At 75.1% G+C, this 44940-nt stretch carries 37 protein-coding genes and 1 tRNA gene; 16 read left to right on the forward strand and 22 right to left on the reverse strand.

Translation table 11 applies throughout. From position 1 onward, the window contains the following. Window positions 1-107 precede the first annotated feature (107 nt). From ACI79V_RS20370 to ACI79V_RS20380, 3 genes are read right to left on the reverse strand one after another with little or no spacing between them, the layout of a single operon-like run. Window positions 108-296 (reverse strand): hypothetical protein, encoded by a 189-nt coding sequence (locus tag ACI79V_RS20370; RefSeq protein ID WP_456892188.1) that lies wholly within the window; start codon window positions 294-296, stop codon window positions 108-110. Further along, window positions 293-829 carry a PIG-L deacetylase family protein gene (locus ACI79V_RS20375; protein ID WP_456892190.1) on the reverse strand — a complete coding sequence of 179 codons (537 nt, stop codon included), beginning with the start codon at window positions 827-829 and terminating at the stop codon, window positions 293-295. Before ACI79V_RS20375 ends, ACI79V_RS20370 begins: the two co-directional genes overlap by 4 nt. Further along, window positions 826-1188: a DoxX family protein gene (locus ACI79V_RS20380; RefSeq protein WP_456892193.1), complete on the reverse strand. Its 363-nt coding sequence runs from the start codon at window positions 1186-1188 to the stop codon at window positions 826-828. Before ACI79V_RS20380 ends, ACI79V_RS20375 begins: the two co-directional genes overlap by 4 nt. A gap of 24 nt (window positions 1189-1212) precedes the next feature. Here ACI79V_RS20380 and ACI79V_RS20385 point away from each other — a divergent pair, with 24 nt between their 5' ends. Then, window positions 1213-1965, forward strand: coding sequence for a sulfite exporter TauE/SafE family protein (locus tag ACI79V_RS20385; protein WP_456892195.1), 753 nt, complete (start codon window positions 1213-1215; stop codon window positions 1963-1965). 3 nt (window positions 1966-1968) lie between these two features. On the opposite strand, the gene nadA is transcribed toward ACI79V_RS20385, so the two are convergent. From nadA to ACI79V_RS20430, 9 genes are all read right to left on the reverse strand, one after another. Beyond that, complete coding sequence (gene nadA / locus ACI79V_RS20390) at window positions 1969-3000, reverse strand: quinolinate synthase NadA (RefSeq protein ID WP_456892197.1); 1032 nt, start codon at window positions 2998-3000, stop codon at window positions 1969-1971. 120 nt (window positions 3001-3120) lie between these two features. Continuing rightward, on the reverse strand, window positions 3121-3711 hold the full coding sequence (locus tag ACI79V_RS20395; RefSeq protein ID WP_456892199.1) for a dihydrofolate reductase family protein: 591 nt from the start codon (window positions 3709-3711) through the stop codon (window positions 3121-3123). A gap of 166 nt (window positions 3712-3877) precedes the next feature. Next, window positions 3878-4972 (reverse strand): bifunctional RNase H/acid phosphatase, encoded by a 1095-nt coding sequence (locus tag ACI79V_RS20400; RefSeq protein ID WP_456892201.1) that lies wholly within the window; start codon window positions 4970-4972, stop codon window positions 3878-3880. Continuing rightward, window positions 4969-5709, reverse strand: coding sequence for a zinc ribbon domain-containing protein (locus ACI79V_RS20405; RefSeq protein ID WP_456892203.1), 741 nt, complete (start codon window positions 5707-5709; stop codon window positions 4969-4971). The genes ACI79V_RS20400 and ACI79V_RS20405 overlap by 4 nt, the downstream gene beginning before the upstream one ends. Before the next feature lie 9 nt (window positions 5710-5718). Beyond that, window positions 5719-7362, reverse strand: a complete 1644-nt coding sequence (gene mctP / locus ACI79V_RS20410) for a monocarboxylate uptake permease MctP (protein WP_456892205.1) — start codon at window positions 7360-7362, stop codon at window positions 5719-5721. Between the two features lie 3 nt (window positions 7363-7365). Beyond that, on the reverse strand, window positions 7366-7650 hold the full coding sequence (locus ACI79V_RS20415) for a DUF3311 domain-containing protein (RefSeq protein ID WP_456892207.1): 285 nt from the start codon (window positions 7648-7650) through the stop codon (window positions 7366-7368). Between the two features lie 14 nt (window positions 7651-7664). Further along, entirely contained in the window at window positions 7665-8513 is an 849-nt protein-coding gene (locus ACI79V_RS20420; protein ID WP_456892209.1) for a Nif3-like dinuclear metal center hexameric protein, read from the reverse strand. Between the two features lie 16 nt (window positions 8514-8529). Then, a complete protein-coding gene (locus tag ACI79V_RS20425) occupies window positions 8530-9015 on the reverse strand; it encodes a GNAT family N-acetyltransferase (protein WP_456892211.1) in 486 nt (161 codons plus the stop codon). A 4-nt stretch (window positions 9016-9019) separates the two neighbouring features. Beyond that, a complete protein-coding gene (locus ACI79V_RS20430; protein WP_456892213.1) occupies window positions 9020-9478 on the reverse strand; it encodes a DUF2867 domain-containing protein in 459 nt (152 codons plus the stop codon). Window positions 9479-9577: 99 nt separating this feature from the next. On the opposite strand from ACI79V_RS20430, the gene ACI79V_RS20435 reads away from it, so the two are divergent. The 8 genes from ACI79V_RS20435 (at window position 9578) to ACI79V_RS20470 (ending at window position 22906) form a co-directional block, all read left to right on the forward strand. After that, window positions 9578-10180, forward strand: a complete 603-nt coding sequence (locus ACI79V_RS20435) for a TetR/AcrR family transcriptional regulator (protein ID WP_456892215.1) — start codon at window positions 9578-9580, stop codon at window positions 10178-10180. Window positions 10181-10402: 222 nt separating this feature from the next. Continuing rightward, window positions 10403-12355 (forward strand): FUSC family protein, encoded by a 1953-nt coding sequence (locus ACI79V_RS20440; protein WP_456892217.1) that lies wholly within the window; start codon window positions 10403-10405, stop codon window positions 12353-12355. Window positions 12356-12410: 55 nt separating this feature from the next. Continuing rightward, on the forward strand, window positions 12411-13409 hold the full coding sequence (locus tag ACI79V_RS20445) for an alpha/beta fold hydrolase (RefSeq protein ID WP_456892219.1): 999 nt from the start codon (window positions 12411-12413) through the stop codon (window positions 13407-13409). A 110-nt stretch (window positions 13410-13519) separates the two neighbouring features. After that, window positions 13520-14929, forward strand: coding sequence for a WS/DGAT/MGAT family O-acyltransferase (locus ACI79V_RS20450; protein WP_456892221.1), 1410 nt, complete (start codon window positions 13520-13522; stop codon window positions 14927-14929). A gap of 38 nt (window positions 14930-14967) precedes the next feature. Beyond that, a complete protein-coding gene (locus tag ACI79V_RS20455; protein WP_456875842.1) occupies window positions 14968-15975 on the forward strand; it encodes an NAD-dependent epimerase/dehydratase family protein in 1008 nt (335 codons plus the stop codon). A gap of 128 nt (window positions 15976-16103) precedes the next feature. Then, complete coding sequence (locus ACI79V_RS20460) at window positions 16104-18353, forward strand: glycerol-3-phosphate 1-O-acyltransferase (RefSeq protein ID WP_456892223.1); 2250 nt, start codon at window positions 16104-16106, stop codon at window positions 18351-18353. Then, window positions 18350-21301 (forward strand): wax ester/triacylglycerol synthase family O-acyltransferase, encoded by a 2952-nt coding sequence (locus ACI79V_RS20465; RefSeq protein WP_456892225.1) that lies wholly within the window; start codon window positions 18350-18352, stop codon window positions 21299-21301. The genes ACI79V_RS20460 and ACI79V_RS20465 overlap by 4 nt, the downstream gene beginning before the upstream one ends. 69 nt (window positions 21302-21370) lie before the next feature. Next, the gene (locus ACI79V_RS20470) at window positions 21371-22906 is read left to right on the forward strand and encodes a long-chain-fatty-acid--CoA ligase (protein WP_456892227.1); all 1536 of its coding nucleotides are present in this window, start codon (window positions 21371-21373) and stop codon (window positions 22904-22906) included. Here ACI79V_RS20470 and ACI79V_RS20475 read toward each other — a convergent pair. Then, the gene (locus ACI79V_RS20475; RefSeq protein WP_456892229.1) at window positions 22881-23792 is read right to left on the reverse strand and encodes an alpha/beta fold hydrolase; all 912 of its coding nucleotides are present in this window, start codon (window positions 23790-23792) and stop codon (window positions 22881-22883) included. The genes ACI79V_RS20470 and ACI79V_RS20475 overlap by 26 nt on opposite strands. A 225-nt stretch (window positions 23793-24017) precedes the next feature. Between ACI79V_RS20475 and ACI79V_RS20480 the strand changes: the two genes are divergently transcribed. Beyond that, window positions 24018-24818, forward strand: a complete 801-nt coding sequence (locus ACI79V_RS20480; RefSeq protein WP_456892231.1) for an esterase/lipase family protein — start codon at window positions 24018-24020, stop codon at window positions 24816-24818. 618 nt (window positions 24819-25436) lie between these two features. On the opposite strand, the gene ACI79V_RS20485 is transcribed toward ACI79V_RS20480, so the two are convergent. From ACI79V_RS20485 to ACI79V_RS20505, 5 genes are all read right to left on the reverse strand, one after another. After that, window positions 25437-25643, reverse strand: coding sequence for a hypothetical protein (locus ACI79V_RS20485; protein ID WP_456892233.1), 207 nt, complete (start codon window positions 25641-25643; stop codon window positions 25437-25439). Window positions 25644-26028: 385 nt separating this feature from the next. Further along, window positions 26029-29193, reverse strand: a complete 3165-nt coding sequence (locus ACI79V_RS20490) for a glutaminyl-peptide cyclotransferase (RefSeq protein WP_456892235.1) — start codon at window positions 29191-29193, stop codon at window positions 26029-26031. Window positions 29194-29349: 156 nt separating this feature from the next. Next, the gene (locus ACI79V_RS20495) at window positions 29350-29643 is read right to left on the reverse strand and encodes a hypothetical protein (RefSeq protein WP_456892237.1); all 294 of its coding nucleotides are present in this window, start codon (window positions 29641-29643) and stop codon (window positions 29350-29352) included. A 119-nt stretch (window positions 29644-29762) separates the two neighbouring features. After that, window positions 29763-30059 carry a hypothetical protein gene (locus tag ACI79V_RS20500; protein WP_456892239.1) on the reverse strand — a complete coding sequence of 99 codons (297 nt, stop codon included), beginning with the start codon at window positions 30057-30059 and terminating at the stop codon, window positions 29763-29765. Between the two features lie 133 nt (window positions 30060-30192). Next, window positions 30193-30492, reverse strand: coding sequence for a hypothetical protein (locus tag ACI79V_RS20505; protein WP_456892241.1), 300 nt, complete (start codon window positions 30490-30492; stop codon window positions 30193-30195). 1086 nt (window positions 30493-31578) lie between these two features. Here ACI79V_RS20505 and ACI79V_RS20510 point away from each other — a divergent pair. The 4 genes from ACI79V_RS20510 (at window position 31579) to ACI79V_RS20525 (ending at window position 37724) form a co-directional block, all read left to right on the forward strand. Beyond that, a complete protein-coding gene (locus tag ACI79V_RS20510; protein ID WP_456892243.1) occupies window positions 31579-34017 on the forward strand; it encodes a LuxR C-terminal-related transcriptional regulator in 2439 nt (812 codons plus the stop codon). Window positions 34018-34432: 415 nt separating this feature from the next. After that, window positions 34433-35983, forward strand: a complete 1551-nt coding sequence (locus ACI79V_RS20515; RefSeq protein WP_456892245.1) for a hypothetical protein — start codon at window positions 34433-34435, stop codon at window positions 35981-35983. A gap of 968 nt (window positions 35984-36951) precedes the next feature. After that, the gene (locus tag ACI79V_RS20520) at window positions 36952-37158 is read left to right on the forward strand and encodes a hypothetical protein (protein WP_456892247.1); all 207 of its coding nucleotides are present in this window, start codon (window positions 36952-36954) and stop codon (window positions 37156-37158) included. Next, window positions 37155-37724: an integrase core domain-containing protein gene (locus ACI79V_RS20525; RefSeq protein ID WP_456892249.1), complete on the forward strand. Its 570-nt coding sequence runs from the start codon at window positions 37155-37157 to the stop codon at window positions 37722-37724. The genes ACI79V_RS20520 and ACI79V_RS20525 overlap by 4 nt, the downstream gene beginning before the upstream one ends. 270 nt (window positions 37725-37994) lie before the next feature. Here ACI79V_RS20525 and ACI79V_RS20530 read toward each other — a convergent pair. The 3 genes from ACI79V_RS20530 to ACI79V_RS20540 form a co-directional block, all read right to left on the reverse strand. Further along, window positions 37995-38066, reverse strand: a tRNA-Val gene (locus ACI79V_RS20530). Window positions 38067-38101: 35 nt separating this feature from the next. Beyond that, the gene (locus ACI79V_RS20535; RefSeq protein WP_456892251.1) at window positions 38102-38563 is read right to left on the reverse strand and encodes a peroxiredoxin; all 462 of its coding nucleotides are present in this window, start codon (window positions 38561-38563) and stop codon (window positions 38102-38104) included. A gap of 45 nt (window positions 38564-38608) precedes the next feature. Next, a complete protein-coding gene (locus tag ACI79V_RS20540) occupies window positions 38609-39034 on the reverse strand; it encodes a DUF3052 domain-containing protein (RefSeq protein WP_456875833.1) in 426 nt (141 codons plus the stop codon). A gap of 322 nt (window positions 39035-39356) precedes the next feature. Here ACI79V_RS20540 and aceE point away from each other — a divergent pair, with 322 nt between their 5' ends. Then, window positions 39357-42155, forward strand: coding sequence for a pyruvate dehydrogenase (acetyl-transferring), homodimeric type (aceE, locus tag ACI79V_RS20545; protein ID WP_456892253.1), 2799 nt, complete (start codon window positions 39357-39359; stop codon window positions 42153-42155). Next, complete coding sequence (locus ACI79V_RS20550) at window positions 42155-43105, forward strand: FAD-dependent oxidoreductase (RefSeq protein WP_456892255.1); 951 nt, start codon at window positions 42155-42157, stop codon at window positions 43103-43105. Before aceE ends, ACI79V_RS20550 begins: the two co-directional genes overlap by 1 nt. 42 nt (window positions 43106-43147) lie before the next feature. Here the strand turns inward: ACI79V_RS20550 and ACI79V_RS20555 are convergent, their stop codons facing one another. After that, window positions 43148-44548: a GH1 family beta-glucosidase gene (locus tag ACI79V_RS20555; RefSeq protein WP_456892258.1), complete on the reverse strand. Its 1401-nt coding sequence runs from the start codon at window positions 44546-44548 to the stop codon at window positions 43148-43150. Window positions 44549-44940: the final 392 nt, after the last annotated feature.

Below are 44940 nucleotides of genomic sequence, written 5' to 3' on the forward strand. Positions count from 1 at the left end.
CTCCAGGGGCCGCCCACACCCCGGGGGCCCCGACCACCCCCCGCGCGGGGTGGGCGCCCCCCGCGCGGGGAGGGCGGCCGCCCCGTGCGCGTCGAGGAGCGCCGCGGTCAGCCGCCGTAGAGCACGAAGCCGGCCACCCGGCGCCCCGCGTCGTCGGCCGGGGTCGCCATCTCGACCTGTCGCCGTGCCTGCTCCTCGACCGGGTCGTCCGACAGCGCCTGCAGGTAGCGCCGGTGCTCGGCCAGCGAGGCCACCGCCCGGTCGACGACGGCGGTCACGTCGACGGTGTGGGTCACCCCCACGGGCGTGGAGACGGCGGTCCACGCACGCCCTGCCACGGCTCCGGGTCGGCCAGTTCGGGGAAGATCCACTCGTTCGCCGCGTCGCCCACGGCGTCGAGCACCGCGCGGCCCAGCACCCTGTGGTCGGCGCTGTTCCAGTACGCGGGCGCGGTGCCCGGCGGCGTCCAGGTGTCCCCGAAGTGCATCGTCACCACCAGCTCCGGCCGGTGCCGGCGGATCGCCGCGGCCAGCGACCGCCGCAGGTCCAGACCCTCGACCAGCCGGCCGTCGGGATGGCCGAGGAACTCCACCACCGAGACGCCCGCCACCGCCGCGGCCGCCCGCTGCTCCCGCTCACGCAGCGGCCCGGCCGCCTCCGGCGGCAGACCGGCGATGCCGGCCTCCCCGCTGGTGGCCAGCACGTAGCGCACGTCGCGCCCGGCGGAGGTCCACGCGGCGACGGCGGCCGCGCAGCCGTACTCGATGTCGTCGGGGTGGGCGACGACGACCAGCGCGCGCTCCCAGTCCTCCGGCAGCGGCTGGGTCACGCCCGCCCCCGGGCCACGCGCAGCGCCGCGGCGATCATCGGCACCTGCAGCGGCAGCCGCACCACCCCGGCCGCCAGCAGCGCCGGCCGCCCGCGCGCCACCCGCAGGTGGTGCAGGTGCGCGGGCAGGAACGACGCCAGCAGGACCGCGGCCGCCCAGCCCCCGGCCCGCCGGCTCGGCGACGCGGACAGCAGCGCGGCGGTGGCCACCTCGGCGACCCCGCTGCCCAGCACCCAGCCGCGCGCGTCCCCGAGCTCCGGTGGCACCAGCCACTCGTAGGTCCGCGGCCGCACCAGGTGCAGCACGCCGGAACCGCCCAGGGCGGCGGCCAGCCAGGTCGCGGGCGCGGGCGGTCGCATGCGGCCACCGTAGGCTGCCGCTCCGTGCCCGTCGCCGACCTGCTCGTCGCCGCCGCGGTGGCGCTGGCCGCGGGCGTCGTCAACTCCATCGCCGGCGGCGGCTCGCTGATCCTCTTCCCCACCCTGGTGGCGCTGGGCCTGCCGACCGTCGCGGCCAACGTGACCAACTCGGTCGCGCAGTGGCCCGGTTACCTCGGCGGGATGGCCGGGTTCCGCCGCGAGTACGCCGGCCAGGGCGGGCGGCTGGCCCGCCTCGGCGTCGTCTCGGTCCTGGGCGGGACGGCGGGCAGCGTGCTGCTGCTCACCACACCCAGCGCGGCCTTCGACGTCGTCGTCCCGGTGCTGGTGCTCCTGGCCAGCCTGCTGCTGGCCGTGCAGCCGCTGGTCACCCGCCGGCTGCGCGACCGGGACGGCGCCACGGTGCGCGACCCGCGGTGGCTGTACTTCGCGCTGTTCCTCGCCACCGCCTACGGCGGCTACTTCGGCGGGGCGCTGGGCGTGATCCTCGTCGCCGTCCTCGGCACGGCGCTGCACCGGCTGCCGCTGGCCAACGCGCTGAAGTCGGCGCTGTCCGCGGTGACGGCGACGGTCACGCTGGTGGTGTTCGGGCTCTTCGGCCCGGTCGCCTGGCAGGTGGTCGCCGTCGCGGCGCCGACGAGCCTGGTGGGCGGCTTCGCCGGCGCTCGCATCGCCAGCCGCATCCCCGCGACGCCACTGCGGGTGCTCATCGTCGTCTTCGGCGTCGTGGTGTCGGTGTACCTGTTCAGTCGGATCTGAGGGTCATTCGCCGCCGCGGCCGGGCTCGCCGATGGCGATCATCGCCTCCACGGCCCGGCGGGCACGGGCGGCGGTGTCCGGGTCGACGTCCACCGCGCCCTCACCGGTGCGCAGCGTGTGCAGCAGCTTGGCCGGGGTGATCATCTTCATGTAGCGGCAGGCCGCGCGCTCGTTCATCGGGATGAACGCCGTCCCGCTGTTCAGCGAGCGCAGCTGGTGCAGGATGCCGACCTCGGTGGCCACCAGCACCTGGCCCGACGACGTCCGCGCCGCCGCCTCGACCATGCCGCCGGTGGAGAGCACGCGGGTGCGGTCGGCGGGCAGGTCGCCGTGGCTGACCAGGTCGAGCACCGAGGTGGTGCAGCCGCACTCGGGGTGCACGAGGATCTCCGCGTCGGGGTGCGCGGCCACCTGCGCCCGCACGTCGGCCGGGCTGATGCCGGCGTGCACGTGGCACTCCCCCGCCCACACGTGGATGTTCGACCGGCCGGTCACGCGCTTGACGTGCGCGCCGAGGAACTGGTCGGGGCAGAACAGGATCTCCCGGTCCTCGGGGATCGAGCGGATGACGTCGGCGGCGTTGGACGACGTGCAGCAGATGTCGGTCTCTGCCTTCACCGCGGCGGTGGTGTTCACGTAGCTGACGACGACGGCGCCGGGGTGTTCGGCCTTCCACTCGCGCAGCTGCTCGGCGGTGATCGAGTCGGCCAGCGAGCAGCCGGCGGCGTGGTCGGGCAGGAGCACCGTCTTGTCCGGCGAGAGGATCTTCGCCGTCTCGGCCATGAAGTGGACGCCGCAGAAGACGATCTCCCGTGCGTCGGTCTGCGCCGCGACCCGGGAGAGGTAGAGCGAGTCGCCGGTGAAGTGGGCGACGTCCTGGATCTCGGGCACCTGGTAGTTGTGCGCGAGCACGACCGCGCCGCGCTCCTCGGCCAGCCGGCGGACCTCGGCGGCCCAGGTCTCGAACTCGGCGGGCGACAGGGTGCGCTCGTCACCGATGGCGGCGGGGGCGGCGGGCGCGGAGGTCGCGGTCACGGGGGCTCCTCGGAGGGGAAGGGGCTCTCATGGTGCCCCGCCCGGCGTCCGGTGCGGCAGCGTGGGGTCGCCGGGGCGGGCCGTTCGGTGCAACACCCGCCCGCCCAGCCCGCTTCCCCGTCAGCGCCGCACGTCGTAGACCAGGTGGGTCACCCGCCTGCCCTGGACCACCTGGGGGTCCTCGAACTGGATCTCCGGCGGGCCACCGGCGCCGAAGTACGGCTTGCCCGAGCCCAGGACCACCGGGACGAGGGCGAGCACCACCCGGTCGACCAGGCCCGCCCGCAGCGCCTGCCCACCGACGTCCCCGGCGCTGACCGTGACGTCGCGGTCCCCGGCGAGCTCCCGGGCCCGCTCGATCCCGGTCCGCACGTCGGGCACGAAACTGAACGGCGCGGTGCCCAGGTGCGGCCAGCCGTCGGCGGGCCGGTGGGTGACCACGACGACGTGCTCGCCGCTGGGTGGCACGCCCTCCCAGCCGTTGGTGATGTCGAACAGCCGGCGCCCGCAGACCATGACGCCCACCCCGGATGCCACGGCCTGCATGAACTCCGCCGTCTCCTCGGTCACGCGGAAGGGCCGGTCCGGGTCGCTGAAGGTCATCTCGACGTCGCCGTTCTGGTACCAGTCGAACAGCGGCCCGGGCATGTCGTCGTCCCTGCCGACGAACCCATCGAGCGACACCGCCGCGAACAGCACGACCCGTCCCATCGCCTGCCTCCTCGCTCGCGGCCCCCGGACGGGGCCGGCTGCAGTGGAGACCGCCCCGACGTGTTCAACTCATCGGTTGAACACGTTCCGCGCGAGATCGGCGCTCTCGTGGCGATCACGCGCTGATGGCCACGAGACCGCCGATGTCGTGGCGGGGGGCGGCACCTCAGCGCAGGTGCGACGTGTCGTTGACCAGCCGGACCGACGTGCGGCCGTCGGAGCTCCACGCCACCGTCGACAGCGCCGCGGCCTCGAGGAACACCCGGTGCACCACCTCGTCGCCGACGCCGAGGCCCGCGGCCAGCAGCAGCTTGATCGGCGTCACGTGGCTGACCACGAGCACGGTCCGCCCGGCGTGCCGCTCCAGCAGCCGCGCCCGCGCCCGGGCCACCCGCCGGGACACGTCGGCCACCGACTCACCACCCGGCGCGGCCACCGTCACGTCGGCCGCGAACCGCCGGACCGCGAGCGGGTGCCGCTGCCGCGCCTCGGTGGCGGTCAGCCCCTCGAGGTCGCCGAAGTCGAGCTCGGCGAGGTCGTCGTCGACCTCGACGTCGAGGCCGAGCGCGGCGGCCACCACCCCGGCGGTCTCCCGGGTGCGGCGCAGCGGGGAGGCGACGACCACCTCGATGCCCAGCTCCTTGGCGCGGACGGCGGCCGCCTCGGCCTCGGCCCGCCCGGTGGCCGACAGCGGCAGGTCGTTGCGGCCGCTGTACCGGCGTTCGGGGGTGTGCTCGGTCTGCCCGTGCCGCAGCAGGTGGGTGACCGTGGTGACGACGGGAGCGGGCTCGGCGGCGGGCTGGACGTCGTCGGCCACGACCGCGGGCTCGGCGACGGCGTCGCGGTGCACCGGCCGGCCGTCCATCGCGCTGTTGGCCAGCGCGTCGGCGGCGCCGTTCTGCGCGCGCGGCACCCAGGTGTAGCGGACCCGGCCCAGCTGGCGGGCGATGTCGCGGGCCTGCACGGCCAGCTTCTGCATGTCCGGGTGCTTGATCTTCCAGCGGCCCGACATCTGCTCGACGACGAGCTTGGAGTCCATCCGCACCTCGACGTCGGCGCCCGGGTGGAGGTCGAGCGCGGCCTGCAGCCCGGCCACCAGGCCGCCGTACTCGGCCACGTTGTTGGTGGCCCGGCCGACCGCGGCGGCCCGCTCGGCCAGCACCCGGCCGGTGTCCGCGTCGCGGACCAGCGCGCCGTACCCGGCCGGGCCGGGGTTGCCGCGCGAGCCGCCGTCGGCCTCGACGACCAGCCGGCGCGTCACAGGCCCGACTCGGCGGTGCGCACCAGGATCCGGCCGCAGTTCTCGCAGCGGACCACCTCGTGCGGGTCGGCGTTGCGGACGGCGGCCAGCTCCTTGCCGAACAGCTCGATCCGGCACCCCTGGCACTGGCGGGCCTTGAGCACCGCCGCGCCGGTGGTGCCCGTCTGGGCGCGGATGCGGTCGTAGAGCGCCAGCAGCGCGTCGGAGATGCCGACGGCGATCTCGGCGCGGGCGGCCTCGTGGCGGGCGGTGGCGTCGGCGATGTCGGCGAGGGCGTCGTCGCGGAGCTGCTCGGCCCGCTCACGGTCGGCGACGGCCGAGGCGCGGCCCTCCTGGGCGGCGACCAGGGCGGCGTCGGCGGTCTCGCGGCGCTCCATCAGCTCGAGCACCTGGTCCTCGAGGTCGGACTGGCGCCGGCCGAGCGAGGCCAGCTCCGACTGCAGCGAGGTGATCTCCTTCGCCGTCACCGCGCCGGAGTCGATCCGGGACCGGTCGCGCGCCGCCCGCTGCCGGACGGTCTCGACGTCGGCCTCCAGCCGCTTCTGGTCCCGGTCGAGGTCACGCACCTCGGTGTCGGCGCGCACCTCGGCCTCGGAGAAGGTCCGCTCGGCCTCCGCCGCGGCGTCGACGGCGGCGATCTCCGGCAGCGTCCGCTTCCGGTGGGCGAGCTGGGTGAGCGCGACGTCCTCGTCGGCCAGCGCCAGGAGCTTCTGCTGCTCGAAGTGGTCGGCCTTCACCCGGCCAACCTACCTTCGGCCGGGGCGCCCTCCCGTCGTGCCGGGCGGGGCGGACTCCAGCGGGTCGGGCAGCTCGCGGAACGTCGGGTCCTCCCGCTCGGCGGTGTAGTCGGTGTCCTCCGTCCCGTCGACGCCGTCGTCGACCCGGGCCGCGCGCAGCGCCACCGTGACCAGCACGGTGACCAGCAGGTTGACCAGCAGCGCGAGCAGGCCGGTGTACACGGTGTAGGTGGTGTCCAGGCCCAGCTTCGACAGCGCGAACGACGACCCGCCGAAGTGCTCGCGCACCACCGTCCCGTCCGGGCCGAGCCGGGGGGTGTTGTAGAGCATCAGCAGGCCGGCGGTCATGCCGGCGACCCAGCCGGCGATCAGCCCGCCGCGGTGCATCCACCGGGTGTAGAGGCCCAGCGCCACCGACGGCAGCGTCTGCAGGATGATCACGCCGCCGATGAGCTGCAGGTCGATGGAGAACTGCGGGTCGATGAAGAGGATGGCCGCCACGGCGCCGAACTTCACGACCAGCGACACGATCTTGGCGACCTGCGCCTCCTGCCGCGGGGTGGCGTCCTTCTTGAGGAACTCCTTGTAGATGTTGCGGGTGAACAGGTTGGCCGCGGCGATCGACATGATCGCCGCCGGCACCAGCGCGCCGATGCCGATGGCGGCGAAGGCGATGCCGGCGAACCAGCTCGGGAACATCTCCTGGAACAGCACCGGGACGACCGTGTTGCCGTCCTCGCCGATCGGCGTCACGCCGGCCGCGATCGCCATGAAGCCCAGCAGCGCGATGAAGCCCAGCGCCAGGCTGTAGACCGGCAGCGCGCTCATGTTGCGCTTGAGCACGTCGCGGTTGCTGGCCGCCAGCAGCCCGGTGATCGAGTGCGGGTAGAGGAACAGTGCCAGCGCCGAGCCCAGCGCCAGGGTGGCGTAGCCGAGCTGGCCGCTGGCCGGGAGCAGCAGGCCCGCCCCCGTGCCGGCGGAGAACTTCTCCTCCGCGGCGCCGAAGATCGCGTCCCACCCGCCGAGCTTCGACGGGATGACGATGACCGCCACGATGATCGTCAGGTAGATCAGCGTGTCCTTGACGAAGGCGATCAGCGCCGGCGCCCGCAGCCCGGAGTTGTACGTGTAGAGCGCCAGGATCACGAACGCGACGATGAGCGGCAGCTCGCCCTCGACGCCCATCGCCTTGAGGATCGCCTCGATGCCGACCAGTTGGAGGGCGATGTAGGGCATCGTCGCGACGATCCCGGTGAGGGCCACCAGCAGCGCCATCGTCGGGGAGTCGAACCGGGAGCGCACGAAGTCGGCCGGGGTGACGAAGCCCCGCACGTGGCTCACCGACCACAGCCGGATCACCACCAGGAACACCAGCGGGTAGATGACCACGGTGTAGGGGACGGCGAAGAAGCCGGCGGCACCGGCCCCGAACATGAGCGCGGGGACGGCGACGAAGGTGTAGGCGGTGTAGAGGTCACCGCCGAGCAGGAACCAGGTGATCCAGGTGCCGAAGTTGCGCCCGCCCAGCCCCCACTCGTCGAGGTGCATGAGGTTCTCCGCGCGCCGCCAGCGCGAGGCGACGAACCCCAGGACGGTGACGACGAGGAACAGGACGATGACGATCGACAGCTCGACGACGTTGACCCCGTCCACGGCTCAGCGCTCCCTGTCCCGCTCGACGGCGGCGCGGGCGGCGGCCCGCTCGGCCGGGCTGCGCCGGGTGGCCCGGTAGACGACCACGGTGGTCAGCACGCCGAGGCCGACGAACGCCAGCTGCAGCCAGTAGAAGAGCGGCCAGCCGAACAGGGTCGGCTCGACGCTGTTGTAGAGGGGCACCAGCAGCGGTACCACGATCGGCACCAGCAGCAGCCAGTTCCACGGGCTGCGGTCGCTCCGCCGGGGGACCGCACCCCCTGACGGCGGTCGTTGGGCGGTGGCCACGGCGTCCTCCCGTCTCAGCCGGCCGCGCTGGCCGGGTCCCCTCCTGCCGACCGGCCCCGGTGCACCGTCCAGGGGTCCGTGCGGTGCCGCGAGGCGGCGGCCCCGACCCTGCCGGACAGGTCCGCGGCCAGCACCTCGGCGGCCACGGGCACCCAGGGCCACTCGGTCGCGAAGTGTGCCACGTCACACAGCGCCGGGCCCCTCGACTCCTGGGACTCCGACACCGGGTGGTGCCGCAGGTCGCTGGTGAGGAACACGTCGGCCCCCGCGGCCGCCGCCTCGGGCAGCAGCGAGCCGCCGCTGCCCCCGCAGACGGCGACCGTGCGCACCGGCCGGTCCGGGTCGCCGGCCGCGCGGACCCCGCCCTCGGTGGCCGGCAGCACCGCGGCGGCGTGCGCGGCGAAGGCGGCCAGCGTCGTCGGCTCGGCCAGCTCGCCGACCCGGCCGAGGCCCTGGCGGGAGCCGGGCGCGGCCGGCTGCAGCGGCCGGGTGCCGGTCAGCCCGAGGACGGCGGCGAGCGCGTCGTTGACGCCGACGTCGGCGGCGCGGTCGGCGTTGGTGTGCGCCACGAACAGCCCGCAGCCGGCGCGCACCAGCCGGTGCACCAGCCGGCCCTTCGGGTCGTCGGCCGGGACGCCGTGCACCGGGGTGAGGAACAGCGGGTGGTGGGTCACCAGCAGCTGCGCGCCACGTTCGACCGCCTCGTCGACGACGGCGGCCACGGGGTCGACGGCGACCAGCACCCGCTCCACCGGCTCGGCGGGGTCGCCGCACACCAGGCCGACGGCGTCCCAGCTCTCCGCGAGCGCGGGGTCGTAGCGGGCCTCCAGCGCGGCGACGACCTCGCCCAGGGTGGCGGTCACGGGCGCCGACCCTAGGTCAGACGGAGCGGCCCATCACGACGCGGCGGCCGTGGACCGCGAGGCCCATCGCCGCCTCCCGGTCGACCAGCGCCGCCAGCTCCGGCCCGGGGTCGGTGATCTCGGTGAAGCCGCGCACGGCGTACCACGGCGCGTTCCACGGCACGTCGGCGTAGGTGGTCAGCGTGACCCGTGCCGCCCCGGCCTCCCGCGCGGCCCGCACGGCGGCGTCGAGCAGGGCGGTGCCGAGCCCGCGCCGTCCCGCCGACGGGTGCACCGAGAGCTGTTCGAGGTGCACGTCGCCGTCCACCCGCTCCAGGACGGCGAACCCGGTGGCCGGGCGGCCGGCGACCAGCACCCGCCAGGCGGCCGCCCGCTCCTGCGGGGTCTGCGGCGGCGGGAGGTCGGCGAAGCCCAGCGGCTCGAACAGGGCGTCCGCGGCGGCCTCGATGCCGGGGAGCAGCTCGAGGTCGGCCGGCTCCGCGACGCGCACGTCGGCGTCCACGCCGTCAGGCCGCCGTCGGGGCCGAGTGCTCCACCATGCGCCGCAGCATGCCGGGCACCACCCGCGCGTGGAACGGGCGGACCGCCGCGAAGTACGCCCGGCCCAGGGCGTTGTGCCGCCGGACGACCGTGACGGCGACGAGCTCGTGCCCGTCCGCGGCGGGGCGCACGTGCAGGACCAGCCGGAAGTCCAGGTGCCGGTCGTCGACGCCGAGCACCACCGTGTCCGCGGCGGTCGAGTGCACGGGGAAGATCCCCGTCGGCCCGGTGCGCAGACCCAGGGGCCGGACCACCAGCGTCCGCACGGCCATGAGCGCCCGCACCCACGCCGGGACGGCGGCCGGGCCGAACGCGGCGAGCCAGTCGCGGACGTCGGTCGAGGCCCCCGCCGGGACGGGCGCGGCGAAGGCGTCGGCGAAGTCGGCGCCGTCGAGGGCCGCGGCGGCGACCATTCCCGGTGGCACGGCGACCGCGCGCGGGCGGGGCCTCGCGACTGCTGCACCGGGGGTCACGGGCCACCTCCGTACGCTGCCGTATGGCCGTCCGTACCGTAGCGTACGGACGTGCCCCCACGGGAGAGGTTGTCGGCGGAGGACTGGGCCCGGGCGGCGGTGGAGGCGCTGGGCCGTGGCGGCCTGGCCGCGGTGGCCGTCGAGCCCCTCGCCACCCGCCTCGGGGCGACCAAGGGCAGCTTCTACTGGCACTTCGCCAGTCGTGACGCCCTCGTCGACGCCGCCCTGGAGCTGTGGGAGCGGGCGCACACCGACGCCGTGATCGCCGACCTCGACCGGCTGGCCGACCCCCGCGAGCGGCTCCGCGCGCTGGCCGGCCACACGCTCGACCACGCCGGCGGCGGTGACCCCGTCGCCTCGCTGCTGCGCGACGTGGATGACCCGCGCGTCGTCCGGGTGCTCGCCGCGGTCACCCGGCGCCGGGTGGAGTACGTGCGCGCGCTGCTCGTCGATCTCGGCGTCCCGCCCGCGGAGGCCGGGCGCCGGGCGACCCTCGCCTACGCGGCATACGTGGGCTGGTGGCAGGTGCGCGCCGTCGCGCCGGAGCTGGCCCCGGCGGGCGAGGCGTCGGAGCGCCACGCGCGGGTCCTGCTGGAGGTCCTGCTGCCCGGGGACCGGCCGGGGGCCTGGGCCGACGCCGACCGTCCTGGCTGACCCCGGCGCACTCCGGCTCACCGCAGCGGGTCATCCCTGACCGCAGCGCGTCCTCCCGCACCGCAGCGCGTCCTCCCGCACCGCAGCGCGTCCTCCCGCACCGCAGCGCGTCCTCCCGCACCGCAGCGCGTCCTCCCGCACGTCCCACCGTGAGGGAGGACGCCGCACGATCAGGTCACCTGATCCCGGCGGCCCTCCGCCCCAGGTGAGACGCTGCCGGACGTGGCGGACCGGTCGCTGCGCGCCCCGGCGTGGCTCGAGGAGCTGGTGCGCACCTCTCCCCCGCCGGTGCCGTGGCGCGACGTCGCACGGTTCGCCGTCACCGTGCCCGCCCCGCTGGCCCTGGCGCTCGCCGTCGGCGGGGAGGCGGCCCTCGGCGCCGGGGTCTTCGCCACCACCGGGGCGCTCGCGGCCACCCTGGCCCCGCAGGGCGGACCGCGGCGCGACCGGTTGCGCCGCACCGCGGCCGCCGTCGGCCTGGGCGCGGTCGGCCTCGTCGCCGGGCAGTACGCGGCCGGGGGCGGGGTCCTGCCGGTGGTCGTCGTCGCGCTGCTGGCGCTGGCCGCGGCGCTGATCAGCGGGATCGGCTCGGCGGCGTCCCTCGGCGCGCTGCAGCTGCTCATCTACACGGCCTTGGCGTCGGGCCTGGTGACGCCGCTGTCCCCGGCGGTGGAGGTGGCGTGGTTCGCGGCCGGCGCGGCGTGGGCGACCCTGGCCACCGTCGTGCAGGCGGCGACCGAGCCCAGCGACCCCGACCGCAGCGCGGTGGCCGCCGTCCTCACCCGTATCGCCGGGCTGCTCACCGCCGTCGGCACCGAGGAAACCGACGACGCCCGTCGCGACCTGACCACCGCGCTCAACGACGCCTACGACCGGGTGATCCGCAGCCGCAGCCTCGCGGCGGGGCGCAACCGGGAGCTCGCCGAGCTGGCCGGGGTGCTCAACGCCACCGCGCCGCTGGTCGAGGCGGCCGTCGCCTCGGCCCGCGCCGGCGTGCACGCCGACCCGCACGACGTCACCGCGGTGCACGCGCTCGCCGCCGCGGTGACCGGGAGCCGCGAGCTGCCCCCCGCGCGGCCGCCGTCCCTCGAGGAGGGGCCGGCGCAGCGCCGCGCGGTGCGGCACGGGGTGCGGCTGGCCTGGGCGGTGGTCGGCGACCCGGAGGAGCGGGCGGGGGCCGCCGTCGACCCCGCGCGGCCGTCCTGGCGGGAGCGGCTGCGCGACCTCGCCGACCGCACGCTCGGCAGCGCCGACACCCGCGACTTCGCCCTGCGCCTGGTGCTGTGCATGACGATCGCCGAGGTCGCCCGCCAGCTGCTGCCCATCGAGCGGCCCTACTGGGTGCTGCTCACCGTGGCGATCGTGCTCAAGCCCGACTACGGCTCGGTGTTCACCCGGGCGGTCCAGCGCGGCGCCGGCACGCTGCTCGGCGTCCTCATCGGCTCGCTGCTGCTGTCGGTCCTGCCGCGCGACGGCTGGGTGGTGGTCGCAATGGCCGTCGCGGCCGGGCTGCTGCCGTGGGCGCGTGGCGCCAACTTCGGCCTGTTCTCGGTGTTCCAGACGCCGGTGATCATCCTGCTGCTCGACCTCGCCGACCCCGGCGGTCCGGGCCTGGTCGGCGCCCGGCTGGTCGACACCCTCATCGGCTGCGCGATCGTGCTGGTCGCCGGCTACCTGGCCTGGCCCTCGACCTGGCGGGCCCCGCTGGACGAGGCGCTGCGCGCGGCCGCGTTGGCCCTCGACGCGTTCGTCGGCGCGGCCTTCGGCGGCGACCCCACGACCCGGCGGCGGTCGCGGCGGCGCACCTACCGGGCGCTGACCGAGCTGCACACCCAGCTGCAGCGCCGGCTGGCCGAGCCGCCGCCGGTGAGCACCCGCGCCGCGGCGTGGTGGCCGGTCATCGTGCAGCTCGAGCGCACCGCCGACGCGGTCACCGAGGCGGTCATCGCCGTCGGCCAGGGCGGTCCCTCCCCCGACCCGGACCAGGTGGCGGTGCTGCGCCGCGCGCTGCGCGAGCTGGAGGACGACGTCCGCGCGCACCGGCCGCCCGACGACGCCGAGATCCTCGCCGACGGCGTGCTCGCCCCGGTGGCGCGCGAGGTCGACGCCGCCCGCCGGCTCGTCCGCGACGCCGCACCCGGCCGCCGCGCCGAGGACGTCACCCGCCGCGGCTGAGAGACGGCCGTCACTCCCGGTTGCCGGGACCGCGCCGCGCGCCTGTCATGGACGGATGCGCCGCCGCCGACGGACCCCCGCGCCTGTCCCCCGCATCCCGGCCGTTCCCGGCATCGACGGTCCCCCACCGCCGGGATCGCGCACCGTCCGCACCGACGACGGCGTCGACCTGCACGTCGAGTTCGACGGCCCCGAGGCCGCGCCGCTGACCGTGGTGTTCTGCCACGGGTTCACCGCCCGCCTCGGCGAGTGGGAGCTGCAGCGGCAGGCGGTCCGCGACCGCGCGCGGCTCGTGCTGTGGGACCACCGCGGGCACGGCCGGTCGGGCTGGGCCGCCCCGACGACGGCGACGATCGACCGCACCGCCCGCGACCTGGGTCAGGTCCTCGACGCCGTCGTCCCGGCCGGGCCGGTGGTGCTCGCCGGGCACTCGATGGGCGGGATGACGATCATGGCGCTGGCCCGGCAGCGGCCGGAGCTGTTCGGCACCCGCGTCGTCGGGGCGTTCCTGCTGGCCACCTCCGCGGGCGGGCTGGTCTCCGCCGGCCTGCTCGGCACGGTGGTCCGGGTGATGCGGGCACTGCGGCTGCTGCCGCTGTACCTGTGGTGGCTGCGGCTGCTCGCCCCGCTGCTCGAGCGCTACCGGCGCCGCGGCACCCGGATCGGCCACCGTTTCATGCGCACGTACCTGTTCGGCAGGGACGACGCGACCCCCGAGGCGGTGCGGGCCGTGCAGGAGATGCTCGAGGAGACGCCGCTGACGATCACCATGGCCTTCTACGGCACGTTCCTCGACCACGACGAGACCGCGGCGCTGCCGGTGCTCGGCCGGGTGCCGGTCACCGTCGTCGCCGCGGAGCACGACCGGCTGACCCCGGCCGCACACGGCCGCCGGCTGGCCGAGCTGCTGGGGCCGCGCGCCGAGCTCCTCGTCGTCCCCGGCGCCGGGCACAGCGTCAACCTCACCCGCACCGCGGTCGTCGACGCCGCGCTCGTCGCCCTCCTCGACCGGGTGGGGACGGCTGGCTCCGGCGAGGCCCGGCAGGCAGGCTGAACCCGACCGGTGCCCACCGTGTCCCGCGCTCCACGCCCGTGTTACGCCGGGCGACCTGCGGGACAGGTACCGGACGAGACCGTCTCGTCGAGCCCGAGGAGTGACCCCCCGTGGACCGCCTGAGCGCCACCGATGCCGGCTTCTACTACGCCGAGACCGAGAACGCGCCGCTGCACGTGGGCTCCGTGGCCGTGTTCGAGGGCCCGGCACCGTCCTACGGCGACCTGGTGCGGCTGCTGCTGAGCAAGCTGCCGCTGGTGCCGCGGTACCGGCAGCGGGTGCGCGAGGTGCCGCTCAACCTGGGCCGGCCGCTGTGGGTCGACGACCCGCACTTCCAGATCCTCTACCACGTGCGGCACACCGCCCTGCCGAAGCCGGGCGGGCGGGAGCAGCTGCGCAACCTCGCCGGGCGCGTGCTCGGCCAGCGGCTGGACATGGCCAAGCCGCTGTGGGAGGTGTGGCTGGTCGAGGGCCTGGAGGACGACCGCTGGGCGATCATCTCCAAGGTCCACCACTGCATGGTCGACGGCGTCGCCGGCACCGACCTGATGCAGGTCATGTTCGACCTCGACCCCGAGGCCGAGCACGCGGCGCCGCGGGACTGGACACCGCAGCGCAGCCCCTCGGGCCTGGCGATGGCGGCCGGCGCGGTGGCCGAGACGGTCACCACGCCGCTGCGCCAGCTCACCTCGCTGCCCGGCCCGCAGGCGGTGACCGGCAGCGCGCGGAGCCTGGTCAAGGGCGCCCGCGCGGCGGCGGCCGGGCTGCCCACGCTGGCCCGGCAGGCGCTCACCCCGTTGGCCCGCACGCTCACCGGCCCGATCGGCCCCCACCGGCGGTGGGCGTGGGCCGACGCCGAGCTCACCGAGCTCAAGACCGCGCGCACCGCGCTCGGCGGCACCGTCAACGACGTCGTGCTCACCGCGATCACCCGCGGCTTCCGCGACCTGCTGCAGGGCCGCGGCGCACTCGGCGGGGACACCGTCGTGCGCACCATGGTCCCGATCTCCGTGCGCAGGGAGGACGAGCGGGGAGCGCTGAACAACCAGGTGACGGCGGTGTTCGTCGACCTGCCCGTCGGCGAGCCCGACCCGCTGGCCCGGCTGACCTCGATCCGGCGGCAGATGGACGAGTACAAGCAGACGATGCAGGCGGTCGACGCCCGGTCGATCATCGCGATGGGCGACTACGTGTCCCCCACGCTGCTCTCCCTGGGGGTGCGGGCGGCGGCACAGGGCGGGCAGATGTGGTGCCAGGCGGTGACCACCAACGTCCCCGGACCGCGCGTCCCGCTCTACGTGCTCGGCCGGCGCATGGTCTCGTCGTACCCGTACGTGCCCATCGCCGGCGGCACCCGGATCTCCATCGGCATCTTCAGCTACCTCGACTCGATGACGTTCGGGATCAACACCGACTTCGACGCCTTCCCCGACGTCGACGTGCTCTCCGAGGGGATCCGCCGCGGGGTCGACGAGCTCGTCGGGCTGGCGCAGGGCCAGCAGGCAGCGGCGGCCCGGTGAACCGGTTGCGGCCGGGAGGGGTCGGGTAGCCGAACGGCGTGACCGCACCCGAGAAGGACCTGACCGTCGCCGTCACCGGCCCCACCGGAACCTTCGGAGAGGGGCTGGTGCCCCTCCTGCAGGCCGACGACCGGGTGGAGCGGGTCGTGGGCATCGCCCGCCGGCCCTTCGACCCGGCGGCCCGCGGCTGGACGAAGATGGAGTACCGGCAGGGCGACGTGCGCGACACCGCCGCGCTGCGCGAGGCCTTCGCCGGTGCCGACGTCGTCGTGCACCTGGCGTTCCTCATCACCGGCAACGCCTCCCGCCAGACGACCCGCGCCATCAACGTCGACGGCACGCTCAACGCCTTCCGGGCCGCCGCGGCGGCCGGTGCGCGCCGGTTCGTCTACGCCTCCTCGCTCGCCGCCTACGGCTTCCACCCGGACAACCCGGTGGGCATGACCGAGGACTGGCCGGTGCGCCCGGCGTCGCGGCTGTTCTACGCGCAGGAGAAGGCCGAGCTCGAGCAGCTGCTGCAGGCCGAGGCGGAGGCGCACCCGGAGCTGTCCCTGTACCTGCTGCGCCCGCCGGTGGTGCTCGGCCCGCACACCGTGGGAGCCAAGGACCTGCTGCCCGGCCCGCTGGCCCCGCTCGGGCGCTGGCTGGCCGAGCAGAGCACCCGGCGGCTGCCGGTGCCGGTCCCGGTCGCGGTGCCGGCCCTGCCGCTGCAGTTCGTGCACGAGGACGACGTCGGGCAGGCGCTGCTGCAGTGCGTCGTGGCCGCCGGCCCGCCCGGGGCCTACAACATCGCCGGTGACGGCGTCCTGACCGCCGCCGACGTCGCCCGCGAGTACGGCGCCCTCCCGCTGCCGCTGCCCGCGGCGCCGGCGCAGCTGGCCGCGCGGGCGGTGTCGCGGCTGCCGTTCCTGCCGCCGGCGGCCGAGTGGGTGGAGGCGGCCAGCCACCCGGCGATCATGGACACGACCAAGGCCCGCGAGCAGCTGGGCTGGCGGCCGCGCTACACCGGCCTGGAGGCGCTGCGCTCCACCCTCCGCTCGGGGTGAGCGCGGCTTCCGCCCGGGACGCCGGACCGGCAGGCTCGGCGTCCCGCGGGCGGAGCCGCGACCGCCGCCGGCCGGTGACCCGGCAGCCCCCCCGAGCAGGCCGGCGACGAGACCGCAGAGAGGTGCACATGACCAGGCTGGTGGACGCCGACGTCCCGACCATCGTGCTGGCCGACGTGACCAGCGAGGTGGAGCGCCGGCTGGTCGCCGAGGCGCTGCCCGCCGACGGCGACCGCGTGACCGTGCTGCCGCTGCACGGCACGGCCCTGCACGAGGCCCTCGACGGGGCCTCCCCGGACACCGTGGTCACGGCGGTCCGGGTGGCGTGGGCGCCGCGCCGTCCGTCCGCCCCGGCCCCGGGCCGCAGCCGGCGCGGGCGGCTGCACGACGCCCGCCCCTCGCTGCTGCGCCGTCCCCCGGCCGCCCTGCAGGCCGCCGCGCTGCGCCGCGACCCCGAGCGCGCCCGGGTGGTGGTCGCGGAGCCGGCCACCGTGGCCGAGCTGACCTGCCGCTGGGACGGCGGCGGGGCGCTGCCCGACTTCGTCGCCCAGCAGGCCGAGCTGGCGCTGGACCGGGCCGAGCGTTCGGTGGTCGGCGACCGGGCCAAGGTGCCGCGGCACGTGGCCGAGGCCATCCAGTACAGCCCCGAGTTCCGCGGCGAGGTGGCCGCCCTCGCCGAGCGCCTGGAGCGCCCGGAGGAGGAGGTCTACGCCGAGGCGGTCGAGGACCTCGGCAGCCTGGTCGCGGCGATGGACCCGATGGCCGTCGAGCTGTTCACCGCGCTGCTGCGCCCGGTCCACGCCCGCGCCTGGGACGTGCAGGCCGACACCGCGCGGCTCGACGACCTGCGCGAGCTCAACCGGCGGCACCCGCTGGTGTTCCTGCCCAGCCACCGGTCCTACGTCGACCCGCTGGTGCTCGCCGACGTGCTCGCCGCGCACGACTTCCCGCGCAACCACGTGCTGGGCGGGGACAACCTGCGCTTCTGGCCGGTCGGGCCGATCGCCAAGCGTGCCGGGCTGGTGTTCATCCGCCGCAGCTTCGGCGACGACCAGGTCTACAAGCTCGCCGTCCGGGAGTACTTCGCCTTCCTGCTGGCCAAGCGGTTCAACCTCGAGTGGTACATGGAGGGCGGCCGGACCCGCACCGGGAAGCTGCGCCCGCCCCGGCACGGGCTGCTGCGCTACGTGGCCGACGCCGTCGAGCGGGGCCGGGTCGACGACGTCTACGTCGTCCCGGTGTCGATCACCTACGACCAGCTGCGCGAGGTCACCGGCATGGCCGCCGAGCAGGGCGGTGCCGCCAAGCGCGGCGAGGGGCTGTCGTGGATGGCCTCCTACATCCGCGAGCAGGTGCGCACCCCGCTGGGCACGGTGCACGTCGGGTTCGCCGAGCCGCTGTCGCTCGCCGCGGCGCTGCGCAACGGCGCCGACCCGGCCGACCCCGACGCCCGCCGGCTGACCCTGCAGAAGGTCGCGTTCCAGGTCGCCGTCGGTATCAACGCGGTCACCCCTGCGACGGCGACGGCGCTGGTCACCCTGGCGCTGCTCGGCGTGCGCGACCGCGCGCTGACGCTGGGCCAGGTGCAGCGGGTGCTCGAGCCGCTGCTGGCCTACCTGACCGAGACCGGCCGCCCGCACTCGGGCTCGGCGCTGGCCACCGCCCAGGGCGTGCAGCGCGTGCTCGGTGCGCTCGCGCAGCAGGGCGTGGTCACCGTCTACGAGGGCGGCGAGGAGCCGGTCTACGCCATCGAGCGCGGCCAGCACCTGGTCGCCGCCTTCTACCGCAACAGCGCCATCCACCACGTCGTCGACCGGGCGATCGCCGAGTTGGTGATGCTGCGCGACCCGGTCGACCGGTGGGAGGAGGCCTTCCGGCTGCGCGACCTGCTGAAGTTCGAGTTCTTCTTCCCCGAGCGGGACGCCTACCGCGAGGCGCTGACCGCCGAGCTGGAGCGGCTGGACCCGCACTGGGAGACCGCCGACGGCCGCGAGGTGCTCTGCGGGGCGCCGCTGCTGTTCGCCCACCGGGTGCTGCGCTCGTTCGTCGACGCGCAGCTGGTGGTCGCCGAGCGGCTGGCCGCCCGCGACCCGCGCTCGCCGGTGGTGCAGGCGGACTTCCTCGCCGAGTGCAGCGGCGTGGGGCAGCAGATGCTGCTGCAGGGCCGGCTGCACGGGCCGGAGTCGCTCTCCCGCGAGCTGTTCGCCAGCGCCCTGCAGCTGGCCGCCAACCTCGACCTGGTCGACCCCGGCCGCGAGGAGCTGGCCCGCCGCCGGCAGGAGTGGGCCGCTCAAGTCCGCGACGTCGTCGGCCGAGTAGGAGTGATCGACGAGTTGGACGCCGCGTCGCGGCGGGAGAACGTGGGGGTGGAGCCGTGAGCGCCGACCAGGAGACGGCGACCGGCGGGCTGCGCGAGAACGCCGCGGCGATGGCGCGGAGCAACGTGTGGACCGAGGAGCAGCTGATCGCCGACGTCGAGGCCGCGCCCCCCGGGCCCCGCGTGGGCGCCTTCTTCGACTTCGACGGCACCGTCATCGACGGCTACTCGCTGGCCGCCTTCGCCCGCCACCACCTGCGCTCGCTGGAGGTGACGCCGAACGCGCTGGGGCAGCTGCTGCTGTCCGGCCTGCGCGGGGTCACCACCGAGGAGGACTTCGAGCGGTTCACCGTCCTCGGCATGCGCGCCTGGGCCGGCCGCAGCGAGGACGAGCTGGTCGAGCTCGGGGAGCGGCTGTTCGTCCAGGGCATCGCCGGGTCGCTGTTCCCCGAGGCCTGGCGCCTGGTCACCGCCCACCTCAACGCCGGGCACACCGTCGTCCTGGCCTCCTCGGCCACCCGCTTCCAGGTCGAGCCGGCCGCCCGCGCCCTCGGCGTGGAGCACGTGCTGGTCTCCCCCGTCGAGATCGTCGACGGCGTCTGCACCGGCCGCCCCGGCGGGCCGCTGCTGTGGCGCAAGGGCAAGGCCGCCGCCGTGCGCGCCTTCGCCGAGGAGCACGGCATCGACCTGCTGCAGAGCTACGCCTACTCCAACGGCGACGAGGACGTGCCGTTCCTGCGCACGGTCGGGCGGGCCCGCGCGCTCAACCCCGGCAAGGGGCTCGCCGCCGCCGCCCGCCACTACTCGTGGCCGGTCGCCCGCTTCCGCCGGCGCGGGCAGACCTCGCCGGTCGACCTCGCCCGCACCGTGGCCGGCGTCGGCGGCATGGTCGGCGGCTTCGCCACCGGCCTGGCCGTCGGCGCGCTCAACGGCTCCCGGCGCGAGGCGGTCGACCTGGGCATCACCCTCGCGGGTGAACTCGGCAGCGCGCTGGCCGGCGTCCGGCTCGACGTCCAGGGCGCCGAGCACCTGGCCACCCGGCCGGCGGTCTTCCTGTTCAACCACCAGAGCCAGCTCGACGTCCTGGTGCTGGCGAAGCTGCTGCGCGGCGGGTTCACCGGCGTGGCCAAGAAGGAGCTGGCCCGGACGCCGGGCTTCGGGCTCGCCTTCCGCCTCGCCGACGTCGCCTTCGTCGACCGCGGCGACCCCGCCCAGGCCCGCAAGGCGCTCGAGCCCGCGGTGGAGCGGCTGCGGGAGGGCATCTCGCTGGTCGTCGCGCCCGAGGGCACCCGGTCGGCCACCCCCACCCTCGGCCCGTTCAAGAAGGGCGCCTTCCACGTCGCCATGCAGGCCGGCGTCCCGATCGTGCCGATCGTGCTGCGCAACACCGGCGAGCTGATGTGGCGCGGCGCGACCACCATCCACCCGGGCGTGGTGCAGGTCCGCGTGCTCCCGCCGGTCCCGACCGAGGGCTGGACCGTCGAGCAGCTCGACGAGCGGATCGCCGAGGTGCACGACCAGTACCTGCGCACCCTGGCCAACTGGGGCGGCCGCGGCGAGCGCCCGGTGGTCAGCGAGGAGCCGACCGCCGGCGAGCCCAGCCGCAGCCCCGCGCCGCCGCTGGACTGGGGCAGCGCGCCGGAGATGAACCCGCTGGAGACGGCGATGTGGCGCGCCGAGGTGGCCGACCCGCGGCTGCGCGCCAACGTCGCGCTGCTCGAGCTGCTCGACCCCGCGCCCGACTGGGAGCGGCTGCGCGCCGCCCACGAGTGGGCCTCGCGGATGGTGCCGCGGATGCGCCAGCGGGTGGTGGAGCCGGCGCTGGGCATCGGCACCCCGCGGTGGGTGACCGTGCCCGAGCTCGACCTCGACGCGCACGTGCGGCGGGTCCGGCTGGAGGCCCCCGGCTCGATGCGCCAGCTGCTCGACGTCGTCGGGGAGTTCGTCTCCGCGCCGCTGGACCGCGACCGGCCGCTGTGGCAGGCGATGCTCGTCGAGGGGCTCTCCGACGGTCGGGCCGGCTACGTCGTCAAGACCCACCACAGCACCACCGACGGGCTGGGCGCGGTCCAGCTCATGGGCAAGCTGCACAGCCGCACCGCCGAGCACGACCCGGCCCGCCCCGAGCCGCCCGTCCCCACGCCCGACGACGGCGTCTCGCGCACCGGGCTGCTCACCGAGCAACTGGTCGGCACGGCCCGCTCCGCCCCGCTGGCCGTGCTGCGCCGCGGGGTCGACGCGCTGACCGCGGGCGGGCGGCCCTGGGACCTGGTCGGCTCCGCGCTGGGCTCGGTGCGCTCGGCCGGGCGCACGCTCACCCCGCCGGGACCGGGCTCGACCCTGCTGACCCCACGCGGCGGCGACTGGCACCTCGAGGTCCTCGAGGTACCGCTGGCCGACCTCAAGGCCGGGGCCAGGGCGGCCGGCGGCTCGCTCAACGACGGCTACCTCGCCGCGGTGATCGGCGGGTTCCGCCGCTACCACCAGCGGCACGGGGCACCGCTGGGCACGCTGGCGATCGGCATCCCGATCAGCCTGCGCGCCCAGGACGCGCCCGAGGGCGGCAACCGCTTCACCGGCGCCCGCTTCCCGGCGCCCCTGGACGAGGCCGACCCCACCGTCCGCATCCAGGCCCTCCGCGAGTTCGTCATGTCGGTGCGCGGCGACGCGAGCTCCAGCGTGCTCAACGACCTCCTGGCCCCGACGCTGAGCTGGCTGCCCGCCCCGGTGATCGGCGCGGTCTCCGGCCAGCTGACCAGCGCCAACGACGTCCAGGTGTCCAACGTGCCGGGCGTGACCCACCCGGTCTACATCGCCGGCTCGCGGATCGACCGGATGTACCCGTTCGGCCCGCTCCCCGGCTGCGCGGCGATGATCACGCTGCTGTCGCACGAGGCGCAGTGCTGCATCGGGATCAACGTCGACTCCGCCGCCGTCACCGACCCGGCCGGGCTGGTGGCCGACCTGCAGGCGGGACTGGACGAGGTGGTGGCCCTGGCGGGGGTGTGAGGGGCGGCGGATACGGTACTGGACCGGGAGTAACCCGCGTCACAGTCCCCGTCACCGCCGGGAGCGTCCATGAGCTTCAACCTCGCCACCATCCTGCGGGAGTCCGCCCTCGCCCAGCCGGACAAGCCGATGCTCCGGCTCGGGCCGCTGACCCTCACCTACGGGCAGGTCGACCAGCTCTCGGCGCAGGTCGCCGCGGGGCTGCGGGCCGCCGGGCTGCAGCGCGGCGACACCGTCGCGCTGCAGCTTCCCAACGTGCCGCAGTTCGTGCTCGCCTACTTCGGCGCGCTGCGCGCCGGGCTGACCCTCGTCCCGCTCAACCCGCTGCTCAAGGCGCCCGAGGTGGCCTACCACCTGTCCGACAGCGGGGCACGGCTGCTGGTCACCTTCGACGCGTTCGCCGACGAGGCGGTCAAGGGCGCGGCCGAGGCCGGCGACGTCCGCGTGTACGTGGTGCCCTCCCCCGGTGCGCAGGCGGACTCGCTGCCGGCGGACACCACCCCGTTCGACGCGCTCCTGGCCGGCGGCGCGGGCGCCGACCCGGCCGACGTCGAGCAGATGTCGCCCGACGACACCGCGGTGGTCATCTACACCAGCGGCACCACCGGCCGGCCCAAGGGCGCCGAGCTCACGCACTTCCAGGCGTTCATGGCGGCCACCGTCGCCGCCGACACCTTCCAGTACCGCGACGACGACGTCGGCATGGCGGTGCTGCCGCTGTTCCACGTCTTCGGCCTGTCCAGCGTGATGAACTGCGCGGTCCGCGCCGGGGCGACGCTGGTGCTGGTGCCGCGGTTCGAGGTCGGCGCCGTCCTCGACGCGATGGAGCAGCACCGCGTCACCGTGTTCTGCGGCGTGCCGACGATGTTCGTGGCGCTGATGCACGCCGACCTCAGCGGCCGCGACGTCTCCGCGCTGCGGGTGTGCGTCTCCGGCGGCGCCTCGATCCCCGGCGAGGTGATCAAGGGCTTCGAGGCGGCCTACGGGGCCACGGTCCTGGAGGGCTACGGGCTGTCGGAGACCTGCGCGATCGCCACCTTCAACCGCAGCGCCGAGGAGCGACGGGTGCTCTCGATCGGCAAGCGGCTGTGGGGCTGCGAGGTGCGCGTGGTCGACCCCGACGACCGGGAGCTGCCGCCCGGCCCCGACCACGTCGGCGAGATCGTGCTGCGCGGCCACAACGTCATGAAGGGCTACCTGAACCGGCCCGAGGCCACCGCCGAGGCAATGAAGGGCGGCTGGTTCCACACCGGCGACCTCGGCTACCGCGACGAGGAGGGCTTCTTCTTCATCGTCGACCGCAAGAAGGACCTGGTCATCCGCGGCGGGTTCAACGTCTACCCGCGCGAGATCGAGGAGGTCCTGCACGCCCACCCCGCCGTCCTCGAGGCCGCCGTCATCGGCCGGCCCGACGAGCGGCTCGGCGAGGAGGTCGTGGCCTACGTCAGCCTGCGCGCCGGCGCGTCGGCCGAGCCCGACGAGGTGATCGGGTTCTGCAGGGAACGGCTGGCGGCCTACAAGTACCCGCGCGAGGTGGTCGTGATCGACGAGCTGCCGAAGGGGCCCAGCGGCAAGGTGCTCAAGACCGAGCTGCGGAGCCGCTGACGGCGACCTCCCCCAGCCAGGTCAGCACGAGGTCGGCCAGGCGCTCGGGCACCTGCAGCTGCGGCACGTGCCCGACGCCGGCCATCTCCTCGTACCGCCAGTCCGGGTGCTCGGCGGCGACCTCCCGCGCGGCCGACACCGGCACCAGCCGGTCGCGGTCGCCCTGCACCAGCAGGACCGGGGCGGTCACCCGCGCCATCGCGCTCCGGTAGCGCTGCGGGCGGAGCAGGATCCCCAGCAGCGACCGGGCGGCGACGAGGAAGGCGCGGTCCATGCCGACGACGTCCTCGCGCTGCTCGAGCAGCGCCACCGCCCGGTCGACCACCGGCGCGGGCAGCTCGTCGGGGTCGACGCCGACCAGTCCGAGCATGGTCCGCACACGGGTGAGCGGCGTCTGGCGGGCGCGCCGCACGGACAGCACGCGCTCGCCGACACCCGGGATGGCGTAGAGGGCGAAGGTGGCGGCCACCAGCGGGTCCAGCCGGCGGCGGCCACCGGGCAGGGCCGGGTCGAGGAGCACCAGCGCCCGGACGGCGTCCGGGGCGGCCGCGGCGGTGAACAGCGAGACCATGCCGCCCATCGAGTTGCCCACGAGCACGGCCGGCTCGCCGACCACCTCGCGCAGGAACCGCTGGAGCACGGCCACGTTGGCCGGCACGGTGGCGCGGCGCTCACCGGGCTCGCTGCGGCCGAAGCCGGGCAGGTCCAGCGCCCACACCCGGGCCGACGGCGTCAGCAGCGGGGCGAGCAGGTCCCAGTTGCCGTGCGAGCCGCCCAGTCCGTGCACCAGGACGACGGCGGGACCGTCGTCGGCGCCGCCGTAGTCGACGACGTGGACCGGCCCTCCCAGGTCGACCGTCCTGCTCGTGCCCGGTGCGTGCTCCACTCGCCGTCCTCCCGCCGTCGTCAGCGCCCCGCGCGCCGACTCCGTACGGTTCCACGGCTCCGCGGCTGTCGCGCGGCGGGCTCCTGGGACCCCTGCGACCGGTGTGGTCTGCGCCACACTCTCCTCACCGGCGTTCCCGCGCGCCGGAACAGTCAGGTGTGACGGGTCCCCGAGAGTGGTACCCGGCCGTACGGCGGCGACGGGGCTGCCGGCGAGGAGGGCGACGTGGCACGAGAGCAGTTCCAGGGACCGGGTCTGCCGCTCTACCTCACGGAGGTCGGTCGCGCGTTCGCCGACTACGGCCTCTACCTCGCCGCCCGGCCGCTGCTGCCCCGCCTGCCGGTGGGCGACGGGCACCCGGTGCTCGTGCTCCCCGGGCTGATGGCCGACGACATGTCCACGGTGACCCTGCGCCGCGTGCTGCGGCGGCTCGGTTACCGCGTGCACGGCTGGCGGCTGGGCCGCAACATCGGGCCGACGGCGGAGTGCGTCGAGGGCATGGCCCGGCGCATCGAGGACCTCGGCGACCGCTACGGCCGGCCGGTCAGCCTCGTCGGGCAGAGCCTCGGCGGCATCTTCGCCCGTGACCTGGCGCGCAAGACCCCCGACGCGGTACGCCAGGTGATCACCCTCGGCAGCCCGTTCGCGCTGCGGGCCGACAGCCAGACCCGCGCCCACCGGGTGTTCGAGCGCTACTCGCACCTGCACGTGGAGCGGCGCACGCTCCCGCTCGAGAGCGAGGCGACGCCGATGCCGGTGCCCTCGACGTCGATCTACTCCCACCAGGACGGCATCGTCGCCTGGCAGGCCTGCCTGGGCCGGCTCTCGCCGACGTCGGAGAACATCGCCGTCCACGCCAGCCACCTGGGCATGGGGCACAACCCGGCGGTCATCTACGCGGTGGCCGACCGGCTCGCGCAGCCCGAGGGCACCTGGCGCCCGTTCCGCTGCTCCCTGGCGCTGCGCCCGGCCTTCCCGCGCCCCGACGTCCCCGAGTTCGCCTACCTCCCGCCCGTCGCGGCCTGAGGAGGAACTCCGCCCGGGTCACCTCACAGGCTCGGGTCGGACTTGAGTGCAGGACCGGCGGGTGACGTCCACGGATGGATCCGGGCTGCCGGCAGTCCATGACGTCACTGATCGGCCGATCCTGATCGCGGAGCCTCGAGTTCACGCAGCGGTCGAACCTGTACCTCTCGTGGCGTTCCGCCGCGCTGGTCTCCGACGACGTGGTGCCGGGCTCCTGGTCGGTGCTTGGCGTACCCCCGTCCCCGGCCGGGGGGGTCCAGCGAGTCGCAGCCTCGGGATCGATCTCGGGACGACGGTCGTCGCCGCCGTCGCGAGGGACGGCGATGTCGAGACGGTCCTCTCGGGGACACGTCGGCGGTCGCGCACGTCGCGGTGCACGTCGCCGCGGACGGCTCGGTGACCGCAGGCGATGCAGCCGTCCCCCGAGCCGTCAGCGACCCGGGCCGGGTGAGGACCTCGAGCACCGGTCCCGGGTGCCCAACACCGGTGGTGGTCGGCGGCATGCCGTTCGCGGTGCCCGCCCGTCCGGGCACACTCCTTCGAGGCCGGCGAGGACCTGCCGGCACCGACCTCGGCGACGGGGTCTCCGACCTCACCGCCTTCCTGCGGACCGACCCGTCACCGCAGGGAGGCGGTGAGGTCCACGCTGTCGGCGCCGACGGCCCTGCACTCGAGGTCCAGCGGGCCCGACGAGACGCTCTGCCCGGGCGCGAGGGAGACGTCCTCCTCCCCGACGCGGAGGTCCGCCCGGCCGTCCCGCACCCCGAGGAAGGAGATCGCCGTGTCGAAGACGGTCGCTCTCGAACCGTTGCCCGCCAACGTCACGGAGCACGAGGTCCCGGAGCAGGACACGCGGCTGACGGAGGAGGAGCCGGCGGACGCCGTCGCGGTGGCTGCGGCCGACGCACTCCCGCCGGGAGAGCCCGGCGCGCCAGGAGAGCCTGACGTGCCGGCGGACCCCGGAGCGCCGGGCGAACCGGACGCGCCGGCGCCACCGGAGGTGCCGGCCGCACCAGAAGAGGCGCTCGAGCCGCCGGGGTCGCGCGAGGTCGAGCAGGCGGTCAACAGGACGAGCAGGAGCACCCCGGCGAGCACTCCGGGGTGGCGGCGCAGGGCGGGCCCTCCACGCGGCCAGCGCCGGCGGGGCGGGGATGCAGGGTCGGAGATCACGGGCTCCACCTCCAGTGCATCGGGCACGACGGGTCCACGGTCACATCGGGGTGAAGCGGACCCGGAAGGAGACCGGCCACAGCTTGCCGGTGAGCAGGTACTCGTCGTCACCGAGGGCCGCGATCCCGTTGAGCACGGCATCGGCGTTGGCCCGTCGCTGCGGGTCCAGCAGGGCGGCCGCGTTGACCACCGCGGTCACCGCTCCACTGCTGGTGTCGATGCGGACCAGCTCATCGGTCTGCCACACGTTGGCCCAGACCTCACCGCCGACGCACTCCAGCTCGTTGAGCCGGGTCACCGGGGTCCCCCGCAGCGTCACGGCGATGCTGCCGGTCTCCGCGAAGGTGCCCAGATCGTGGAAGTACAGCCGGTCGCTGCCGTCGCTGCGCACCAGCCGCGCGCCGTCGGAGCACAGGCCCCAGCCCTCGCCGGCCAGCGGTAGCTGCCGACGCAGCGTGAGGGTGTCGCGGTCCCACTCGAGCACCACACCGTCGCGCCAGGTGAGCTGCCAGACGCTGTCCCCCGTCACCGCGATGCCCTCGCCGAACAGCTGCCCGGGAAGCGGGACGGCCCGCCGCACCTCCCCCGTCTCCGGGTCGAGCTCCCGTAGCTCGGATCGGCCGGCGAGTCCGGTGCCCTGGTAGAGCACGCCGTCGTCCAGCTCCAGGCCCTGCGTGAAGGCGGACGGGTCGTGCGGGACCTCGCTCAGCACCTCCGCCCGCAGCACCGGCACCTCCGGTGCGGTGGGCGACGCCGCCGTCGACCGGCTGGTCAGGTACTGCTCCGCAGACGCCGGGAGCGCCGCGGGCACGAAGAGCGTGCCGACGAGGACGAGCACGAAGGCGGGCGCCACGAGCGCCGTCCGCACCAGCGGGTGCGGCCGCTCCACCGGACGCCGCCGCACCAGCGAGTGCACGGCCAGAGCGGCGAGCACGGCGGCGGCGCACACGGCCAGCGGGAGGACCCCTACGGCACCCGGCGCGGGGAGGAGCGCGACCACGACCAGGGACCCCAGCACCACCGCCGCCCACCAGAGCTCGCGCATTGTCGACACCGCGGCGACGACGAGCAGCGCCGTGGCCACGAGGACCTGCTGCTCCGGGACGGAGAGCACGGTTCCCGCACGCGTGCGCAGCAGCACCGGGGCGACCAGTGCGGTCAGCACCGCGACCCCGAACGCCGCGACGGCCAGCGGGGTCCACCAGGCCACGGGCCCCGGGGCCGCTCCCCGGCGGACCACCAGCAGGACAGCGGCGACGGAGACGGGGATGCCGAGCAACGGCGCCGTCGCGATCCCCACCGCCACGGCCACGGCTCCCACCCCGCCCAGGAGCAGGTGCAGGAGCTGCCCCTGCCGGTCGCCGTCCTCGCGGCGGTCCCGAGCGGCCAGCGCCAGCGCGGTGCCGCCCGCGGCCACCCAGGCAGCCCCCACCACGGCCGGCCCCAGGGTGGCGAGGGTCGACACAGCAGGACCCATCGCGGCCACCGCCGCCAGGGGGACGGCGACGGCCATCGGCCGCCAGCGGTGGACGACGCAGACCAGGAGCAGGCAGGTGACCAGGACGAGGACGGCCAGGACGGCCAGCTCACGCCCGCCACCCAGGACGTCGGCGTGCCGGTCGAACGCGCCGGTCAGACCGGCCAAGGCGGCCAGCTGGTCACGTACGAGCGTCTCGCCCGGACCCACTGCCGGAGCGGCCGCACGCCCGACGTCCAGGACGCCCGCCGCGCTCGCGGCGATCCGGGCCTCGGTCGAGGACAGCGGCGCGGACAGGGCCACCAGGGTCACGCGCAGGACCAGCACGGCCCCGAGCAGGCCGAGTCCCACGGGCACGACGTAGTGGCGAGCCGCCGTCCACCGGCCGGGTGAGAGCCAGGTCCACCCCCACGACACGACGATGCGACGAAGGAGGGTCCCGACCATGCAGAGGACGAGGACCATGCCGACCCAGGGCACGAGGAACAGGATCAGCTGGAACACGCTCAGGACGACCTGTGGGAGGTCCCCCTCGCCCAGCGCGGTCTGCATCACGTCGCCGTACGCGAGCGCGGCCTGCCACACCACCGGCAGCACCCGGGGCAGGACGAGGAGGAGCACGACCAGGTAGTACGTGAGCACCGGGACGGCGACCGCCACCCACAGGGCGATCAGCCGGCGCGCCCGGGGCCGCAGCGCCCGCAACCGCGGGTCCGCCGGACGGCCGGGCACCAGGCTCTTGAGCACCGGCCCGACGTAGCCGAACAGGTCCGGCACCCCGATCAGGTCGGCGAGCATGTAGTAGCCGTCGAACCGGAGCAGGGGGAGGAACTGGCGGGTGGTCTCCAGGTGCATGGCGAAGACCGCCAGCAGCAGCCAGGCCTGCCCGGTACCGAGGTAGGCCAGGCCCACCGCGGTCATGACGAGGGCGTTGAAGTAGACGCCGCCGCTGTCGGTGCGCAGGCGCCCGGTCCGGCTGAGGCGGTAGGAGTCGGTGACCGTGCTGTAGAAGGCCGGCCAGACCAGGTAGACACCGACCCCCATGGCGCCGGGGCGAGCGCCGCCGAACCGGCAGGCAGCGGTGTGGCCGCACTCGTGGAACACCCCGGAGAGGAGGACCAGTGCGAGCAGCAGGAGGGTGAGGCCCGGGCGGTGGACGAACTCCGTCACACTCGCCGTGAGCCGGCCGACGAGGTCGCCCTGGGCGAGGATCGCGACGTCGACGGCCACGAACGCGGCCACCGCCGCGATCCAGACCGGGCGCAGGAAGAGGGGGCGGAACAGCACGGCGATGTGCCGGGCGACCCGTTCCGGGACGAGGTCCACCCGGTACCGCAACCCCAGCAGCGGGTCGGCACGGACCGGAGGCGGCGCCGCCTCCGCGTCGCCTGCCTCGGCGGCTTCCGGGGCGATGAGCCCGACGGGACGGAGGCGCTCGTCGGCGAGGTACAGCACCTGCTCGGCGGTGAGGTCCCGGCCCAGCCGTGCGCTCAGGTCGGCGGCGACCTCCCCGGCGGTGTGGCCGTCCAGGGACTCCGCCACCCGGTACAGGAGCTCGGGCAGCTGCATGACCTGGCCGTCGGCGCGGCACACGAGGTACTTCGGCTCCTGGTACCCGGAGTCGGCGTACGCACCGAGCAGCTCGGTGCCCTCGGCGAGGCGACGGACGTGGTCGTCGAGCGCCGCCGGCTCCCCGGCCAGGCTGCTCGGTGGCACTGTCTGCGTCACCTGGTGCTCTCGTCCTCTCTGGGGCCGTGCCGCCGCACGGTCGACGGCCGGTGTCGGACGGAAGGGGGGCGACCGAGTTCCGGTCGCCCCCCTCCTCGTCCGTGCGGTCCCGTCCCGTCAGGCTATGGGGCGGGGACCGCCGTTCAGGCGTACAGGTCAGCCGCTGATGCCCGGGCCGCCGGCGCCGCCCGCGCCACCCGCGCCACCGGTGGCCTCGGCCGCGCCGGAGGTGGCGTTGCCCGTGGTGACCTCGTTGAACGCGGCGGCGTCGCCGAACACCGAGACGGCGGTCGAGGTCTGCGTGGCCACCACCACGTTGGCCGCGAGGGAGAGCGCCAGGGCGTCGCCGCCGGCGCCGCCGGGACCGCCCGGGCCGCCCGTACCGACGATGGTGATGGTCTGCATGGTGGTGCGGGCCGGCAGCAGCTCGACGTACTGGTCCTCGAACATGGGTCCTCCTGAGTGGTCGGTGCGGTTGGTTCCTACGGTCGTGCCGGGACGGCCGAAGGGCACCAGGACGACGTCACGCACGTCACCTGCCCGGTGCTCCCCCGGCTGGCCGCGTCAGGTCAGCCGGCGGTGATGCCGGCGCCACCGGCACCGCCGTCGCCGCCGGCACCACCGGTGGCGGTGGCGTCGCCGGCGGTCGCGTCGCCGGTGACGACGGCGTTCGCGGCGGTGGCGTCGCCGAACCCGGAGGTGGCGGTCGCCGTCTGGCTCGCCTCCACGAGGTTGAGCGCAACCGACGCTGCGGCGGCGAAGCCGCCGGCGCCGCCGGCGCCACCGGCGCCGCCCGTGCCGTTGATGGTGATGGTCTGCATGGTGGTGCGGGCCGGCAGCAGCTCGACGTACTGGTCCTCGAACATGGGTCCTCCTGGTTGGTCGGTGTGGTCGGTGCTCAGGGTCGTGCCGGGACGGCCGGCGGACGCCGGGGAGACTTCGAGCAGACCGCCTCCCCGGCGCCACACCGACCGACCACGTCAGGTCAGCGGCGCCAGGTCACGCGCCGCCGATGCCGGCGCCACCGGCGCCACCAGCACCACCGGCACCACCCTCGGCAGTGGCGTTCCCGGCGGTCGCGTCGCCGGTGACGACGGCGTTCGCGGCGGTCGCGTCGCCGAACACCGAGGTGGCCTCCGCCGTCTGGTCGGCGAACACGACGTTCGCCGCGGCCGAGAGCGCGGCAGCGAAGCCGCCGGCGCCGCCGGCGCCACCGGCGCCGCCGGTACCGGTGATGTCGATCGCCACCTGCATGGTGGTGCGTGCGGGCAGCAACTCGACGTACTGGTCCTCGAACATGAGTCCTCCTGGTCGTCCGGTATGACGGTCCTGAGACAGCAGCCGGAGACCATGGAAAACGGCCATGAAATGGCCCAGCAGACGTTCCCTCAGCCCCGACCGGTCGCCGATCCCCATGTGGCGTCGACGGGCCCGACCATTTCATCAGATCTCTGCGGGGCGCAACCCGGGAATAACTGATAGTCAAATTGGATACCGACGTTCATGCCCACGCCCGCCCATGTCGAATAGGTGCCCTACGGAGACCCCTGCGGTGGACTACGTAGATCAGCCGGGCCCATCACTGACACCGGGCAACCGGCGTCGCCCGTCGAGCAGGTCGTGTGACCGCACTGAGTCCCCGACGTCGCCACGACGCCGGCAGCTGCGGTCGACGCATGGCCCCCACAACCCGGCGCACCGCCCTGATCAGCGCTGATCACTGTCCGTCCGGTTACCGATACGTACTTCGGCGCGCCACGCGGCCGACTGGGGAACATGCGGGAAACGACACGGACACGCGAGACCCCCGTGCCGCCGACCGTGGGCGCGACCCCGGTGGGACCACCGGCCCCCGCGCGAGGCGCGTCCGGCAGCGGCGGGACGGCAGCTCCGACGCGGTGACCTGCGGGTTTCCGGAAATCGATCGACCGACTCCCGGAGTCGAAGGACAATAGGCCTCGCAACTCGCGTGCGGAACGGTCGTGCGGCCGGGGTGGTCCCGCTGCAATCGGCCTCCGCCGAGACTCGCGCGGCCCCATAAAGTACTGGCCCGTGGGGGAGACGACGCGATTCCACGGGAACGGGCCGCCGCACGACGACCCCGGGTCCGGAAGTGTCGATCTTCCCGGTCAACCGCCCGAGCGGTCGGCGCACCCGGAGGCGGAATGGGTCTTCGTCGATCGAGGTGGGGAGCTGCGCACCCTCCTCGAGGAGGTCGACGGCGCCGAGCCCGCCGCTGTGGTGGTCTCCGGCCGACACGGGGCAGGCCGGACCCGGCTGGCCCAGGAGGCGATCCGGGTCTTGCGTACGCGGCGACGCGGTACCGAATGGGTCACCTGCACCCGGAGCACGGAGGCCATCCCGCTCGGGGCACTCACACACCTGGTGCCGGTCGGGGGGGCGACGTCGGAGGCGACGGCGGCCTGGCACGCCCTGGCTGCCGCACTCGACGCCCGGCGCGAGCAGTACGGGCGCGTGATCGTGGGGATCGACGACGCGCACCTGCTCGACGACCTGTCGGCCACCCTGGTGCACAAGCTGGTCCTCACACGCAAGGCCAGCGTGGTCCTCACCGTCCGCGGCGGCACCCGGCCACCCGACGTCATCGCCGCCCTGTGGAAGGACGGGCTGGCCACGAGGGTCGAGCTGCTGCCGTGGTCTCGCGGCCAGGTCGACCGGCTGCTCACCGCGGTGGTGCACGGGACGGTGGACAGTCGCACGACGGAGTTCCTCTGGCGCACCAGCCGTGGAAGCGTGGCTCACCTGCGCGAGCTGGTGGCGGCCGGCTCGGAGACCGGTCGCCTGCACCAGGTGGGCGGCGTGTGGCGCTGGGACGGCGACGTCGAGCCGACGCAGCGACTCCTCGACGTGCTCCAGGTGGAGACCGGCGATCTGGGACCTGACGAGCAAGCGGCGGCGGAGCTGCTGGCCGTCGGCGGTCCGCTGGACCTGACCGATCTCGTGGAGCTCACCTCGTCGGAGGCGGTCGCCTCCCTGGAACGCCGGGGGTTGGTGTCCGTCGAGGGGACGCCACACGGGCCGACCGCGCGCTTGACCGAACCCCTGCACGCGATCGGCCTCCGCGCCCAGCTGCCACACGCGACCGCCCGACGCTTCCAGCTCCGCCTCGTCGGGACCGCCTCGGCGCGACGATGGACCGAGGAGGACCCGGTGCGGGCCGCGGAGCTCCTCCTGCAGACCGGTGGCTCGACGGTCGCGGCGGATGTCCTGGTCCGCGCCGCTCAGCAGGCCTGCGCGTCGGCCGACCACCGTACCGCCGAACGGCTTGCCCGGGTCGCGCTGGAGCGAGGGGCGCGCACCGCGGCCTCGGTCGTCCTGGCGGAGGCGCTCCGGTGGCAGGGACGTCCGGTGGAGGCCGAGTGCGCCGTGCGGCAGGCCGAGGCGGGCACAGCCGCCGAGCAGGAGCAGCTCGTCGTCACGAGGACTCTCAATCGCTTCTACGGCCTCGGGTCGACCGAGGAAGCCGACGCCGCTGCTCCGGCAACCGAGCAGGCCCTGCTGTCCGGGGTGCGCGGCCTGCTGCTGTTCTCCGCCGGACGACCGTGGGAGTCGCTCGACCTGACCGAGGGCGCCCGGAGCGATCTGCGCTCCCGGCTGTGGGCGTGTGCCGCGCGGACCGGCGCCCTCGCCGTCCTCGGCCGCGCCGACGAGGCGCTCACCACCGCCGGGCAGGGGTGGACGGCGCTCGACGAGGGCGCGGCGACGGTGGAGTCGTCGACCGCGCGGGCCGCGCTCACCCACGCGGAGGTCCTGGCGCTGGAGCTGTCCGGGCGGTTCCGGCAGGCCGTGCAACGGGCCCACGAGCTGCACCGGTCCGCGCTGTCCCGGTCCGCCTGGGCCGGTGATGCAGTATCCGCACTCGCCGTCGGCTCGGCGACACTCGCCACGGGCCGTCCGGCCGGGGCGCTCCGGTGGCTGGCGGAGGCGGCCACCGGGCTGGCCGACCGCGACCCCCTCGGGCTGCTCGGGCTGTGTCGGGCACAGCTGGCCCAGGCCCACGCCCTGGCCGGGGACGAGGTCCGCGCCCGACAGATCCTGGCAGCGCCCAGTCCCTCCGCGGTCACCGTGTTCGCGCCGGAGACCCACCTCGCCCACGCCTGGACGGCGGCCGTCGAGCACCGCCGCGAGGACGCGCTCGCCGCGGCGCTGGAGGCAGCCTCGTGCGCCGCGGGGACGAGGCAGCCCGCAGTGGAGGCACGCGCCTTGCACACCGTCGTCCGTCTCGGCGGGACCCGCGAGGCAGCGGGACGGCTGAAGGAGCTGGCGGGAGCCGTCGAGGGCCCACTGGTCGGCACCTGTGCCGCACACGCCGACGCGCTGACTCGTGGGGACGGGGACCTGCTGGACCAGGTCGCCACCCAGTTCGAGTCGATGGGTGCCCCCGCCCTCGCTGCCGACGCCGCCGCGCAGGCGGCCGAGGCGCATGCGGCGTCCGGCGAGCGGCGCCGGGCAGCCGCCTCCGCCGCGCGGGCGGTCGCCTTCGCCCGAGCGGCAGGGGACGTGCACTCCCCCGCCCTCCAGCGGGTGGGTGTGCGCCCACTCACGGCTCGGGAACGGGAGGTGGCCGCACTGGCGGCCGAGGGACTGAGCAACCCCTCCATCGCGCAGAGACTGCACCTGTCGGTCCGCACGGTCGAGACGCACCTCGCGCACGCCTACACCAAGCTCGGGATCAGCACCCGGACCGCGCTCACGGTCCCGTTGGTCACGGCTGCCCGAGGGTGGGTGCCGCTGCCCCGCGCCAATCCCCGACCGGGAACTCAGCGCCCTCCGGAGCCGGGGCCGCCGAGAGCACGGCAGTGAGGCACGCCAGGCATCCCGGCGCGCGGACGGGCAGGTGGGTACGGCAGGCGTCGGACCTGCGACCGCTCACTCGTGAGGCCTCTCTGGGCCGGGGGGTGCGTCCTGCCATCGCCGGCCTCGGCACCGGCCGCTCCGACCTCACCCGTCTGCGGCAGCTGCCACTCGACGAGATGGAGCCCGACGCCGCATCGACGGCCGGCCGGCGCGACCCCGGCCGCGGAGCAGCCCTCGAGGCGCCCACCATGCTGCGGGCCCGGCCCTCGGCATCCTGCCGGGCCCTTGGTCCCTGTCGGCCTCCTCGGCGTCGCCCCTACGGTCGCCGCTACGCGCCACCGGCGCGCTCAGCGGGGGCTGTCCTACCGGCCACGGGGTCCGGGGCCTCCTCCCAGGACGTGCACGACGGAGGAAACGGACGATGGCATCCCGGACGGTCACGCGCGCGTCGGCCGCGACACTCCTGGCAGGTGCGCTGGTCTTCGCCGGCTCGACGCAGGCGCACGCCGCCCCTCCCGGCGGAGGCACCGGCTCGACACCGCGCGTCATCCAGCGGGACCTGCCGCACAGCGGGGAGGGCGCCCAGACCGTCGTCGTCGACACCAGTGCCGGTGCAGGCAGCACCGGCGGGACGATCAGCCGCAAGCCGATCGTGCAGCTCGACCTACCCCACAGCGGCGACGGGGACCAGGTCGTCGTCTACGACGCGAGCGCCGGTAACGCGGGAACCGGCGGGGCCGGTGGCACCGCCATCGCTGCATCCCTCGCCGTCACCACGACCACCGTCACGCAGACGGTCACCGCCGTCGCCGTCACGGGCACCGCGAGCGCTACGGCCACCGTCACCACGGGCGGGGCGACCGCCGGCGACGCGACGGCCGTCGGCGGCGCCGGGGGTGCCGGGGGAACCGGCGGCACGGGGAGCACCGGCGGCACGATCACCACCGGCCCGACGATGCAGCAGGACCTGCCGCACAGCGGCGAGGGCGACCAGACCATCGTCCTCGACGCCAGCGCCGGGAACGGCGGGGACGGCGGCGACGGCGGCGACGCGACCGCGCTCTCGGCGGCGCTGAACACCACCACGGTCACCCAGACGGCCACCGCCGTCACCGTCACGGGCACCGCGAGCGCCACGAACACCGTCACCACGGGTGACGCGACCGCCGCTGGTGTGCTCGCCGTCGGAGGCGACGGAGGCGACGGAGGTGACGGAGGCGCGAACAGCGCCGGCGGCACGATCACCACCGGCCCGATGGCCCAGCGGGACCGGCCGCACAGCGGCGAGGGCGACCAGACCATCGTCCTCGACGCCAGCGCCGGGAACGGCGGCGACGGCGGCGACGCGACCGCGGTCTCGGCGGCGGTGAACAGCCCCACGGTCACCCAGACGGCCACGGCCGTCAGTGACGGTGGAGACGCCACCGCGGCCAACACCGCGGTCACCGGTGACGCCTCGTCGGGGAGCGCGGAGGCCATGGGGGGCAACGGCGGAGCCGGAGGCGACGGCGGCACGGACAGCACGGGTGGCACGATCGCTGCCGACCCGATCGTCGAGCAGTCGCCCCCGATCAGCGGCGGGGGTGACCAGGACACGGTCGACGACACCGGCGGCGGGAACGGCGGGGACGGCGGCGACGGCGGCGACGCCGTCGCGGCGTCGGTCGCGGTGAACAGCCCCACCATCGACCAGACGGCCGTCGCCGGTGCCGACGGCGGCGCCGCCACGGCCGCGAACACTGCGACCACCGGCGACGCGACCTCCGGAGCCGCGAGCGCGACCGGCGGCGAGGCAGGTGCCGGCGGCAACGGTGGTGCCGGCGAGGACGGCGGTAACGGCCTGAGCGGCGGGGATGGCGGCGACGCCGGCGCGCTGTCGCTGGCGGTCGACGCCTCCACCGCGACCCAGGCGGCCACCGCGGAGGACGTCGCTCCCGCCGAGCAGCTCACCGGTGACGCCACCGACGGCTGAGGTCACCGCGGGAGCCGCTGCCCGTCAGCAGTCTGGACGCGACACCGGGAGGGGCCGCAGCGGGGACTGTGCGATCACTCCGCTCGGCTCGGGCACCCGCATCAGAGTCCGGACGCCACCGCCGGAGGCCTGAACCGGAGGGTCATCGGCGCACACACCTGGCCGCGTGGGGCCACGTGTGCTGACTCCGTGGCCGACGCGTGGCCGGACACGCCCTGCTGGTCCCTGGGGGTTCCGGTGACCGGATCCGGTCGCCGGAACCCAGTCGACGGTGCTCGGCCCGCGCCCGCTCGGGCCGAGTGCTGCCTCCAAGCGCCGGACCGCCTGCGCGCTGGACCATCCGACGAGGTCCACGAGCCCCGTTCCAGTGCCCGGCGGCCGGGTGGGCGTGGGCCACGGTGCCGGAACGGTGTGCCTGGAGCCGGTCGATGCCGACCGCCGCCCCTCGCCGGCTCAGCGCTCGGACTCCTGCCCTGGGCGCGCAACGCCGTCAGCCAGTCCCGCCGGCACTCCGACCACGCGGTGTCGGCGGCAGCCGGGTCGGGGACGACGGCGAGCCCCATGGGCGGCTCCCGACAGGCGGGTGTCACGCCGCGTCTGACCGCTGCGCCCGCCCAGCACGCTCCACCCGTGAGGTGCCACCGCAGGTCGAGTGGGAGTCGTGGGCGCGGCAGTGTCCTGGTTCAGGAGACACCGGACGGGTGTCTCGGGACATGCCGGACTGGTGTCGCAGGTCATGCCGGACGGCCGGCTGAGGCTCGACCACGTCGAAAGCCCGGCTGGTCATCACCGCGGTCGAGGTCGAGGGACGCAGCCCCGAGGCGGTCGTGGCCGCCTACGGCGTCTCCCGGTCCTGGCTCTAGGAACTGCTGGCCCGCTACCGAGCCGAGGGCGACGCGGCGCTCGAGCCCCGCTCCCGGCGCGCGCACACCTCACCCTGGGCCACGCCCCCCCCGACCGTCGAGCTGGTGCAGCGGATCCGCAAGCAGCTGCACGACGCGGGCCTGGACGCCGGCGCCGAGACGATCGGCTGGCACCTGACCCACCGGCACCGGATCACGCTGTCGCGGGCCACGATGCACCGGATCCTGACCCGTTCCGGGGCCGTGAGCCCCCAGTCGGCCAAGCGGCCCAAGGCCTGCTACCTGCGCGTTCAGGCCGGGATGCCGAAATGAGACCTGGCAGTCGGACGTCACTCACCACCGGCTGGCCACCGGCGCCGACACCGAGATCACCGGCTGGCTCGACGACCACTCCCGGCTGGCCTCACACGTCTTCGCGCACGCCCGGATCACGGCTGCGACCGTGGTCCCCCTTCACCCAGGCGACCGCCGAGCACGGCCATCCGGCGTCCACGCTGACTGACAACGGCACCGTCTACACCACCCGCTTCGCCGGCGGTCGCGCCGGCCGCAACCACCTGGAGCACGAGCTGCGCCGGCTGGGCATCGTGCAGAAGAGCTCCCGCCCCGACCACCCCACCACCTGCGGCAGGGTCGAACGCTTCCAGCAGACGATGAGGGAATGGTTGGTCGCCCAGCCAGTGCAGCCGGTCGCCATCACCGGCCTGCAGGCCCTCGTCGACGCCTGCATCCGGGCCTACAACCACGACCGACCGCACCGCTCGCTACCGCACTGGTCCACCCCCGCGGCCGCCTACGCCGCACGGCCCAGGGGCACCTCGGCACCGGCCGCGCCCGCGACACCCACGACCGACTCCGCCACGACAGGATCGACCTAGCCGGATGCGCACGCTGCGGGTCAACGGCCGCCTGCACCACATGGGCGTCGGCCGAACCCTCACCGAACCGACGCCCTACTACTCGTTCAGGACCTGCACATCCGCGTCAGCAACGCCGCCACCGGTGAACTCCTTCGCGACTTGACCCTCGATCCTCGCAAGGACCACCAGGCCACCGGCCGACCACCCGGCCCCGCCCGGAAATGAGAGACGCCCGAACCCACAACTCGTGGGTTCGGGCGTCCGCGACGTCCTGAGACATCACAGTCGTGGGCGCGGCAGGGATCGAACCTGCGACCACTCGCTTGTAAGGCGAGAGCTCTCCCGCTGAGCTACGCGCCCCGGCCACCTAGCTTAAGGGCCCCGGGCGGCGGGCCTCAGGCGGCCAGCGCCTGGACGGCGTCCTTCCAGCCGGACTGCTCGCGCGCGTCACCGGGCGCGTTGACCTCGGCGAACGCGATCCTGCCCTCCGCGTCGACCAGGAAGGTGCCGCGCAGCGCCATGCCCGCCTTCTCGTTGAACACCCCGTAGGCCTGGGCGGTCGCGCCGTGCGGCCAGAAGTCGCTCAGCAGCGCGAAGTCGAAGCCCTGCTGGTCCTTCCACGCCTTGAGGCTGAACACCGGGTCGGTGCTGATCGCGACCACGCGCACGCCGGCGTCGGTGTAGACGGCGAGCTCGTCGCGCAGCTGGCACAGCTCACCGGTGCAGATGCCGGAGAAGGCGAACGGGTAGAAGACGACCAGCACCGGCGTCCCGCGCAGTTCGGAGAGGGAGACGACCTGACGGTCGGAGTCGGGGAGGCTGAAGTCGGGCGCGACGTCGCCGACGGAGAGGCTCATGCGCCCGATCGTGCCGCACCCGCCGGGGGTGCCGTGACCGGGTCCCTAGCGACGGGTGCGCGCCGTCTTCGGGGTGACCAGCCGGATGCCCGACCAGTCCTTGGCCGCCGAGATGCTGCTGGTCTGGGCCAGGCCCGCGGTGGGCGCGGCCTCGGTGACGTCACCGGGCTCGACGTGGCCCGGCCGCCCGGACTTGGGCACCAGCAGCCAGACGACGCCGTCGTCGGCGAGCGAGGCGATGGCGTCGACGAGGGCGTCGACGAGGTCGCCGTCGTCCTCGCGCCACCACAGCAGGACGACGTCGGCCACCTCGTCGGTGTCCTCGTCGACCATGTCGCTGCCGGAGACGTCGACGATGGAGTCGCGCAGGTCCTCGTCGGCGTCCTCGTCCCAGCCGAGCTCCTGCACGACCATGCCCGGCTTGATGCCCAGCCGGGCCGCCATGCTGGCGCTGCCCGAGTCGACGCTCATCCCTGCTGTTCCTCCGAGGCTCCGTGGGGTGCCGGCCGTGGTTCGGCGAGCACGCGACGCCGGCTCCCCGGCGTGTGCGGAAGGGGTGGGCCGACGACGGACACGACCGGCGGGGAGGGCACCCGCAGCCTGGTCATGTCACCCCCCTCGAGCCCGGACGTGCGGCGCCGACGGCGTCGGTCCGCGTGGGCAGGAGCGTAGGGCATGCCTGGTCAGGCGCAAGACGTCCGCGGGACGCCGCGCGGGCCCCGGAGCGGCGCGGAACGGCGGCCGTACGGGTCCTCGCGTGACGCCGGGGCGCCCGACGCGCGACCATGGACCCATGAGCTCACCGCAGCAGGGTGGAGAACCCACTCGCGACGCCGGCCAGCCCCGCGCGGTCATCACCGACGGGCTCCCCAGTCAGCTGGTCGACACCGATCCCGACGAGACCCAGGAGTGGGTGGAGTCGCTCGACAGCGTCGTCGAGCACGCAGGCCGCGGGCGCGCCCGCTACCTCATGCTCAAACTGCTGCAGCGCAGCCGTGAGCAGCAGGTGGGCGTCCCGGCGCTGCGCAGCACCGACTACATCAACACGATCCCGCCGGAGCGGGAGCCGTACTTCCCCGGCGACGAGGACACCGAGCGGCGGATCCGCGCCTACATCCGCTGGAACGCCGCGATCATGGTGCACCGCGCGCAGCGGCCGGGGATCGCCGTCGGCGGGCACATCTCTTCCTACGCCTCCTCCGCCTCGCTCTACGAGGTCGGCTTCAACCACTTCTTCCGCGGCAAGGACCACCCCGGCGGCGGCGACCAGATCTGGTTCCAGGGCCACGCCTCCCCCGGCATCTACGCCCGCGCCTTCCTCGAGGGCCGGCTGACCGAGCACCAGCTCGACGGCTTCCGGCAGGAGGTCAGCCACCCCGGCGGCGGGCTGTCGTCCTACCCGCACCCGCGGCTCATGCCCGACTTCTGGGAGTTCCCCAGCGTCTCCATGGGCCTGGGCCCGATGAACGCGATCTACCAGGCCCGGTTCAACCGGTACCTGCACAGCCGGGGCATCAAGGACACCTCCGACCAGCACGTCTGGGCGTTCCTCGGCGACGGCGAGATGGACGAGCCCGAGTCGCTCGGCCTGATCGGCCTGGCCGCCCGCGAGGAGCTGGACAACCTCACCTTCGTCGTCAACTGCAACCTGCAGCGGCTCGACGGCCCGGTGCGCGGCAACGGCAAGGTCATCCAGGAGCTGGAGTCGTTCTTCCGCGGCGCCGGCTGGAACGTCGTCAAGGTGATCTGGGGCCGGGAGTGGGACCCGCTGCTGGCCGCCGACCGCGACGGCGCGCTGGTCAACCTGATGAACTCCACGCCCGACGGCGACTACCAGACCTACAAGGCCGAGGACGGCGCCTACGTGCGCGAGCACTTCTTCGGCCGCGACCCGCGCACCCGCAAGCTCGTGGAGTCCATGAGCGACAAGGAGGTCTGGGACCTCTCCCGCGGCGGGCACGACTACCGCAAGGTCTACGCGGCGTTCAAGGCGGCCGTCGAGCACAAGGGACAGCCGACGGTCATCCTCGCCAAGACCATCAAGGGCTGGACGCTGGGCAGCCACTTCGAGGGCCGCAACTCCACCCACCAGATGAAGAAGCTGACCGCCGAGGACCTCGCCGCCTTCCGCGACCGGCTCTACCTGCCCATCCCCGACGAGGCGCTGGACAAGACCCTGCCGCCCTACTACAAGCCCGACCCGGACTCCGACGAGATGCAGTACATGCTCGAGCGCCGGCGGGCCCTGGGCGGCGCGGTGCCGCGGCGGCGGGCGGAGTTCAAGACGCTGAAGGCGCCCGACGACAAGGCCCTCGACGTCCTGCGCCGCGGCTCGGGCAAGCAGGAGGTGGCGACGACGATGGCGTTCGTCCGCCTGCTCAAGGAGCTGCTCAAGGACAAGGACCTCGGCCCGCGGTTCGTGCCGATCATCCCCGACGAGGCGCGCACCTTCGGGATGGACTCCCTGTTCCCGTCGCAGAAGATCTACAACCCGGCCGGCCAGCGCTACACCTCGGTCGACCGGGAGCTGATGCTCGCCTACAAGGAGTCCGAGCAGGGCCAGATCCTGCACGAGGGGATCAACGAGGCCGGGTCCACGGCGTCGTTCACCGCCGTCGGCACCTCCTACGCCACGCACGGCGAGCCGATGATCCCGATCTACATCTTCTACTCGATGTTCGGGTTCCAGCGGACCGGTGACTCCTTCTGGGCCGCCGCCGACCAGATGACCCGCGGTTTCGTCCTCGGCGCCACCGCCGGCCGGACGACGCTCAACGGCGAGGGTCTGCAGCACGAGGACGGCCACTCGCTGCTGCTGGCGCTGACCAACCCCGCGGTCGTGTCCTACGACCCGGCCTTCTCCTACGAGGTCGGGCACATCACCCGGGACGCGCTGCTGCGCATGTACGGCGAGGACCCGGGCGCGCCGCTGGGCGGGCACCGCAGCCCCGACGTCATGTACTACCTGACCGTCTACAACGAGCCGTACAACCAGCCGGCCGAGCCGGAGGGCCTCGACGTCCAGGGGCTGCTCGCCGGCATGTACCGGTACGCGCCCGGCCAGGGCGACGGCCCGAAGGCGCAGGTGCTCGCCAGCGGCGTGGCGGTGCCGTGGGCGCTGCGCGCGCAGGAGCTGCTGCGCGAGGACTGGGGCGTGTCGGCCGACGTGTGGTCGGTGACCTCGTGGACCGAGCTGCGTCGCCAGGCCGACGAGGTGGCCGAGCGCAACCTGCTGCACCCGGAGGAGGACCCGCAGGTCCCCTACGTGACCCAGCGGCTGCAGGAGGCCGAGGGCCCGGTCGTCGCCGTCTCCGACTGGATGAAGGCGGTCCCCGACCTCATCGCGCCCTACGTCCCCGGCGGGATGTCGACGCTGGGCACCGACGGGTTCGGCCTGTCCGACACCCGCCCGGCGCTGCGGCGGCACTTCCACGTCGACGCCGAGTCGATCGTCGTCCGCACGCTCGCCTCGCTGGCCGACCGGGGGGAGCTCGACCGGGCGAAGGTGCGCGAGGCGGTGGAGCGCTACCGGGTCCGCGACGTGCAGGCGGCGCCGGCCGACGAGCGGTCGGACCCCAGCCCCGCCACCTGATGCAGCGCGATGGCGGCGGCCCGGGTCTCCGGGTCGCCGTCGTCGGCGGCGGGGTCATCGGCCTGACCTGCGCCCTGGAGCTGGCGCGGGCCGGCCACCGGGTGCGGCTGCACGCGGCCGACCCCCCGGAGGGGACCACGTCGGCCGTGGCCGCGGCCCTGTGGTTCCCCTACCGGGCGGCGCCGGCCGACGCGGTGCTCCGCTGGGGTGCCGCCTCGCGGACGGTGTTCACCGCCCTCGCCGGTGACCCGGCCACCGGGGTGACCCTGCGGCCGGGCACGGTGGTGCACCGCACCCCCGAGCCCGACCTGTGGTGGACCGTCGGCATCCCGCACCGGCCAGCGACGGCTGCGGAGCTGCCGCCCGGGGCGCCCGGCGGCACCCGCTGCACGCTCCCGGTCGTCGACACCGGCCGGTACCTGCCGTGGCTCGCCGGCGCCGCCCGGTCGGCGGGGGTCGAGTTCGTCCCCGAGCGGGTGGCGCGGCTGGGTGACGTCCCCGGCGACGCGCTGGTCGTCGCCGCGGGGCTGGCCTCGGGCCCGCTGCTCGGCGACGACACCGGTGTGCCGGTGCAGGGCCAGGTGGTGCGGCTGGCCGACCCCGGCCTGACCGGCTGGGTGCTCGACGAGGACGGCCCCGACGGGCTGACCTACGTCGTCCCGCGCGGGCACGACGTCGTCTGCGGCGGCACCGCCGTGGAGGGCGCCACCGGCACCGAGCCCGACCCGGACGTCGAGGCCGCCGTCCTCGCGCGGGCGCGGGCCCTGGTGCCGGAGCTGCGGCAGGCGCCGGTGCTCTCCCGCGCGGTCGGGTTGCGGCCCGGCCGGCCCACCGTGCGCCTCGAGCGCGTCGAGGGGGCGGGCCGGCCGGTGGTGGCCTGCTACGGCCACGGCGGCGCGGGCGTCACCCTCTCCTGGGGCTGCGCGGCCGACGTCGTCGCGCTGGTGTGAGGCGGCGCGGGAGCGCAGGCCACCTGCGCTCCCGCGCCGGGCTCAGGCGCGCTCGCGGTGGCGGCGCAGCACCTCGGCGTAGACCCGGCCGCTGTCCTTCACCGTGCGCCGCTGGGTGTCGTAGTCGACGTGCACCAGGCCGAAACGCTGGCCGTAGCCGCGGGCCCACTCGAAGTTGTCCAGCAGCGACCAGGCGAAGTAGCCGCGGACGTCGGCGCCCCGCTCCACGGCCGCGGTCAGCGCGGCGAGGTGGCGCAGCAGGAAGTCGACCCGCGCGGGGTCGCGCACGGCGCCCTCGGCGTCGACCTCGTCGTCCCAGGCCGAGCCGTTCTCGGTGACCACCAGCGGCAGGCCCGGCGCCTTCTCGCCGAGCCACAGCAGCAGGTCGGTGAACGCCTGCGGGCTGATGCCCCAGCCCATGCTGGTGGTCGGTCCCTCGGGGTCGAGCTCGTCGACGTCCTCGCCGCCGATGAACGACGTCGGGGGCCGGCCGGCGGGGCGCCCCCCGGCCCGCACGGTCTCCTCGAAGTAGTAGTTCACGCCCAGCCAGTCCAGCGGCGCGGCGATCGTCTGCAGGTCGCCGTCCTGCACCGGCAGGGGCGCCCCGGCGGCCGCGAGGTCCTCCACGACGTCGGCGGGGTAGGCGCCGGAGACGACCGGCTCGAGGAACATCCGGTTCTGCTGGCCGTCGAGCCGGCGGGCGGCGTCGACGTCGGCCGGTGAGTCGGAGGCCGGGTTCATCGGCGTGAAGTTCAGCGTGATGCCCAGCGAGCCGACGCCGGCGTCCCGCAGGCGCCCGGCGGCCAGGCCGTGGCCGAGCAGCAGGTGGTGGACGGCGCGGGAGGCGGCCACCGGGTCCTGCAGGCCGGGGGCGTGCGCGCCGCTCATGTGGCCGAGCAGAGAGCTGACCATCGGCTCGTTGAGCGTCGACCAGTGCCGCACCCGGTCCCCCAGCGCGTCGACGACGACCGCCGCGTAGTCGGCGAAGCGCGCCGCGGTGTCGCGGTCGGTCCAGCCACCCCGGTCCTGCAGCGCCTGCGGCAGGTCCCAGTGGTAGAGGGTCAGCCACGGGTCGATGCCCGCGTCGAGCAGCTCGTCGACCAGCCGCCGGTAGAAGTCCAGCCCGCGCTGCTCCACCCGGCCGGCGCCCTCGGGCACCACCCGCGGCCAGGCCACCGAGAACCGGTACGCCGAGAGCCCCAGCTCGCCCATCAGCGCGACGTCGTCGCGGTAGCGGTGGTAGTGGTCGCAGGCCACGTCGCCGGTGTCGCCGCGCTCGACGCGGCCGGGGGTGTGGCTGAAGGTGTCCCAGATCGACCGGCCCCGCCCGTCCTCCTCGACGGCGCCCTCGATCTGGTACGCCGCGGTCGCGGCGCCGAAGACGAAGTCGGGCGGGAACGTCAGGCCGGCGAGGAGGTCCTCGCGGCCGTCGCTGGTGGTCATGGGAGGTGGGCTCCTTCGGGACGACGGGTCAGGGAGGGCACCGGCACGCAGGCCGCCGGGGAGTGCGGGCAGTGTGCAGGACGCCCCGGCCGCGTCCGGCGCCAAGGGTGTCGATCAGTCCGCCCAGGCGGGGCGGGCGGGATCGACCTGCCAGACGACGACCCTCCCGCCGCCGGGGCACAGCACCACCCCGTCGGGCACGCCGGGCCCGTCCTCGCCGCCCGCTCCGGAGCCCAGCCACAGCCGGGCGTCGGGACGGCCGAGGTCGACCCAGCCGCGGGGGGGGGGGGGGGGGGGGGGGGGGGGGGGGGGGGGGGGGGGGGGGGGGGGGGGGGGGGGGGGGGGGGGGGGGGGGGGGGGGGGGGGGGGGGGGGGGGGGGGGGGGGGGGGGG

The sequence above is a fragment of the Geodermatophilus sp. SYSU D00700 genome (assembly GCF_054050255.1).

Coding starts and splice junctions, on each gene's coding strand:
- ACI79V_RS20380 (WP_456892193.1), bottom strand. CDS start 1,188: ATGCGACCGCCCGCGCCCGCGACCTGGCTGGCCGCCGCCCTGGGCGGT.
- ACI79V_RS20540 (WP_456875833.1), bottom strand. CDS start 39,034: ATGAGCGTCGACTCGGGCAGCGCCAGCATGGCGGCCCGGCTGGGCATC.
- ACI79V_RS20505 (WP_456892241.1), bottom strand. CDS start 30,492: ATGTTCGAGGACCAGTACGTCGAGTTGCTGCCCGCACGCACCACCATG.
- ACI79V_RS20555 (WP_456892258.1), bottom strand. CDS start 44,548: ATGACCACCAGCGACGGCCGCGAGGACCTCCTCGCCGGCCTGACGTTC.
- ACI79V_RS20500 (WP_456892239.1), bottom strand. CDS start 30,059: ATGTTCGAGGACCAGTACGTCGAGCTGCTGCCGGCCCGCACCACCATG.
- ACI79V_RS20470 (WP_456892227.1), top strand. CDS start 21,371: ATGAGCTTCAACCTCGCCACCATCCTGCGGGAGTCCGCCCTCGCCCAG.
- ACI79V_RS20460 (WP_456892223.1), top strand. CDS start 16,104: ATGACCAGGCTGGTGGACGCCGACGTCCCGACCATCGTGCTGGCCGAC.
- ACI79V_RS20535 (WP_456892251.1), bottom strand. CDS start 38,563: ATGAGCCTCTCCGTCGGCGACGTCGCGCCCGACTTCAGCCTCCCCGAC.
- ACI79V_RS20525 (WP_456892249.1), top strand. CDS start 37,155: ATGAGACCTGGCAGTCGGACGTCACTCACCACCGGCTGGCCACCGGCG.
- ACI79V_RS20395 (WP_456892199.1), bottom strand. CDS start 3,711: ATGGGACGGGTCGTGCTGTTCGCGGCGGTGTCGCTCGATGGGTTCGTC.
- ACI79V_RS20445 (WP_456892219.1), top strand. CDS start 12,411: ATGCGCCGCCGCCGACGGACCCCCGCGCCTGTCCCCCGCATCCCGGCC.
- ACI79V_RS20515 (WP_456892245.1), top strand. CDS start 34,433: ATGGCATCCCGGACGGTCACGCGCGCGTCGGCCGCGACACTCCTGGCA.
- ACI79V_RS20550 (WP_456892255.1), top strand. CDS start 42,155: ATGCAGCGCGATGGCGGCGGCCCGGGTCTCCGGGTCGCCGTCGTCGGC.
- ACI79V_RS20495 (WP_456892237.1), bottom strand. CDS start 29,643: ATGTTCGAGGACCAGTACGTCGAGCTGCTGCCGGCCCGCACCACCATG.
- aceE (WP_456892253.1), top strand. CDS start 39,357: ATGAGCTCACCGCAGCAGGGTGGAGAACCCACTCGCGACGCCGGCCAG.